This is a genomic window from Nonomuraea corallina, assembly GCF_027620315.1.
Classification (GTDB): domain Bacteria; phylum Actinomycetota; class Actinomycetes; order Streptosporangiales; family Streptosporangiaceae; genus Nonomuraea; species Nonomuraea corallina.
In genome coordinates this window covers 1-45,120 of the sequence record NZ_JAPNNL010000039.1, presented here as the reverse complement: position 1 = coordinate 45,120, position 45,120 = coordinate 1, and the positions used below count along the sequence as shown (strand labels likewise).

The window sequence follows — 45,120 nt, the reverse complement described above, 5'->3', positions numbered from 1 at the left end:
GATGCCGCTGATGGTGGCGGCGCAGGCCTGGGTGTGGTGGACGTTCCGGCACCGCGTCACCGGCCCCTCCTACCTGTGACCGTCAGAACACCGGGACGCCGTCGCGGGTGAGCCGCCAGTTCCGCACGGCGAACCCCGACGGGTCGATGGTGCCCTGGGCGGTGGCGTACTCGATCAGTGCCTGGCGGATCTCCACCTGCGCGTTGTAGAGCACCTCGGCCGAGGTGACGTGCGGGAACCCGCCGCCGCCCGACTGCCGGTAGTTGTTGACGGCCACCACGAACTCCTGGTCGCCGGCGACCGGCGCGCCCTCGTACGACAGGTCGACGATGCGCCGGCCGACCGGCTGGGCGATGTCGATGTCGTAGGTGACGCCGGAGAGCTGGTCGTAGTTGTAGTCGGGGGTGCCGCCCGCGTTGGTGAGGGCGCCGACGTCCACCGGGGCTCCGGGGGCGAGCTGGTTGAAGTACTTGGCCGAGTACTCCAGGTACTCCTTGAGCTGGGCGCCGGTCATCTTGACGGCCAGCAGCGTGTTGTCGTACACGTACAGCCCGGCCACGTCCCGCACCCGGATGTCGCCGGCCGGGAAGACGGCGGTGCGGCTGAACGGCGCCGCGATCGACACGACGGGCAGCGTGTTGGCCGGCAGCGCCTGCTTGACCGTCTCCACCTGCACGTGCTGGATGTAGTCGAGGATCGCGGTGTCCCGGTACGGGGACTCGGCGGCCGAGAGCTGCTGGGCCGACCGGGCGACGACGGTGTTGACGTAGCCGACTGTGGCGTCGTGCTGCGGCTTCATCAGGCGGACGATCCGGGGGTCCTCGGCGACGGCGTTGGTGTTGAGCGTCGTCGCGGACCTGCCGGTGACCTTCCACCGCCCGCGGTGCTTGACGAGCTCGAAGTCGAGCACGCTGAGCCGCTGGCCCCACTTGCCGGGCTCGCTGAGCAGCACCTGCTCGCCGGTGACCCGGTTGGTGACGAACCGCTCCGGCACGTCGGTGTGCGCGTGCCCGAACAGCACCGCGTCGATGCCGGGCACCTGCTCGGCGACCATGGCGGAGGCGTTCTCCACGGGCAGGTCGCCGCCGTAGGACGACATGCCGTTGTCGCCGGCGTGCGCGGTCACCACGACCACGTCGGCGCCCGCGCCCCTGATCTCCGGCACCCACCTCTTCGCCGACTCGACCAGATCGGTGAAGCGCAGCCTGCCTTCGACGTGGGCCTTGTCCCAGATGGCGACGCCGGGGTTGGTCAGCCCGAGCACGCCGACCCGGACCGGCTTGTCGCCCTTGACCTTCATGGTCTTGATGACGTACGGCCGGTACGCGGGCCGTCCCGTCCTGGCGTCGACCGCGTTGGCCGCGAGCACCGGGGCCTTCATCTGCTTGATCCAGGTGGCCAGCAGCGGCAGCCCGTAGTTGAACTCGTGGTTGCCCAGGGTGACGGCGTCGTACCCGATGGCGTTCATGGCCCTGGCCATCGGGTGGGTCTCGCCGGTCGTGGTGATCGGCTCGATCTTGGCGTAGTAGTAGGCCAGCGGCGTGCCCTGGATGGTGTCACCCGAGTCGAAGAGTAAGGTGCGTCCGGCCCCGCGCTGGGCGCGCACCTGGTTCACCAGGGTGGACACCTTGGCCAGGCCGACGTGGTTGCCGTCCCGGTCGGTGAAGGGCGCGTCCCGGTAGTAGTCCCAGTTGAGCGCGTTGCTGTGGATGTCGGAGGTGCCCATCACGGTGACAGTGACCGGCTTGCCCCCCGCGGCCTGCGCGGGGGGTGCGGCCAGGGAGGCGGCCACGAGCGCGGCCGCCATTCCTGCGGCGAGCTTTCTGGTCTGCATGTGACCGGACGCTAACCGCCGTCCGGTGAGCTGGCTAGAGGTTGCCGCCGCCGGTGGCGTCGAGGGTGCGGCCGGTCATGAAGCTCGCTCCCGGCGAGGCGGCGAAGGCGATCACTTCGGCGATCTCGTCCGCGCGGCCGATCCGGTTGACGGCGTGCACGCTCTTCGCGTACGCCTGCCCTTCGGGGGTGTGCAGCCAGCCCGCGTTCAGGTCCGTGTCGATGATGCCGGGGGCGACGTCGTTGACCGTGATCCCACGCGGGCCCACTTCCTTGGCCAGCGCGAGGGTGAACGTCCGCACCGCGCCCTTGGTCATGGCGTACGCGATCGCCTGCGGGAAGGCGATGTGCACCACGCCCGAGGTGACGTTCACGATCCGGCCGCCGTCGGGGATGAGCGGCAGCAGGAGCTTGGTGAGGAAGAACAGGCCGCGCACGTTCACGGCGAAGACCCGGTCGAACGCCTCCACCGTCTCCTGCTCCATGGGCATGGACGTGCCGATGGCGGCGTTGTTGACCAGCACGTCGAGCCGGTCGGCCGCCTGCCGGACCTGTCCGGCCAGCGATTCGACCTCCCCGGGCTCTCCCAGGTCGGCGCGGAGCGTGAACGCGCTGCCGCCGTCCGCCTCGATCAACCGGACGACCTCCTCGGCCGCGGCGGCGTTCACCCCGTAGTGGACGCCGACGCGGAAGCCGTCGCGGGCCAGCCGCAGCGCCGTCGCGCGGCCGATCCCTCTGCTCGCACCCGTCACCAGAGCGGTCTTCATCCGCCGAACCCCTTTCTTTAGTGGTCGCTACAGAAAAATAGCATAGCAGTCACTATAGAATGGTTCGCATGGGGAGACGACGAGCTTTCGACCGCGAGGAAGCACTCGACCGGGCGCTGCGCACGTTCTGGCGCCACGGCTACGAGGTGACCTCGGTCGCCGAGCTGACGGCGGTGATGGACATCAGACCACCCAGCCTGTACGCGGCCTTCGGCGACAAGCGGCGGCTGTTCGAGGAGGCGCTGCGGCGCTATCAGGAGACCTACGGCGCGTTCACCGCGCGGGCCCTCGCCGAGGAGCCGACGGCCAGGCAGGCGATCGAGCGCATCCTGCGCGAGGCCGCCTACGAGTACACCGACCCCGGCCACCCGCACGGGTGCATGATCATCTCGGCGGCGGTGAACTGCGGGCCTGAGTCCTCCGAGGTCGAGGAGCTGCTACGGGTCTCGCGCGAGTCGGCCAAGGCGGCGATCAGAGAGCGCATCGAACGTGACGTGGCGGCCGGGCTGCTCCCGCCGTCCACCGACGCGACGGCGCTGGCCACCTACTACGCGGCGGTCATCCAGGGCATGTCCACCCAGGCCCGCGACGGCACGGGCCGCGACGAGCTGGAGCTCACCGCGGCCCTGGCGATGCGCGCCTGGCCCTGACGCGGCCCCTCAGGCGGCCCCTCAGGCGGCCTTGGCCGACGCGTCGGCGGGAGAGGTCTCCTTGTCCGTCGCCCGCAGCCAGCGCGTGCCGTACGGGCCCAGCTCCATCCGCATCCTGCCCGAGTCCGGCACCTCGACCGTGCCGTCCACCAGCAGGTCGGTCAACTGGCAGCCGGCGAGCCCTTCGAGGTCGAGCTCGGCCTCCACCGTCTCCTCGCCCAGGTTGTGCACGGCCACGACCGTCGCGCCGTCGGTGCCGCTGCGGTGCGCGTGCACGGCCGGATGCCCGCCGTCCAGCACCTCGTACTCGCCCCAGGCCAACTCGGGACACTCCCGGTAGCGCTCGACGAGCAGCTGGATCCAGCGCAGCAGCGACCCGTCGTCGCGCTTCTGGTCGATCACGTTGACGTGCTCGGGCCCGAACTTCCCCTCCGGCATCGGCCGCACCGGCTCGGCGGAGCCGAAACCGCCGTCCTTCGACCACTGCATGGGGGTGCGGACGGCCATGCGGCCATCGACCTCCAGGTTCTCGCCCATGCCGATCTCCTCGCCGTAGTAGAGCACCGGCGTGCCGGGCAGCGAGAACATCAGGCTGTAGGCCAGCTTCATCCGGCGCAGGTCGCCGTCGAACATGGCCGGCAGCCTCCGGCGCAGGCCGCGGCCGTAGATCTGCATGTGCTCCTCCGGCCCGAACGCCTGGAACACCTCCTGCCGCTCCTCGTCGGAGAGCTTGTCCAGCGTCAGCTCGTCATGGTTGCGCAGGAACATCGCCCACTGGGCGTCCTTGGGCGCCTGCGGCCGCTCCCGCAGCGCCGCCGCGAGCGGGGCGGCCTCCTTGCGGGCCAGCGCAAGCCAGGTCTTCTGCATGGCCATGAAGTCGAAGCACATGGTGAGCTCGTCGCCCAGCCCGTCGCCGAAGTAGGCGAGCAGCTCCTTGTACGGCAGGTTGACCTCGCCCAGCAGCACCGAGTTGCCCTTGCGCCGGGTCAGGAAGGCCCGCATGCCCGCCAGGAACTCGTGCGGCTCGCCCAGCTCCGGCGAGATGTTCTCGATCAGGAACGGCACCGCGTCCACCCGGAACCCCGACAGCCCCAGCTCCATCCAGAACCCGAGGATGCGCGACAGCTCGTCGCGCACGGCCGGGTTGGCCACGTTCAGATCCGGCTGATGCTTGTAGAAGCTGTGCAGGTAGTACTGGCCGGAGCGCTCGTCGTACTCCCAGACGCTGTCCTCCTGGTCGGGGAAGACCACCGACTCCGGCTCCGGCTCCGGCTCGTCCTTCCAGACGTACCAGTCGCGCCTCGGCGAGTCCTTGCCCTGGCGCGCCTCCTGGAACCAGGGGTGCCGGTCGGAGGTGTGGTTGAGCACCAGGTCGGCGATGACCCGGATGCCCCGGTCGTGCGCGGTGCGCATGAACTCCACGAAGTCGCCCAGCGTGCCCAGCCTCGGGTCCACCCCGTAGAAGTCGGTCACGTCGTAGCCGTCGTCCTGGTTGGCCGTGGGATAGAACGGCATCAGCCACAGGCAGGTGATCCCGAGGTCGGCCAGATAGTCGACCTCCTGGGACAGCCCCCGGAAGTCGCCGATCCCGTCTCCGTTGCCGTCCTTGAAGGTCTCCACGTCGAGGCAGTAGACGACGGCGTTCTTCCACCACAGGTCGCTCGTGTACGTCATACGCATGGGGGCGGGCTACCCCCAAATCGCGGCAAAGAACGGGTCGATCGAGCGTTCTAGAGTATGGTCCCGCCCATCACCTCGAAGCGGGCCAGCGCCTCGTCGAGCTTCGCGAGCGTGTCGGGATGGAGCGTGACGCCGGCGGCTTCGGCGTTCTCCGCGATGTGCGCCGGCGAGCGGCTGCCGGGAATCGCGACGACGTGCTCGTCCTGGTGCAGCAGCCAGGCCAGGGCGAGCTGGGCGGGCGTGAGCCCGAGCTGATCGGCGAGCGCCCGGATCGGGGCGTAGCGATCGTTGTTGGCCGCGAGGTTCTCCGGCGCGAACCGGGGCGCGTGGCGCCGGAAGTCGTCCTCGCCGAGTCCGCCGACCGTCCCGGTCAGGAATCCCGCGCCCAGCGGGCTCCACGCCACCACCCCCACGCCCAGCTCGCGCGCGGCCCGCAGCAGGGCGGGGTCGATCGGCCGCCACAACGACCACTCGGTCTGCACCGCCGCCACCGGGTGTTCGGCGTGCGCCCGGCGCAGCTGCTCCGCCGTCACGTTGGACACGCCCAGGTGCCGGACCAGACCGTCCTTCACCAGCTCGCCCATCGCGCCCACCGTCTCCTCGACGGGCACGCCGGGGTCCACGTAGTGCAGGTAGTAGAGGTCGACGGCGTCCACGCCGAGGTTGCGCAGGCTCCGCTCGGCGTACCGGCGCACCAGCCGCGGCTCGGCGTTCACCCGCAGCTCACGGAACGCCAGCCCGACCGGATGCGCCCTGGCCGGCTCGCCCTGGGGAACCGCCAGCCCGAACTTGGTGGCCACCACCACCTCGTCCCCGCGTCCCTTGATCACCCGCCCGACCAGGCGTTCGTTGTGCCCGTCCACGCCGTAGGCGTCGCTCGTGTCGACGTGGACGGCTCCCGCGTCCAGCGCCGCCCGCAGCGCCGAGGCGCCCCGCTCGTCGTCGATGTCACCGTAGACACCCGGCGACAGCACCATAGCCCCGTACCCGATGGCCGGAAGGTCCAGTCCGCCGATCGCACGCTTCTTCATGGATCCGATCGTGCCGCCGGCCCGCGGGATTCGTCCAAGACCCTTTGCTATAACCGTTGGTTATGGACGTCCATCTCCGGGACCTGCGGTACTTCGCGGCCATCGCCGAGGAGCTGAGCGTGACGCGCGCCGCCGAGCGCCTGTTCGTCTCGCAACCGGCGCTCTCCAAGCAGCTCCGGGCCCTGGAACGGCGGCTCGGCTGCGTCCTGTTCGACCGGGTCCCCGGCGGCGTCGCGCTCACCCGGCAGGGTGCTGCGCTGCTGCCCGTGGCCAGGGAGCTCCTGACCCGGTGGGACGCCGGCTACGAGACCGTGCGCGCCGCGGCGCCCGCCGGCACCCTCGTCGTCGGCATGCAGACCGCAGTCGGCCGGGGCCTCCAGCGGGAGGCGCTGCGCCGCTTCCGCGCCGCCATGCCCGGCTGGGAGGTCTCGCTGCGCCTGGTCGGCTGGGACGACCCGAGCGCCGGCCTGTCCGACGCCGGCTCCGACGTCGCCTTCCTCTGGCTGCCCGCCCCGCCCGGCCTCGCCACCCGGGTGCTGGCCACCGAACGCGTCCACGTCGTGCTCCCCGCCGACCACCGCCTCGCCGGACAGGACGAGATCCCCTTCGCCGCGTTGCGCGACGAGCCCTTCGTCGCCCTGCCCACCGCGGCCGGACCGCTCCGGGACTTCTGGCTGGCCCTGCACGCCCGCGACACCGTCCCCGCGATCGGCAGCACGGCGAGCAGCCCCGAAGAGGTCTTCGAAGCGGTCGCGGGCGGCCTGGGAGTCGTCCTCGTCGCCGAAGGCAACGCCGAGCTCTACCAGCGACCCGGTCTCGTCCACCGCCCGGTCCCGGATCTCCCGTCGTCCGAGCTGGCGATCGCCTGGCGTGACGGTGACACCAGGCCGTGGGTGGCCGCCTTCCTGGACGCGATGGCCGATCATGTTTGACCGATCTTCCGTGAGGTAGACGCCCACGAGCGCCTTCCCGGAGCCACCGGTTAACGGCGTTCCTCAACTCACAGGACAAATCACCACTAAGGTCTGACCGAACGGACACTCGGAGGGATGCCCATCATGAGCGACCACGCGATCACCTTCGACCTCATCGACACGGACAAGGACGGCCGCATCTCGGCCGAGGAGCTGGTCCGCCTGATGGAGGTCCTCGGCCAGCCGGTGACCCTGGAGGCCGCCGAGGCGGGCGTACGCCGCCTCGACCAGGACGGCGACGGCCTCATCGACCTGCACGAGTTCGGCGCCTTCCTGAAGCCGTAGCGCCGGCACTCAAGCCGGCGCCGTCAGGCGGTGCGGACGTAGACCTGGCCGAAGATCTCCGACAGCTGCTTCAGGTCCGCGGCCACGTCGACCTCCGGCGTGACCGGGTCGTACAGGGTGGCCAGGCGGGGGCGGATGGACGTGAGCTTCCCGAGCTGGTCCCAGGTGGGGTTGGCCGCCCACTTGGCCCCGGAGACGCGGCTGACCCGGCCCTGGGCGTCCTGCCAGCGGGTCCACAGCGTGACGGTCTCGGCGGCGTCGTCCTGGAGCGGGGCGACGATGCGGTCGGTGATGGCCTGGGTGGCCTGCTCGGCGGTCAGGCGGGAGCCGCCGGCCGCGGCGAAGCCGGTGTCCTCGGCGGCGATCTGCGCGTAGGCGTCCCAGGCTCGGGCGCGGACCTGGATCCACTGGTTGCGCTGGGCCGTGGCGGGGTCGATGCGCCACGGGGCGTACCTGGCGAAGTGGCCGCCGTCGAGGGAGAGCTGGTCGATCAGGCCCTTGGCCAGCCAGGCGCCGATGCGGTCCGGGTCGAGCAGCGGCTGCTTCCCGGTGACGGCCCGCTTGCACTCCTCGTCGGCGCCGCAGCCGAAGACGGGCACCGCGGTCTGCACGGCGAGCTTCTTGCCGGGGGCGAGCTTGCGCAACGCGGCGGAGGCGGAGGCGATGAACGCGTCGAGCTCCTCGGCGGTGGCGAACTTCTGGTCGTAGCCGACGCCGGAGCCGAACCGGATGCCGACCACGCCGGGCTGGGCGGCCAGGGCGGCTATCTTCTTCGCGGTGTCGGCGAGCTTGCCGGCCTGGTGGTCGTCGGCCAGCTCGGTGTCGATCCAGACACGCATGCCGCTCGCCGCCGCGGTCTTGACGGCCTGGCCCGCGGGGGTCTCGACGGCCTGCTGGAACGCCTTGCCGGTGACCTCGTCGGGGTCGACGAAGCACGGCTCGGCGGTCGCGCACTCGGGCTGCCCGCCGTCCTCGCCGCCCTCGACGTCGGGGCTGCCCACGTCGTGCATCTCGCCGTCGCCCTCGGAGTCGGTGGCGCACTGGACGCCGCTCTCGGCGCAGTCGATGACGATCGGGTTCATCGGGCCGGAGTCGCGCATGTTCTGGCCGTCGTTGTCGAGCCAGAAACGGGCGATCTCGGCGGCCTCCTCGGGCGTGGCCATCCAGCGGCAGACGACGTACGCGGGAGTGTCGGCCGCCATGAGGTCGTTGCAGCTCCGCGGGTCCTCCGCGGACCATGCCGGGACGCCGATGCCGAGCAGGGAGAGCGCGAGACCGATGACGAAGAGCTGCCGCAGTCGCATGGCACCGTACTTCCGGGGAGTGATCGGCTGGCACGTCGCACAATATCGGGATCAACGGTCGATCTCTACCGCCTGTGGCTGACCTTGTGAAAATAGGGACGACAAGGCCGGTTCGTACCGGCGAAACTTGAGCGTGCGTGAAATCCTCGGCGACCTGGGCCTGTTCCGGGACGGCAGATTCGCTCTGCTCTTCTCGGCCCGCACCCTTTCGATGCTGGGCACCGCCTTCGCCCCGGTGGCCCTCGCCTTCGGCGTCCTCGGCCTGCCCGGCGCGACCGCCACGACGCTGTCGGTGGTGCTGACCGCGGAGTCGCTGCCGATGGTGCTGTTCATGCTCTTCGCCGGCGTGCTGGCCGACCGGTTCCCGAGGCAGCGGGTGATGATGGCCGGTGAGTGGGCCAACGCCCTGGCCTTCTTCGGGCTGGCCGCGATGCTGCTGTCCGGCTGGACCCCGCTGTGGGCGCTGGCCACGGCCGCGGCCTGCAGCGGCGTGGCCATCGCCGTGCTCTATCCCGCGCTGACCGGCATCATCCCGGAGGTCGTGCCGCCCGACCGGCTGCAGGCCGGCAACGCGCTGCTCGGCCTGGGCGCGAACGTCGCCCGCATGGCCGGCGCGGTGGCCGGCGGCGCCACCGTGGTGCTCGTCGGGGGCGGCTGGGCGCTGGCGGTGAGCGGCGGCCTGTTCGCCGTCGCCGGGGTGCTGATCTCCCTGGTCCGACCCACACCCCTGGTCGCCGCCACTCCCCTGGTCGCCGCCACTCCCCTGGTCGCCGCCACTCCCCTGGTCGCCGCCACTCCCCTGGTCGCCGCCCGGCAGGAGCGCCGCTCCGTGCTGAAGGACCTGCGGGAGGGCTGGCGCGAGTTCAGCTCCCGGCAGTGGATCTGGGTCGTGGTCGCGCAGTTCTCGATCCTGGTGATGGCCGTGCAGGCCGGTCACGGGGTGCTCGGGCCGCTGCTGGCCAAGGAGAGCCTGGGCGGCCCGGCGGCGTGGTCGGCGTTCCTGGCGGGTGAGGCGATCGGCACGATCGCGGGCGTCATGGTGTCGCTGCGGGTCCGGCCGCGCCGGCCCATCCTGGTCGGCACGCTGCTCTGCCTGCCGTCCGCGCTGCCGTACTTCCTGCTGGGGTCGGGCGCGCCGCTGTGGGTGACGGTGGCGGGCGCGTTCGTGCTGGGCGTCTGTTTCGACGTGTTCGGCGTGCTGTGGACGACGACCATGCAGCGGGAGGTCCCGCCGGAGTCGCTGTCGCGGGTGAGCTCGTACGACGCGCTCGGCTCGCTGATGTTCGGCCCGGTCGGGCTCATGCTGGCGGGGCCGGCGGCGGCGCTGATGGGCGTGCACAACGCGCTGCTGGCGTGCGGCGGCCTGGTGGTGCTGTCCACCTGTGCGGCGCTGCTGTCGCCCGGCGTGCGCGGCCTGCGCGCCCCGGCCCGCGTCGAAGCCGTCTCGGCCTGAGCCCTACCCTGCCTGCCCGCTGGTCCGCAGCCCCCGGGTCGGCGTCCGCTCGTGCGGCCCGAACCGCGGCTCCGGCCCGTACGCGCCGTCGAGGATGCCCGCCATGTACTCCGCCAGCGCCGGGGCGTGCTTGAACCCGTGGCCGGAGTCGCCGCCGAGCAGCCACACGCCCGGCGCGGTCTCGGTGATGATCCACTCGGCGTCGGGCGTGAGCGCGTACTGGCAGACCTGACTGAACAGCACCGGCGCGGACGCCAGCGACGGGAACCGCCGCACCAGGTAGGAGCGGGCGTGCGCGACGCCGGCCTCGTCCACGGCGCGCTCGCCGTGCTCGGGGTCGTACGCGGGTCCCTCGGCGTCGGAGGTGGCCTTCATGCCCACGCCGTCCACGTCACCGTGGCCGTAAGCGGCGGCGGCGTGGTCCACCCAGGCGGGCGTGCCGGGGGTGGACCAGGCGGCGGGGACCGCGAAGTGCAGCGTGTCCTGCTTGGTCACGGTCACCGGCACGTCGAACAGCTCGGGCAGCCAGGCGCCGCAGGCCCAGACCACCCGGTCTGCGGCCAGCACCTCGCCGCCGACCTCGACGCCGACCTCGACGCCGACCTCGACGGCCGCGCCGTCGGCGGGAGTCGCGCGGCCGCGGACGAGCCGGGCGCCGGCCGCCTCGGCCAGCCGGGCGGTGATCTGGGTGGCCCGGCGCGCCCTGATGACGCCGGCGTGCGGCTCCCAGAGCAGGTGGCTGAGGCCGGCCGGGTTGAAGTCGGGGAAGAAGCGGGCGCCGTCGGCGGGGTCGAGCACCTCACACGGAATATCCAGATTTTTCAGGACCTGGGCGCTGGCGTGCTCCCAGCCGTCCTCCACCTGGGCGAACCAGAGCATGCCGGCCTCGGTGTACAGCTCCTCCCCGGCCCGTTCGCCGAGCCGCCGCCAGCCGTCCCGCGCACGCCAGGCCAGGCGCGCGTACCACTCCTCGGTGCCGTGCGCGCAGCGCATCAGCCGGGTCTCCCCCGCGCTGGACTGCCGGACGTGCCCCGGCTGATGCTGCTCGATCAGCGTCACCCGCCACCCGGTTTCGGCCAGCCGCAAAGCAAGCGATGAACCCCAAATACCCGATCCGACCACGATGACCGATTTCATGGAACCACGGTGACCGGGGACGACCGCCGAAGGCAAGAGGGTCAGACGACGATCAGTGTCACCACCACCCCCGCGCAGTTGCCCGCCAGGCAGATGCGCACCGGCACCCGTGACACCCCCGGGGTCGTGGGCACGCCGCCGACCTGACCGTCGGGACCGATGGTGACGCCTTCGGGCAGCGCCTCATGATTCGTCACGGTGAACGCCGGCGGCACGCCCGCGGGCCCGCCCCTGATCGTGATGGACTCGTACAGCCGCTCCCCGACCCGGCCGGGGAAGGTGAGCACGGCGGGAGCCCACGGCACGTTGCGCAGCACGACGAACGTGACCTGCTGCGCGGAGCAGGTCCGGCCGCGGCAGATCTGGACCGGGGCCGCGAAGGTCCCCGCGCGCTCGGGCCTGCCGTACACCCGGCCGCTCGCGTCCACGCCGATGCCCGGCGCGAGCAGCGGCCCCGGGCGGATGCTCACGCCCTTCTCCACGGGAAGCAGCCGCTGCTCGACCTCGATGCCGACGGTCAGGTAGAAGGTGTCCTCGACCAGCGCGCTGTACGGGGTCGCCGTGGGCGTCGCCCTGGCCATGTAGATCGCCCTCGCGCCGACGGACGGGAGAGCGGGGAGGAACGCGCACATAGCCAATCCGGCAACCAGGAGAATCCACGTTTGCCGCATTCTTTCCCCCCGGTGCGTTCTGTTCCCCTACGTACCCCTTTCGCCGCATACAGTCACCACAGTTACACGGAGGGCCCTGGATAATCGCTCCATGGCCGCTGAATCCGCTCAGACGCTCGAACGCGGGCTCCGCCTGCTCCGCCTGCTCTCCGACGGCCGGGGCGGGCGGACCCCGACCGAGCTGAGCGCCGAGCTGTCGCTGAGCCGCCCGGTGGTCTACCGGCTGCTGACGACCCTGCTCAACGAGGGGTTCGTGCGCCGCGACGCCGAGGGGCGGGTCCACCTGGGGTTCGGGCTGCTCGCGCTGGCCCAGGCCGTGCAGCCGCTGCTGCGAGCGGCGGCGGTGCCCACGCTGCGGCGGCTGGCCGAGGAGGTGGGCGCGACCGCGCACCTCACGGTGGCCGAGGGCGACGACGCGCTGGCGGTGGCCGTGGTCGAGCCGTCGTGGACCAGCATGCACGTGGCCTACCGGGAGGGCGCGCGCCATCCGCTGGCCAAAGGCGCGGCCGGACAGGCGATCCTGGCGGGCCGGACGGGCGGGTCCGCATATCTGGTGACCGAGGGGCAGTTGCAGGAGGGTGCCAGGGGGATGGCCGCGCCCGTGCTCGGGCTGCCGTGGCTGGAGGCCTCGGTCGGGGTGGTCACGTTCGGGCCGCTCGCGGAGTCGGCCGGACCCCGCGTGGTCGAGGCGGCCGCCGAGCTGGCAGCGGCCCTGGGTTGACGGCCCTGGGTTGACATCCGTTCGCCGATGTCGGACGGTTGTCACATATAGAGGACACATGCGTCCGATAAACGGACGGTCAAGGAGGGGCGGATGCCGTACTACCGCGCCGTGGGCGAGCTGCCCCGCAAGCGCCATGTGCAGTTCAGGCGGCCCGACGGCGGCCTGTACGCCGAGGAGCTGATGGGCGAGGAAGGGTTCTCCTCCGATTCCTCGCTGCTGTACCACCGCCACCTGCCGACCGCCATCGTCAAGGCCGAGGCCGTCACGCCCGTCGGCGACACGCGCCTGGAGCCCAACCTGCCGCTGTCGCCGCGCCACTTCCGCACCACGGAGCTCGCCAGCGCGGGCGACCTGGTGTCCGGGCGGATCCTGCTGGCCGGCAACGGCGACGTCCGGCTGTCGTACGCGACCAGCGACCAGCCCAGCGAGCTCTACCGCAACTCGATGGGCGACGAGTGCGTCTACGTCCAGGAGGGCACGGCCCGCTTCGAGTCGACGTACGGCGTGATCGAGGCCGGCCCCGGCGACTACGTGGTCATCCCCACCGGCACCATCCACCGCTGGGTGCCGCGCGGCCGGGTCAACGTGCTGGCCATCGAGGCGGCCGGGCACATCAGGCCGCCCAAGCGCTACCTGTCGCAGTACGGCCAGTTCCTGGAGCACGCCCCCTACTGCGAGCGCGACCTGCGGGCGCCCGCCGAGCCGCTGCTCGCCGAGGGCGAGGAGGTGCCGGTGCTGGTGCGCACCAGGGGCGGGCTGACCCGGCTGGTCTACCGCAACCACCCGTTCGACGTGGTCGGCTGGGACGGCTACCTCTACCCGTACGCCTTCAACATCGACGACTTCGAGCCGATCGTGAAGAAGACGCACGCCCCGCCGCCCGTCCACCAGACGTTCGAGGGGCCGGGGTTCGTGATCTGCTCGTTCTGCCCCAGGCCGCTGGACTTCCACCCCGAGTCCGTGCCGATCCCCTACAACCACCACAACGTCGACTCCGACGAGTTCATGTTCTACGTGGGCGGCGACTACTCGGCGCGCAGAGGATCGGGCATCGACGTGGGCTCGATCTCGCTGCACCCGGCCGGGTTCACGCACGGGCCGCAGCCGGGCGCCGTCGAGGCGGTGATCGACGCCGTCGCCCGGGGCGTCACCACCACCAGCGAGATGGCGGTGATGGTCGACACCTTCCGCCCGCTGGACCTCGGGCAGGGCGCGCTGGCCTGCGAGGACCCCGGATACGCTTGGACCTGGTCACGATGACGCTCTACACCGCTCTGGTCGACGACGCGGGCCTGTTCCCGCCGACGTCGCTGCACATGTCCGACGCGCTGGACCGCCACCGCCGCGATCAGGAGCGGGGCAGTCCGGTGCTGACCCACCGCTTCCTGTGCCCGGCCGGCCGGCTCGACCGGCTGCGCGCCGAACCGTTCAGGCCGCGTCGGATCGGGGTGATCCTCGACACGCCGGAGCCGCCGGACCTCGGCGACCTGCCGGTGGACCTCGCCGAGGTCAAGCTGCCGCCCGAGCGGAGCGTCGAGGAGCTGGCCCGCGAGCTGCTCCCCCGGCTCCCGCAGGGGGTGCGGCTGTTCGTCGAGGTGTCGCCGACGAAGTTCGTCTCCGACGTGCCGGAGGGCGTGGGGCTGAAGGTCCGCTGCGGCGGCGCGCGGCCGGAGGAGTTCCCGCAGGCCGAGCAGCTCGGCTCGTTCATCCGGTTCTGCGTGGCCGGCGACATCCCGTTCAAGGCCACCGCCGGGCTGCACCACGCCGTGCGCCACTTCGACCCGGCGCTCGGCGTCGACCGGCACGGCTTCCTCAACCTGCTGGTGGCGGTGTGCGAGGCGGTGGAGGGCCGCGACCCGGTGCCCGCCCTGCGCGCCACCGACGTAGGCCAGCTCGTGCGCATGGCGCGGGCCGTTCCCGAGCAGACCGCGAAGCGGGCCAGGCATCTCCTGGTCAGCTACGGCTCGTGCAACACGGCCACGCCGCTGGACGACCTGAAGACGCTGAGACTGATCGAGGAGGACGTGTGAGCTGGGGTCTGGACAACCTGCCCTACGGGGTCTTCTCCCGGCAGGGGGAGGCGCCCCGGGTGGGCGTCCGTTACGGGGACCGGGTCCTGGACCTGGCCGCGGCGCTGCATGACGAGGTGTTCGCGGCCCCCTCGCTCAACCCGTTCATGGCGCGGGGCCGCACGGCCTGGCACGACACCCGGCAGCTGATCAGGAACAAGCTGTCCGGCGACCTCGCGGTGACCGAGCCGCACCTGATCCCGCTGGAGCAGGTGCGGCTGCACATGCCGTTCGAGGTGGCCGACTACGTCGACTTCTACTGCTCGCTGGAGCACGCGAGCAACGTCGGGCGGATCTTCCGCCCCGACTCCGAGCCGCTGAAGCCCAACTGGCGCCACCTGCCGGTCGGCTACCACGGCAGGGCCGGCACCGTCGTGCTGTCCGGCACGCCGGTCAGGCGCCCGCACGGGCAGCTGCGGGCCGGCGTGTACGGGCCGACGGCCAAGCTCGACATCGAGGCCGAGCTGGGGTTCGTCGTGGGCGTGCCGTCCGCGCTCGGCTCGCCGGCCGGCCCCTTCGAGGAGCACGTGTTCGGGGTGACGCTGGTCAACGACTGGAGCGCGCGCGACATCCAGGCGTTCGAGTACGTGCCGCTCGGGCCGTTCCTGGGCAAGTCGTTCGCCACCTCCATCTCGCCGTGGGTGACGCCGCTGGAGGCGCTGCCCAGGGTGCCGGGGCGGGCCCAGGACCCGGAGCCGCTCGACTACCTGCGCAGGAAGGACGACTGGGGGCTGGACATCACGCTGGAGGTGGAGCTCAACGGGGAGGTGGTCTCACGGCCGCCGTACCGGAGCATGTACTGGACGCCGGACCAGATGCTCGCCCACCTCACCGTGAACGGCGCCTCGCTGCGCACCGGCGACCTGTTCGCCAGCGGCACGGTCTCCGGCGAACTGCGCGAGGAGCGCGGCTCGCTGATCGAGCTCACCTGGAACGGCGCCGACCCGATCAAGCTGGGCGGCGGCGAGGCCAGGGCGTTCCTCCAGGACGGCGACACGGTGACGATCCGGGCGACCGCGGGGGACATCAGCCTCGGAGAGGTGACCGGAAAAGTCGGATAGGTGACTCGGCGTGCCTGTGTCGTGACTTCTCGCTAACCTTGGAGCTTCCCTTGAGGCTCCCCAGGAAAGCAGGAGTGACATGCTGCGGCGCGCCGCGACGGTCTGGCTGGCCGCCCTCCTCCTCCCCGCGGGCGGCTGCGGCGCCGTGACGGCGCGGGCCCCGGCCCCGCGCCCGCCCCTGGTGAGCGTGTCCCCGCCGCTCGGCGCCGGCCAGGCCCGTCCCGACCAGGGCCTCGTGGTACGCGCCCACGGCGGCCCGCTCCACCGCGTGGTCGCCCACGCCGACGGCTTCCCGGTCCCCGGCGACCTCGACGCGGCCCGCACCACCTGGCGCTCCCGGTGGGCGCTGCGGCCCGGCGCCGCGTACACGGTCACCGTGACGGCGGCGGGCCGCACCGTGGCCGTCGGCGGCTTCCGCACCCGCGCCGCCGAGCGGAGTCTCCAGGTGACGGCCACGGCGCCGCGGCCCGGCGAGACCGTCGGCGTCGGCATGCCGATCATCCTCGACTTCGACCTCCCGGTGCGGGACCGGGCGGCCGTGGAGCGCGCGCTGGAGGTCAGAGCCGACCGGCCGGTCGAGGGCGCCTGGCGGTGGATCGGCGACACCCGGGTCGTCTACCGCACCCGGCGGTTCTGGCCCGCCTGGCAGCAGGTCACCGTCACCGCCCACCTGGCCGGCGTCCGGGCCGCGCCCGGCGTCTACGGCACGGCCGACCGGACGTTGACCTTCTCCGTCGGCCGCGACCAGACCAGCCGGATCGACACCCGCACCCACCGCATGACGGTCCGCCGCGACGGCCGGACCGTGCAGGACATGGCGATCAGCGCGGGCATGGCCACCACCCGCGAGTACACCACCACCAGCGGCGTCCACCTGACCATGGACAAGGGCCACCCGGTCCGCATGATCTCGCCCGGCCGCGAGAAGGGCGACCCCGGCTACTACGACGTCATGATCGACCACGCCGTCCGCATCTCCGACAGCGGCGAGTACGTCCACGCCAAGGACAACGTGTGGGCCCAGGGCCGCCGCAACGTCAGCCACGGCTGCGTCAACGCCCGCCCCGACCAGGCCGCCTGGTTCCACGCCCACTCCCTGCGCGGCGACCCGGTCGTGATCATAGGCACCGACCGCGACCTGGAATGGGACAACGGATGGGGATTCTGGCAAATGCCTTGGGAGAAATGGCGCGAGGGAAGCGCGCTCCGTTCTCCGGGCGACACGCCTCTGCCGCAAGCGTGATTCCCGGATTACGGTGGAAGGGGGAACGATGACGTCCACAGGCCCGTTATTACTCACAGGAGGGCCGGAGCATGGATGAATGGATCATCTGGGTAATCCTCGCAGTCGTTCTCGGTGTGGCGGAGATCTTCACGCTCACCGCGGCTCTGGGCCTGCTCGGCGTCGCCTCCCTCCTGACCGCCGGGGCCGCGGCGATCGGCCTGCCGGTCCCGCTGCAGTTGCTCGTCTTCGCCCTGACCTCCACGGCCGGTCTGGTCGTGATCCGGCCCCTCGTCCAGCGGCACAACATCCGCCAGCCCTCATTGACCAGGTTCGGCGTCGACGCGCTCGTCGGCAAGCCCGCCTACGTGCTGTCAGAGGTGACGGGCCGCGGCGGCCGCATCCGGCTGGCCGGCGAGGAATGGTCGGCGCGGGCCTACGACGAGACGCTGGTGATCCCGACCGGTGCCACCGTCGACGTCATCGAGATCGACGGCGCCACCGCCCTTGTATATCCCCGGGAGTGAGACATGGATCCACTGCTGCTGGTCGGCCTGTTCGTCATCTTGTTCGCGGTGTTCACCGTGCTGAAAGCGGTGCGCATCGTGCCGCAGGCCAGGGCGCGCAACGTCGAACGACTCGGCCGTTACCACCGTACGCTCAAACCCGGCCTCAACTTCGTCATCCCGTACATCGACCGCGTCTACCCGATGATCGACCTGCGTGAGCAGGTCGTGTCGTTCCGCCCGCAGCCGGTCATCACCGAGGACAACCTCGTCGTCGAGATCGACACCGTGCTCTACTTCCAGGTCACCGACCCGCGCGCGGCGGCGTACGAGATCGCGAACTACATCCAGGCGGTCGAGCAGCTCACGGTGACCACGCTGCGCAACGTCGTCGGCTCGATGGACCTGGAGAAGACGCTCACCTCCCGTGACACCATCAACAGCCAGCTGCGCGGCGTCCTCGACGAGGCCACCGGCAAGTGGGGCATCCGGGTCAACCGGGTGGAGATCAAGGCGATCGACCCGCCGAAGACCATCAAGGACGCGATGGAGAAGCAGATGCGGGCCGAGCGCGACAAGCGCGCGGCGATCCTCACCGCCGAGGGTCAGCGTCAGTCGCAGATCCTCACCGCCGAGGGCGAGAAGCAGAGCCGCATCCTGCGCGCGGAGGGCGCCCGCTCGGCCGCCATCCTGGAGGCCGAGGGCCAGTCGCGCGCCATCGACCAGGTCTTCCAGGCGGTCCACCGCAACGACCCCGACCCGAAGCTGCTCGCCTACCAGTACCTCCAGGTGCTGCCGCAGCTCGCCCAGGGCGAGGGCAACACCTTCTGGGTGATCCCCAGCGAGGTCACCTCGGCGCTGCAGGGCGTCTCCAAGGCCTTCACCGAGGCGCTCCCGCCCTCCGCGGCCACCCGCGAGAACGTGCCCGAGGCGTCGGAGATGGACGAGGAGATCGCCAAGGCCACGGAGGCGGCGGCCGAGGCGGTCGCCGACGCCCAGAGCGCCGAGCGGCCCGACGGCCCTCGCCAGCTCACCGAGGGCGCCCGGGAGCCGTCCCCGTTCCCCGACCTCGACAAACAGCGCGACCAGGCCGAGCGCTGAGCGCTCAGGCGAACGCCCGCCGCCGACCGCGGCGGGCGTTCGCGTGGTGACCTGCGGCGTGAAGCGGAGCTGTGGGGGCACTTAAGAACTCCTCGATGGACACGTCCGGCGGTGGGCGGGCACAGTGCGTTACGTTCGAAGAGGGGGAAGCGCGCCATGAAAGCACTGGTCAAGGAGAGGGCCGAGCCGGGCCTGTCACTCGTCGACGTTCCGGAGCCCGAGGTGGGTCCCGGCGAGGTGAAGATCAGGGTGCTGCGGACCGGCATCTGCGGCACCGACCTCCACATCCACAGATTCGACGAATGGGCCCGGCACACGCTGGAGCTTCCCCTCATCGTGGGACACGAGTTCTGCGGTCACGTGGTCGCGGTCGCGCCGGGCGTCGAGGACATCGCCGTCGGCGACCTGGTCAGCGGCGAGGGCCACCTCGTGTGCGGCAAGTGCCGCAACTGCATGGCGGGCCGCCGCCATCTGTGCCGCAAGACCATCGGGCTGGGCGTGCACCGCGACGGCGCGTTCGCCGAGTACGTGACGCTGCCCGCGACGAACGTCTGGGTGCACCGGATGCCCGTCCACCCCGACGTGGCGGCCATCTTCGACCCGTTCGGCAACGCCGTGCACACCGCGCTGTCGTTCCCGCTGGTGGGCGAGGACGTGCTGATCACCGGCGCGGGCCCGATCGGCCTGATGGCCGCGGCCGTCGCCACCCACGTCGGCGCCCGCAACGTGGCCATCACGGACGTCAGCGACGAGCGCCTCGACCTGGCCGCCAAGCTCGGCGTCTCGCTCGCGCTGAACGTCTCCCGCGCCTCCCTGGCCGACGGCATGCGCCAGCTCGGCATGAAGGAGGGCTTCGACGTGGGCCTGGAGATGTCCGGCAGCCCGGCGGCGCTCCGCGAGATGATCGCCGCCATGACCCACGGCGGGAGGATCGCCATGCTCGGCCTGCCCGCCGAGGAGTTCGCCGTCGACTGGTCCACCGTGGTCACCTCGATGCTGACCATCAAGGGCGTGTACGGCCGCGAGATGTTCGAGACCTGGTACAACATGTCGGTCCTGATCGAGAAGGGCCTCGACCTCTCCCCCGTGATCACCGACCGCTTCCCCCACCACGAGTTCGAGGCCGCCTTCGAGACGGCCGCGAGCGGCCGCACGGGCAAGGTCATCCTGGATTGGAGCGCTGCCTGATGTTCACGAACGTACGGGACGAGCTGCGTGCGACGCTCGACGAGATCACCGAGGCCGGGCTGCACAAGCCCGAGCGCGTCATCAGCACCCCGCAGAGCGCGCAGGTGAGCGTCGCAGGCCAGGAGGTGCTGAACTTCTGCGCCAACAACTACCTGGGCCTGGCCGACCACCCCGAGGTGATCGAGGCGGCCAAGCGGGCGCTGGACCGGTGGGGGTTCGGCATGGCCTCGGTGCGGTTCATCTGCGGCACCCAGGAGGTGCACAAGGAGCTCGAAGCCCGCCTTTCGGACTTCCTCGGCATGGAGGACACCGTCCTCTACAGCTCGTGCTTCGACGCCAACGGCGGCGTCTTCGAGACCCTGCTCGACGCCCAGGACGCCGTCATCTCCGACGCGCTCAACCACGCGAGCATCATCGACGGCATCCGCCTGTCCAAGGCCCGCCGCTACCGCTACGCCAACCGCGACATGGGCGAGCTGGAGTCCCGGCTGAAGGAGGCGTCGGACGCCCGCAGGCGGCTGATCGTCACCGACGGCGTGTTCTCCATGGACGGCTACCTCGCGCCGCTGGCCGAGATCTGCGACCTGGCCGAACGGTACGGGGCCATGGTCATGGTCGACGACTCCCACGCGGTCGGCTTCGTCGGCCCCACCGGGCGCGGCACCCCCGAGCTGCACGGCGTGACCGACCGGATCGACCTCGTCACCGGCACGCTCGGCAAGGCGCTCGGCGGCGCGTCGGGCGGCTACGTGTCGGGCCGCAAGGAGATCTGCGAGCTGCTGCGCCAGCGCTCCCGCCCCTACCTGTTCTCCAACTCGCTCGCCCCGGCCATCGCCGCCACCTCGCTGCGCATCCTCGACCTGCTGGAGACCACCAGCGAGGCGCGCGAGCGGCTACGGGCCAACACCGAACGGTTCCGCGGCCGGATGACCGAGGCCGGGTTCGACATCCTGCCCGGCGACCACCCGATCGTCCCGGTGATGATCGGCGACGCCGCCGAGGCGGGGGCGATGGCCGAGCGCCTGCTGGAGATGGGCATCTACGTGATCGGCTTCTCGTACCCGGTCGTCCCGCACGGCCAGGCCCGCATCCGCGTGCAGCTCTCGGCCGCCCACGCGGAGGCGGACGTGGACCGCGCCGTGGACGCCTTCATCCAGGCCCGCGGCTGAGGCGTATCCTCGCTGCGTGATTGACACGCGGCGGCTGCGCACGCTCCAGGCGGTGGCCGACCACGGCACGGTCACCGCGGCGTCCGCCGCCCTGCACCTCACCCCGTCCGCCGTGTCGCAGCAGCTCGCCGCCCTCGAACACGAGGTGGGCCACCGGCTGCTGGTACGCGACGGCCGGGGCGTCCACCTCACCGCCGTCGGCAAGATCATGCTGGGCCACGCCAACGAGGTCCTGGCCCAGCTCGAACGCGCCCGCGCCGAGGTCGCCGACTACACCACCGGCGCGGCGGGCGAAGTGACCGTGGCCTGCTTCGCCACCGCGATCAGCGCCGTCCTGGCTCCCGCGATCGCGGCCCTGCGCGTCTCCGCGCCCGGCCTCCAGGTACGGGTACGCGACGCCGAGGGCGACCAGGCGCTCACCATGCTCCTCGACGGCGAGGCCGACGTGGCGATCGCGGTCGAGTACCGGGGCGCCCCCGACCGCCGCCTGTCCCGCGCACCGCTCTACGCCGAGCCCTTCGACCTCGTCCTCCCCGAAACCCACCCCCTGGCCACCGACCCCTCCCACCCGCCGACGGACACCCCATGCCGCACCGACCCGCACACCCCGGGACCGCCCCCATCGTCCGAGCCCGACGGCCCGCCACACGCGGAAAACCTCGATGCCGAACCCCCGGCCGGGCTGGCCGCGCTCGCCGGCGAGACCTGGATCGGCCCGTACCCGGGGAACCCGGTGCGGGAGGTGATCTCCTTCGCCTGTGAGCGGGCGGGCTTCAGCCCGCGTTTCGCGCACTGCTCGGACGACTTCCGCGCGGTGGTCGCCCTGGTCGCCGCCGGCGCCGGGGTGGCGCTGGTGCCCCGGCTGGCCCTGCGCGACATGGCCCAGCCGGGCCTCGCGATCCGCCGCGTACCGGGCCCGGAACGCCGCGTCTTCGCCGCCGTCCGCCGCGGCGCGGAATCCCACCCCCTGCTCCGCCCCCTGCTCACCGCCCTCCGCGACCTCACCCCGGACAGCTGAGCCCCGGTCGCCAACCCGGTGTCCGCCACCTCCGGCGAGCTGATCGGGCTCGGCGGCGGGCAGGAAAGGCGAGGCACCTTCCAGCGCGCGGCGTCTTCCGGCTCCCGGATCGCGGCTGCGGAACATGCCGGACGCGGGGTGAGGCATGATGGCGGGCGTGGGGGGACTGCTGTTCAGGGTGCTCGGGATCGCGCTGGCCGCGCTGGCCCTGATGCCGCCGTCACCGGCCGCGGCCGACGGGGAGGAACTGCTGTTCAGGTTCCGCGACCCGGCCATCACCGAGTCGAGCGGGCTGGCCGTCTCGCCCACGCATGACGACGTGTACTACACCCACAACGACAGCGCGGCGGAGCCGGTGTTCTACGCGGTCGGCGGCGACGGCCGGACGAAGGCGACCTTCCGCCTGCGGGACGCCGAGGCGCGCGACTGGGAGGCCATGGCGGCGGTCAAGGACCGGAAGACCGGGCGCGGGGCGCTGTGGTTCGCCGACATCGGCGACAACCTCGACGGGGCGTGGCCGGACATCTCCATCTACAAGGTGGCCGAGCCGCGCACGCTGGCCGACGCGACGCTCCCCGCCGTCCGCTACCGGTTCCGGTACGCCGACGGGGCCAGGAACGCCGAGGGGATCATGGTCAATCCCCGGACCGGGCGGCTGTACGTGGTGACGAAGGAGTTCGCGGGCGGGGTGTACGAGGCTCCGAAGAAGCTCCGTGCCGACAGCACCAACACGCTGCGCCGCGTCGGCGGCGCGCCGATCATGGCGACCGACGCCGCGTACGCGCCCGACGGCTCGTCATACGTGATCCGCACGTACTTCTCGGCGACCCTGTACGAGCCGTCCGGCGAGATGATCGCCAAGGTGCCGATGCCGGAGCTGAAGCAGGCCGAGTCCATCGCCTACACCCGGGACGGCACGGCGCTGCTGACCGGTTCGGAGGGTGAGCGCAGCCCCGTCTACCGGGTGCCGCTGCCGGTCTCCGAGACGCCCACGCAGACGCCGTCCGAGCGGCCCGACACGCGGGGCACGAGCGCGGCGGCCGAGTCGGAGCCGGGCGGGCTGACCGGGCTGAACGTGCTGATCTGGCTGGGGGCGGCGGCGCTGGCGATCGGGGGCATCGTGTTCCTGGCACGCATCACGCGCTGAGACCGCGTCGCCGCGCGGCTACGTCGCGACCCCGACCACCGTCCGGGTCTTCGCGCGCTGGACCTCCCGGCGGTTCACCAGCTCCACCCGGTGCCCGGCGGAGAACCCGCGCGCGATGCTGCCGCGGATCGCCGGCCCCGCCGCCGCGCACTTGGATCCGTAGTGGACGCCGAGGGTGACGGCCACCAGGATGAACACGTACGCTCCGATGTCGTGCAGGGCGCTCATCTGGACGCCGGCCCCGATGACCATGATGACCAGCGCGTACAGGAGCATGGTCCACCACCACTGCTCGTAGCCGCGCGCGAACCTCTTCCCGGCCTCCGGCGTCGTGGACAGGACGCTCTCGCCCTTCTTGAGGAGATCCCGGGCGGTCGAGTAGACGAGGTAGTTGCAGAGCGCGACCGCCAGCGCCGCCGCCGCGCAGGTCCACGGCCAGACCCAGTACGTCGCCTCGCTGAACGTCGAGAGGATCGTCGTGGGCACGGCCACCACCGCCATGGACCGCATCATCACCTCGGTGCAGCGGGCTCGGAAGCCCGGGATGCCGCGCACCGTGAGCCGGGCCAGCATCGTCTGGTAGAACTTGGCGGCCACCAGCCCCTGGGAGAAGGCGATCACGTTGGCGTACAGCTCCATGTGGGACGAGGGAAGCGTCAGCTCCCCCGTGACCAGGTCGTCGATCTTCAGCAGGGCGGTCTTGGCCGCGATGAACCACCAGGCCAGGGTGGACAGAGCGGAGAAGAAGAGCAGGTAGCGGTCGTGGGTCCCGCCGCCTTCGTCGCGCCGCCGCCACACCCACCACTGCTTGAACTGCGTGCCGAACTCGCGTGAGGTCGGCGCGGCGAGCGCCCACAGGTACTCCGCCCGCCTCTTGCCGGAGACCGGCTCCTGCTTGACCAGGTCGAAGCGGACCTGCAGGTGCCGGCCGAGCTCGGCGAAGGACGGGCCGGCGGACGACGGGAGCTGCAGCAGCCGGTTCTCCGATCGCTCCTCGATGAGGTCCTCCAGCGCCTGGGCCAGGATCGGGCTGGCCGTCCAGATCTCCTCAGGCGTACGGCCGTCCCGCGGCGGCGCTCCGGCCAGCACCTCCGTGAGGATGATGCCGAGCGAGTAGACGTCGGCGGTCGGCGACGTGGTGCGGTGGTTCTTGATCTCGGGAGCGATGTAGACGGCGTCGTCGTGCTCCGAGACGCCGACCTGCCTGCTGTAGAGATGGTTGAAGCCGAGGTCGATGAAGCGGATCTGCCCGCCGTGCTCGTCGACGATGACGTTGTTGGGCGAGAGGTCGAGATGCTGCCGCCGAGGGTCGGCGTCGTCGACGGGACGGGACCGGGCGAGGTCGTGGAGCGCCGCGGTCAAGCGCGCGGCCAGCCGCTCGGCCTCCCCGATGCGGTCGGCCATCGTCGTCAGCCGCCCCTCCGCACGCGCCTCGGTCAGGTACTCGCCGAGCGTCCTGCCCTCCTGGAAGGGCATGAGCACCCACATGCCCGACGACGCGATCGGCTGCACGACCAGCCGGGACATCTCCCCGTCGCCGTACACCATCGCGTACTCGTCGGTCGAGCGCGCGATCGCGGCCACCTTGTTCCACGGGAACAGCACGCATTTGACCACGATCCGGGTGCGGTGGCCCGCCTCGTTGTCCGGTTCCTTCCTGACGCCCGTGAGGATGAACGAGGTGGTCCCGGCCTTGTGATAGCGGAGACTCGAAAAGTCCAGCTCGGCCCAGAACCGCCGTTCCACCGCGCCTTCCGGCGCGTACACGAGCTCGATGGACCGCCCGATGAGGGTCGTGCGGAAATAGGACGCGCACTGCTCGTCCGTACGCGCCTGCTCGTCGGCGTCCGGCGACTGGAAACGGCGGTCCAGCAAGGACACGTTGAGCGACACCAACGCGACGAGGCCGGTGAGCATAGTGGCCGAGGTGTCCTGCCGGGAGGTGAGGCGGAGCACCGCCCGGTGGCAACTGGCGGCGAACGTGCTGCCGGCGCCGTTCTCGAACTCGAACTCGGCGATGTGGTCGAGGATGTCTCTCAGGAACGCCTGCGTTCCCGCCACCATGACGCCCTCGTCGGGGAAATCGAGTAACCGCTGGGTGGTGGCCCGTGTATGTCGCCCCGACAATTCGGCGAGGAGCAGCGCGGTGAACTCCTGACTCTGGGCGGCGTTCACGACTGCCTCCTTCCGGCGGCCCCGCTGCCTCAATGGTGCCACGCCGGGAGCCGGACGTCCGGTCTCACCGTCAAGCGTTCTTGACCAACGCCGGTCACGGGTGGCGCATGGTGGCGGTGAACAGGTCGCCGCGCAGCGCCCGTTCGACGGCCTCGATCGAGCGGGACAGCCGCACGAGGCGCGGGCCTTCCTGGCGGTAGGTGTCCAGGACCGCCTCGATGGCGTGCGGCGGCAGGTGGCCCTTGAGCTCGACCGCGGCCCCCCGGTAGCCGGCGCGGGCGGCGTGGACGGCGGAGTCGACGTGGTGGCGGGCCATCCGGGCCAGGGCGACCGGGTGCCGCCGCAGCACCTCGTAGGCGCGGTAGTCGGGCGGGACCGCGTCGAGGAGCCAGGCGACGGCCGACCGCTCCCAGTCGGGCACGCTGGGCGGTCGCACCTCCGCGGGCCATTCGGGCGGGACGTACATGCCCTCATCGTACTCACGTTCGATTCGGGCGGGGCCGGCACGTCCGCTTCGATACATTCGAGGCGTGACGGAGAAGATCGGAGTCGTGGGAGCCGGGATCGTCGGCCTGGCGGTCGCGCGCGAACTGGCCGCCGTCAGAGGCGCCGAGGTGACCGTGCTGGACAAGGAGGACCGCGTCGGCGCGCACCAGACCGGCCACAACAGCGGCGTGGTGCACGCGGGCCTCTACTATCCGCCCGGCTCGCTCAAGGCCAGGCTCTGCCGTGAGGGCGTGAGCCTGCTGAAGGAGTACTGCGCCGAGCACGCGCTGCCGTACGAGGAGGTCGGCAAGCTGGTGGTGGCCGCCACCCGGTCGGAGCGGCCGCGGCTGGCGGCGCTGGCGGAGCGGGCCAGGGCCAACGGCGTGCCCGGCATCGCCGAACTGGACGCGCTCGGGCTGCGTGAGGTGGAGCCGCACGCGGTGGGCGTGGCGGCGGTCCACTCGCCGCGCACCGCGATCACCGACTTCCCCGCGGTGGCGCGCCGGCTCGCGCTCGACGTGGCGGAGCTGGGCGGCTCGGTACGGCTGCGGCATCCGGTCGGGGGCGTCAGGGAGACGTCCAGGGGCGTGGAGGTGGCGGCCGGAGGGCACAGGTTCGCCTTCGACCGGCTGGTGGTCTGCGCCGGGCTGGGCACGGACGCGGTCGCCAGGATGGCGGGGCGGCCGGGGAACGTGCGCGTGGTGCCGTTCCGGGGCGAGTACTACGCGCTGGCCGGGGCGGCGGGAGACCTGGTGCGCGGGCTGATCTATCCGGTGCCCGACCCGCGCTACCCGTTCCTGGGGGTGCACCTGACCCGGCACGTGAGCGGGGAGGTCCTGGTGGGGCCGAACGCGGTGCTCGCCGGTGCCTACGAAGGGTACACATGGCGAAATTTCCGTAATTTTCATCAGATCATGGCCTGGCCGGGCACGCTCCGCCTCGCCCGCCGCCACTGGCGCACCGGCGTCAGGGAGGTCTACGGCTCGCTCGTCAAGAGCGCCTTCGTCGCGGCGGCCCGCCGGTACGTCCCCGAACTCACCGCCGATGACCTGCGGCGCGCGCCGGGCGGCGTGCGGGCCCAGGCGGTGGCACGGGACGGCTCGCTGGTGGACGACTTCGCGGTGGACGTGCACGGCGACGTCGTCCTGGTACGGAACGCGCCCTCCCCCGCGGCCACCTCCAGCCTCGCCATCGCCAAGCACATTGCCGGAATTGTTCCAGCACCCTCCCGATGAGTGCATCCTTGAAGGTGATGGACGCACGCCTGCTGATCGTCGAAGACGACCCGAACATCCTCGAACTGCTCGCCGCGAGCTTGAGGTTCGCGGGCTTCGAGGTGTCCACCGCCAAGAGCGGAGCCGACGCGGTCGCCGCGGTCCAGCGGCAACGCCCCGACCTCGTGGTGCTCGACGTCATGCTGCCCGACCTGGACGGCTTCGAGATCGTCCGGCGGATGCGCAGCGGCGGCCTGCCCACACCCGTGGTGTTCCTGACGGCCAAGGACGAGACCGAGGACAAGATCCGCGGGCTGACCATCGGCGGCGACGACTACGTGACCAAGCCCTTCAGCCTGGAGGAGGTCGTGGCCAGGATCCACGCGGTGCTCCGCCGTACCTCCGGGGACGCGCAGCCGCCCCCGCCCAGGCTGACGTTCGCGGACATCGAGCTGGACGAGGAGAGCCACGAGGTGTGGCGCGGCGGCCACGCCGTCGCGCTGTCGCCGACCGAGTTCAAGCTGCTGCGCTACTTCATGACGAACGCCGGCCGGGTGCTGTCCAAGCCGCAGATCCTCGACCACGTGTGGGACTACGACTTCCGGGGCGAGGTCGGCATCGTCGAGTCGTACGTGTCGGTGCTCCGCCGCAAGATCGACAACCGCAGCCCGCGGCTCATCCACACCCTGCGCGGCGTCGGCTACGTCCTGCGCATGCCGCCGGGCGGATGATGGCCAGGCTGGACCGGCTGCCGCTCCGGGTCAAGCTCATAGCCGCGATGCTCGCGCTGCTCGGCGTCGGCATGTCGTTCATCGGGGTGGTCAGCGTCTCGGTGCTGCACGGCTACCTGCTGGACCGCGTCGACAGCCAGGTCAGTTTGGTCTCCGTACGGGTGCACAAACGGCTCGTCAACGACGCCGAGCGGCGCGAGCGCGGCCGGGAGTCGGTCACCGAGAAGCCGCTGCTCCTCGAGTCCGACACGATCGTGCTGCTGAGGACCCCGTCCGGTGGGCTCACCACCACCCAGTGGGACCGCGACATCGACCAGAAGCCCCGGCCGCGGCTGGAGGACTCGCCGGGGCCCGGCGTCTACACCGCGCCCGCCGTGAGCGGGAACGGCGAGTGGCGGGTCCAGGAGACCACCACCCCGCACGGCACGTTCGTGGTCGCCACGGACCTGACCGAGGTCAACGAGATCACCCGGCGGCTCATCCTCATCGAACTGCTGGGCGGCGGCGGCATCGTCCTCATCCTGGCGGTGGTGGGCGTCGCCATCGTGCGGCGCAGCATGCTGCCGCTGGCCGAGATCGAGCGCACCGCCGGCACCATCGCCGCGGGCGAGCTGGGCCGCCGGGTGCCCGACGGCGACCCGCGTACCGAGGTCGGGCGGCTGGCCGCCGCGCTCAACGGCATGCTGGCACAGATCGAGAGCGCGTTCGCGGCCCGCTCCGCGTCCGAGGAGGCCGCCAGGCGCTCCGAGGACCGGATGCGGCAGTTCGTCACCGACGCCTCCCACGAGTTGCGCACCCCGCTCACCTCGATCCGCGGCTTCGCCGAGTACGGCCGCCAGAACCCGGGCGCCGACCCGGCCGAGCTGATGCAGCGCGTGGAGAACGCGGCCGCCCGGATGGGCCTGCTGGTGGACGACCTGCTGCTGCTCGCCCAGATGGACCAGCACCGCCCGCTCAAGATGCGCCCGGTCGACATGCTCGCGCTGGCCGCCGACGCGGTGCAGGAGGCGCGCATCCTGGCCCCCGGCCGCCAGATCGACCTGGACGTCGTCGGCGGCGCCGCGCTCATCGTCTCGGGCGACGAGGTACGGCTGCGCCAGGTCGTCGGCAACCTGACCTCCAACGCGCTCATCCACACCGAGGAGGGCACGCCGATCACCGTGCGGGTCGGCGCCGGTGACGGCACGGTCTTCCTGGAGGTGGCCGACAAGGGGCCGGGACTCAGCCCCGAGCAGGTGGACCGGGTCTTCGAACGCTTCTATCGGGCCGACTCGGCCAGGTCCAGGCGCCGCTCGGGCGAGGACCGGGGCAGCGGGCTCGGCCTGGCCATCGTGCAGGCGCTGGTGCAGGCGCACGGCGGCACGGTCGTGGCCAGGAGCGCGCCCGGCGAGGGCGCCACGTTCCGGGTGGAACTCCCACTGGCCTTGGATTGAGCCTTCAGGATTTCCTCAGGTCGTTCGGCCACCCTGGAAAGGTGAGCAAACCCGAGGCACTGATCATGGTGGTGGACGACGAGCCCAGCATCAGGGACCTGCTCTCGGCGAGCCTGCGTTTCTCCGGGTTCGAGGTGGTCACCGCCGCCGACGGCAACGAGGCCGTCGAGGTCGCCAAGCGGGCCGGCCCCGACCTGGTGGTGCTCGACGTCATGCTGCCGGACCTCGACGGGTTCGAGGTGGCCCAGCGCATCGACGCGCCGGTGCTGTTCCTGACCGCCCGCGACGCCACCGAAGACAAGATCGCCGGGCTGCGGGTGGGCGACGACTACGTGACCAAGCCGTTCAGCCTGGAGGAGGTGCAGGCGCGCATCCGCGCCGTGCTGCGCCGCACCCGCGGCGAGGGCGCGCCCACGAGCCGGCTCAAGGTGGCCGACCTGGAGCTGGACGAGGAGGCGCGCGAGGTGTGGCGGGCGGGCCGGCCGGTCCGGCTGTCGCCGACCGAGTTCAAGCTGCTGCACTACTTCATGGCCAACGCCGGGCGGGTGCTGTCGAAGGCCCAGATCCTCGACCACGTGTGGAACTACGACTTCGGCGGCGACGCCGGGGTGGTCGAGTCGTACGTGTCGTACCTGCGGCGCAAGGTCGACGACGTGGAACCCCGGCTCATCCACACGCTTCGCAGCGTCGGATACGTGTTAAGGGAGCCGCCCTCAGGCTAGCTTGACGGTATGGACCTGTTGAGCGCGCTCCAGCGACTGCGCGCCTCGCTGGATCGGGAGCTGTTCCCCCTGGCGATCGGCGAGGCGGCCGACGACCGGCGCGCCCTCAAGGAGCTGACGGGGCAGCTCGACGACTACCTGCTGCCCCGGCTGCGCGCCATCGACGCCCCGCTGCTCGCCGTCGTCGGCGGCTCCACCGGCGCGGGCAAGTCCACGCTGGTCAACTCGCTGGTCGGGGAGGACGTCGCCGAGCCGGGCGTGCTGCGGCCGACCACGCTGGTGCCGACGCTGGTCGCCAACCCGGCCGACCGCGACTGGTACCTGGGCCAGAACGTGCTGCCCGGCCTGTCGCGCGCCACCGGCTCCGGCCCTGGCGCGCTGCGGGTCGTCGCCTCCGGCGCGCTCGGCGCCGGGCTGGCGCTGCTCGACGCGCCCGACATCGACTCCGTGGTGACCGCCAACCGTGAGCTGGCCGCCCAGCTGCTGGCCGCCGCCGACCTGTGGCTCTTCGTCACCACCGCCGCCCGGTACGCCGACGAGGTGCCGTGGAGCTTCCTGCGCACCGCCCGCGAGCGCAGCACCGCCCTCGCCGTCGTGCTCGACCGGGTGCCGGAGGAGGCCGCCGGGCCGGTCACGCGCGACCTGGAGCGCCTGCTGGAGGAGAACGGGCTGGCGGGCACCCGCCTGTTCACCGTGCCCGAGGCGCCGCTGCCCTCCGAGAAGGCCCGCCTGCCCGCCGAGGCTGTCGCTCCCATCACCGCCTGGCTCTCCGGGCTCGCCGCCGACGCCGCCGAACGCTCCCGCGTCGTCCGGCAGACGCTGTCGGGCGCCCTCGACAGCCTCGCCACCCGCGTGCCCGCCCTGGCCGGAGCGGTCGAACGGCAGGAGGCGGGATTCGGCGCGCTGCGCGACGTGGTGTCCGGCGCCTACGCGGGCGGGATGGCCGACTTCGACGAGGGCATGCGCGACGGGTCGCTGCTGCGCGGCGAGGTGCTGGCCCGCTGGCAGGACTTCATCGGCACCGGCGACTTCATGCGTTCGCTGGAGAGCCGCGTCGGGTGGCTGCGTGACCGGATCGTCGGCTTCTTCACCGGCCAGATGCCGGAGGCCCGGCTCAGGGACGCGCTGGAGAGCGGGGTCGAGGCGCTCATCAGAGGCTCCGCCGACGCCGCCGCCGAACGGGCGCTCGACGGCTGGCCCGCCGCGCCCGGCGGCGGCGGGCTGCTCGACCGGCTCGGCGCGATGGAGTCGGCCCGGCTCGGCCGCGCCTCGCCCGACCTGGGCAAGCGGGCCGAGGCCGCGGTGCGCGGCTGGCAGGAGTACGTGCTCGACCTCGTACGGCAGGAAGGCGCGGAGAGGCGGACCACGGCGCGGATGGCGTCGTTCGGGGTGAACGGGGCGGGGCTGCTGCTCATGCTGGCCGTGTTCGCCTCGACGGGCGGGCTGACCGGGATCGAGGTGGGGATCGCGGGCGGCACCACCGTGCTGTCACAGAAGCTGCTGGAGGCCATCTTCGGCGACCAGGCCGTGCGCACCCTCACCGCCCGCGCCCGGGAGGACCTGCGGGAGCGGGTGCGGGTGCTGATGGACGAGGAGGCGGCCCGCTTCCTGTCGGTCCTGGAGCCGCTGGAGCCGCCGCGCGGCACGGCCGCCGCCCTGCTGGACGCGGCCCGCACGATCCGCGACCACCAGACCGAGCTCCCACCGAACCGCACCGCCGTCCTCCCCGCCCTGGGCACGTCCGCCGAGGCGCCGACCGACCCGGGCGTGTCCCCGCAAGCCCCGACCGACCCGGGCATCGGGCCCGCGCCGGGCATCTCCCCGCAAGCGCCGACCGACCCGAACATCGGGCCCGCACCGGACTCCCGGGCGGGTGAGTCGCCGCCCGGCCGGCGGGTGCCCGAGGGAGGGGACGGGCGGTGAAGCTGCTGCGCCGCAAGGAGCGCCCCTCGCTGGACTCCAGGCTGACCGCGCTGCTGGAGGCGGCCGAGCTGGCCGAGGGCCGGCTGCCCGACGAGGCCGTGGCGGGCGCGCGGACGGTGGCCGAGCGGGCCGGGACCCGGCGCCGCCTGTCCGTCGAGCACACCGTGGCCGCCCTCGCCGGGGCGACCGGCAGCGGCAAGTCGTCGCTGTTCAACGCCCTGGCCGGGGAGGACCTGGCGTCCGTCGGCGTCACCCGGCCCACCACGTCGGCCGCCCAGGCGGCGCTGTGGGACGGCGAGGGCGCCGGGCCGTTGCTCGACTGGATCGACGTCCCGTACCGCCACTCCGCCTCCACCGGCGACGACCTGAACGGCCTGGTCCTGCTCGACCTGCCCGACCACGACTCGATCCGGCTGTCCCACCGGCTGGAGGTGGACCGGCTGGTGGAGCTGGTCGACCTGCTGGTGTGGGTGCTGGATCCGCAGAAGTACGCCGACGCCGCCGTCCACGAACGCTACCTGCGCCCGCTGGCGGGACACCGCGACGTCATGGTGGTGGTCCTGAACCAGATCGACCGCCTCCCGCCCGACGCGGTGAACCGCTGCCTGAAGGACCTGCGCCGCCTCCTCGACGCCGACGGCCTCACCGGCGTGCCGATCCTCGGCGTGTCGGCCAGGACCGGCGCCGGCCTGGCGGACCTGCGCGCCCTGCTGGCCGGCCGGGTGACCGACCGCGCGTCCTGGTCGGCCCGCCTGGCCGCCGACGTCACCGCCGCCGCCACCCAGTTGGCCGCCGTCTCGGCGGCCCTTCCCCGCACCACCTCGAACGGCGGCCCCTCCCCCGGCGGGCCGCCCGCGAAGACGCTCGCCCTCACGGCCGAACCCGCCCGCGCACCCGCGCTGCTCCACCACGACGAGCCGGGCCCCGGGCAGGTGTCGCTGCCGGAGGTCTCCGGCGAGACGGCGGGGCTGGAAGGGCCGCTGGTGACCGCGCTGTCGCGGGCCGCCGGGGTGCCCGTCGTGGTGGAGGCCGTGGCCAAGGGGCACCGGCACCGGGCCGTGGTCGCCACCGGCTGGCCCGTCACCCGCTGGGTGCGGCGGTTCCGGCCCGACCCGCTGCGCCGGCTGCGGATCGGGGTGGCCGCCCCCGGCAGGTCTCCCGACCGGGAGCTCATCGGCCACACCTCCGTGCCCGAGCCGTCCGCCATCCAACGGGCGCAGGTCGACACCGCGATCAGGGACGTCGGCGAGTCCGCCGCGGCCGGGCTGCCGGGCGCGTGGGCGGCGGCGGTGCGGCAGGCGGCGCGCTCGCGCTCGGCTGAGCTGGCCGACGCCGTGGACAAGGCCGTCGGCCGGACCTCGCTGGGCGCGACCCGCCGTCCTCGCTGGTGGCGGGCGGTGAACATGCTGCAGTGGCTCGTGTTCGGCACCCTGCTGGCCGGGGTGCTCTGGCTCGGCGGACTGTTCGCGCTGGACTACCTCCAGTTGCCCGAACCGCCCCTGCCGACCGCCGGCGAGGTCCCCTGGCCGACCGTGCTGCTGCTCGGCGGCGCCTTCGCCGGGGTGCTCATCGCCCTGCTGTCCAGGGTGGCCGCCTGGCTGGGCGGCCGCCGCCGCGCCCGCAAGGCTTCGAAAGCGCTGCGCGAGTCCATCAGCGCGGTGGGCCGGGAGTACGTGCTGCAGCCCGTCGAGGACGAACGAGACCGCTACACCCACTTCGCCGACGCCGTCACCCGCGCCGCCTCAGTCGGTCGCCGATCGACGACCACGCCTTGACCCGGCCCTGGGAAACTCGGGTCCGGGCCCGTAGCGGACAGCCGTGCCACGCTTCTGCTCGGACGTCCGGGTCAGCAGCTCTCTCCCGACGAGGTCCCGGATGATGTCCCGAGCCTGGTAGACGTCCACGTCGAACAGGCGCTGGATGGTCCGGTTGTTGACCTCGCCATAGTCCCGCACATGATCGATGATCTTCCTGTCGATGTCATCCGTCGCGCGGCTGTGATAGGCGACGGCGCTTCCCAGTCGAGCGATCACGTTCGCCCGGAGCCGATAGGTGGGGTAGCGATGTCGCATGGTCGCACGGGTGGGCTCCAACACGCCCACGGGCTCCGCGGCCAGTCGATGGAGTGCCGCCTGCGCCTCGTCCGGTGATCGTTGGATGACAGGTGCGACCTCGAGAGAGCGCACTGCGCGCTTCCCGCACAGCATGCGGATGATGATCATCGCATCGGTGTCGTCCTGCTCTTCCTGGGGAAGGGAGGCGACGAACTTGGCTATGCGTGTATTGGGCGGCTCTCCTCGAAACAACACAGCCACATGCTCGGGGCCTTCAGTGATGACAGGCACGTCCCGTCCGGACTTGATCATTTCCCGGTACATGCGATCGACCCCCTGACCGACCTCCTCCGCCAGCCCGAGCAGTCGGAAGCCGGACGCCAACGCCGGGAATCGAGCCCTCGACCCTCTCGTCAGGATGTTACTCGTGGTGACACCTGAGACCAGAGGGCCCGGGGATTCGATGCGCAGGTATTGCGGAGAATGCTCGACCTGCACCACGCCCTTCATCCGCCAATCACCGTGGATGAAGGCGTTGACCAGTGCTTCCCGTATCGCAGCCGACGGATAGTCTTCGATCTGTAGTTGCCGGCCGTCGGCAAGGGTCACGGGAGTGATGCCTTGCCGAGCCCTCATGGCCTGGAGAATCTCGTCGAAGGCCAGCACCAGCGGAGCACCGACGCGCAGCACCGCATCGGCCTCACCGGACTGGGTCCGCTTATGTTGATATACCGCCGCGTACATCCCCAAGCTCGAAGGGTTCTGGCAGAGCATCAGTTCGCCGCTACGCGACAGAGTTCCGTCGTCCGCGATCGCGTGCAGGGCGTTCAGCAGATCCCGGTCGCCGAATTGTGCGTATCGCTGACGACTCGGATCCGCCGAACCGGCGAGAAGCCTCCTGCAGTACCTGAGAGCCAGGGGATCCACGTCGTCCAGGGGCCGGCCGCTCGCGGTGGCGGACCAGTCGAATCCCCGACGCTCTTCCGACAGCCGGGTCACATCGAGAGGGCGCATCGGAAGACAGTCCGTGTTGATGCGCTGGTAGGTATAGCCCTTGGCCGTCGCGTACACCTCAAGCCCTTCCGGAACACCGATCTCCAGGAGGCGCTTGCCGACGAACTCCATCTCTCGCACATCCACGAGCAGGGACGGCATGGTGAGCTGGTGGATCTTGCTTCGAAGGAGCGACGCGTCCAGGTCGCAACCGACGAACGCGTCTTCGCCCGACTTGTTGTCCGCCACCCCCACGATGACTGTGCCACCACTGGCATTGGCGAAGCACACACACGCCTCGGCGAGGTCCTGGAATGCCTCTTTGAGGGTGGGCTTGGCCTGCTTGAAGTCGAGGGTCTCGGTTTCACACTTGGCGGCGGCCGTGCCTGCCAAGATCTTCCTCAGGACCGGCAGAGACGACGTCACCTTTGAGGCTCCTTTGAGGTTGCCGTTGCTGCAACGGTACCCCCAAAGACTCCTCAATGCCAGGACTCCAATACTCGATGCCATGAGGTTTTGTGACCGTTGAAGGTGTCAGCGCCGCTACTGGCAATAGAGGCTTTCACGCCTATGACCAGGCCCTATAGTCGTGACCCTGATGCTGGCGAGCGCACCTTTGAGGGCCCCTTTGAGGTTGCCGTTGCTGCAACGGTTCACTCAAAGGGTTGACCTAAGGCAGAGTCGTACACGTCGTTGAAGCGCGGCGTCGGCCATCGTGGTGGGCAGCATGCGCGCACTAGCCCCGAGAACACGGCGCCGACCCTATGGCCTGGAGCACACTCCAGGTACCTAGGGTGGAAAGCATGGACTACGTGCATCTCGGACGCAGCGGACTCGAAGTCAGCCCTCTCTGTCTCGGCACCATGAACTTCGGACCGCACACCTCCGAAGAAGACTCGTTCGCCATCATGGACCGGGCCCACGAACTGGGCCTCAACTTCTTCGACACGGCCAACGTCTACGGCTGGAAGAAGGGCGAGGGCGTCACCGAGAACATCCTCGGCCGGTGGTTCGCGCAGGGAGGCGGCCGCCGCGAGAGGACGGTGATCGCGACCAAGCTCTACGGCGACATGGGCGACTGGCCCAACGAGAGAAGGCTGTCGGCGCTCAACATCCGCCGCGCCTGCGACGCCTCGCTCAAGCGCATGCAAACCGACTACCTCGACATCTACCAGGCTCACCACGTCGACCGGCACACGCCGTTCGACGAGTTCTGGGAGGCCATGGAGGTGCTGCGCCAGCAGGGCAAGATCCTGTACGTCGGATCGTCGAACTTCGCCGGCTGGCACATCGCCAAGGCGCAGGAGTCGGCGGCCCGGCGCGGCTTCTTCGGCCTGGTGAGCGAGCAGAGCCACTACAACCTGCTGACCAGGGCGGTGGAGCTGGAGGTGCTGCCCGCCTGCCAGGACTACGGCCTCGGCGTGATCCCGTGGAGTCCGCTGGCCGGCGGCCTGCTCGGCGGCGTGCTGCGCAAGATGGACAAGGGCCGCTCGGCCGCCGACCGCATGCTCAAGGAGCTGGACAAGCACCGCGACAAGATCGAGCGGTACGAGAAGTTCTGCGACGACCTGGGCGAGGACCCGGCGCACGTGGGGCTGGCCTGGCTGCTGAAGCAGCCGGCGGTGACCGCGCCGATCATCGGCCCGCGCACGCTGGAGCAGCTCGACGGCACCATGCGCACCCTGGAGATCGAGCTGGACGGCGAGGCGCTGGCCAAGCTGGACGAGATCTTCCCGGGCCACCGCACCGCGCCGGAGGACTACGCCTGGTAGCGGCGCGTCAGGTCACCAGCGCGCCGATGATGACGATGAGCATGAGGAGGCCGAGCACCAGGGGCAGCAGCCAGGAACGAGGACGGTCCACGCCTGGAGCCTAGCCGGGCTCGGCGGGTGCGAGCGCCCACTCGTCCAGCGTGGCGTACCTCACCCGCGGCCCGGTCCGGCTCTCGACCAGCCGGATCGTCTCCGCCCGCCAGGCCGAGCCGGTGAACCCGGCCAGCGACTCGACGAGCGGGCGGAGGTCGGTCTCGGTCCTGGCCCTGGCGAGCGTCAGGTGGGCGTGGAAGCGTTTCTCGTCGGTGTGTCCGGCGCCGGCCCGGCGGCCGGCCGCCCTGACGGAGTCGGCCAGCCGGACGATCGAGTCGCCCGACAGGCCGGCCCAGAACACCCGGGCGCGCCGTACGGACGAGAACGCGCCGAAGCCGGTGAAGGCCAGGGTCGGCACGGGGTGGCGGGTGGCGGCGCGGGACAGGCGGGCGCGCAGGTCGGGCAGCGCCCGTTCGGGCACCTCGCCGAAGAAGGCGAGCGTCACGTGCCAGGTGGCGCGTTCCGGCCAGCGCAGCCCCGGCGCCTGCCCGACGTGCGGGGCGATCGCGCGCTCGAGTTCGTCGAGCACGTCGTCGGGCGGCACCAGGGCCGTGAAGAGCCTCATGACTCCAGTGTGTCGCGCCTCAGGCGGTGGCCGGCACGGCCCGGCGCCGCGCGACCCGCCCGGTGATGATCCTGGTGACCAGGACGGCCATCGCGGTGCCCGCCAGCACGAACAGCCCGGCGAAGACGGCGCCGGCCCTGGGCCCGCCGATCTCGGACAGCCAGCCGACGAGGGTCGCCCCGATGGGCGAGCCGCCGACGAAGACCAGCATGTAGATGCCCATGACCCGGCCGCGCATCTCGGGCGAGGTGGCGAGCTGGACGGCGGCGTTCGCCGCGGTGTTGACCGTGATCAGCGCGATGCCCGCGGGCACCAGCAGCGCCAGGTAGGCCAGGTAGGACGGGGCGAGCCCGGCCGCGACCTGGAACACGCCGAACGCGATCGCGCCGGTGAACAGCACCCTGCGCGAGATCGTGGACCGGCGGGCGGCCAGCAGCGCCCCGGCGAGCGCGCCGACGGCGAACATGCTGGAGGCCAGCCCGAACGAGCTCGCCCCCGCCTGGAACTCCTCGCGGGCCATCAGCGCGATCGACATCGAGAACGCCTGCGAGAACATCGACACGAAGGCGATCAGCAGGATCGGCATCAGCAGCTTCTCGTGCCGCATCACGTACGCCAGCCCTTCGCGGAGCTGACCCTTGGCCCGGGGCACGGGGTCCGACGGGTGCAGCTCGGAGGTGCGCATGAACACCAGGCTGGAGATCACCGCGGCGAAGGTGAGCGCGTTGATCAGGAAGAGCGGGCCGGTGCCGCCGAGCAGGTAGATGAGCATGCCGGCGACGGCCGGGCCGACGACGCGGGCCAGGTTGAAGCTGGAGCTGTTGAGCGCGATGGCGTTGGGCAGGTCGTCCCTGCCGACCATCTCGACCACGAACGCCTGCCGGGTCGGCACCTCGACGCAGGAGATCATGCCGAGGGTGAAGGCCATGACGTAGACGTGCCATTCCTGGGCGGCGCCGGTCACGGTGAGCAAGCCGATCGCGACGGCGAGCACGGCCATCATGGTCTGCGCGGTGATCAGCAGGGGCCGCTTGGGGTAGCGGTCGGCGAGCACGCCGCCGAACATGCCGAACAGCAGCATGGGCAGAAACTGCAGGGCGGTCGCGGTGCCGAGGGCGGCCGCGCTGCCGTGGGTCAGGTCGAGGATCAGCCAGTCCTGGGCGGTGCGTTGCAGCCAGGTGCCGACGTTGGAGACCGCGCCGCCGATGGCGAACATGCGGTAGTTGCGGATCTTGAGCGACCGGAACATCCCGGTCCTGGGTTCTTCTGGCTCTAGATCCTGCTGAGCTTCTCCAGAATCGGCGCCGCCTGACGGAGAATCGCCCGTTCCTCGGGCGACAGCTCCTTCAGCTGCCGGGTCAGCCAGGCTTCCTTGCGTGCCCGCTCCTCCTTCAGCAGCTCCCTGGCGGTCTCGGTCACGGTCACGGTCACCTGGCGCCGGTCGCTCGGGTGCGGGCTGCGCGAGAGCAGGCCGCGCTCCTCGAGCGCGGCGATCACGCGGGTCATCGAGGGCGGTTGCACCTTTTCGAGCTCGGCCAGCTCGCTCGGTGATATTGCGTCGTGCCGCTCGACGGCGGCCAGGGTCGCGAACTGGGTGGGGGTCAGCGGGTGTGCCGCCGCCTGCCGGCGCAGCCGCCTGTTGAGCCGGGCCAGCGAAACGCGCAACGCCGAAGCGAGACCGGCGTCGCTGCGCAGATCCATCTTGAGCTGAAGTCTTGTTAGCATGAGTCATTACCTTTGCTAACTATACCCGACGGCGGGATATTTCCGGGCCGGGTGCGTCTCACTGGTCGATACCCAGCGGGCCGCCGTTCTCGCGGACGGCGGCCCGTACCGGTTGTCAGAGCCCCAGCATGACCTTGATCGGGCCGAGCGCGAAGTACAGCACGAACAGCGCGGCGACCGCCCACATCAGCGGGTGGACCTCCCGCGCCTTGCCGCGGACGACCTTGATGAGCACGTACGTGACGAAGCCGGCGCCGATGCCGTTGGAGATCGAGTACGTGAACGGCATGAGCACGATGGTGAGGAACGCCGGGATGGCGATCTCGTAGTCGGTCCAGTCGATGTCGCGGATCGCGGTCATCATCAGGAAGCCGACCACCACCAGGGCGGGCGCCGCCGCCTCGTACGGCACGATCTGGACGAGCGGCGCGAAGAAGATCGCCACCAGGAACAGCAGGCCGGTCACCACGCTCGCCAGGCCGGTCCGCGCGCCCTCGCCGACGCCGGCGGCCGACTCGACGTAGGTGGTGTTGGACGAGACCGAGCCGGCGCCGCCGGCGACGGCGCCGAGCGAGTCGACGAGCAGGATCTCACGGGTACGCGGCAGCGTGCCGTCCTCCGCCACCAGGTCCGCCTGGCGGCCGACGCCCACGATCGTGCCCATGGTGTCGAAGAAGTCGGTGATGAGCAGCGTGAACACGAACAGCACCGCGAGCAGCAGGCCGGCGGAGCTGAAGGCGCCGAACGGGTCGAACTCGGCGAACAGCACGAGCGGGTTGTTGAACCCGAAGACCTCGCTGGGCCAGGCGGGCACGTTGAGCTGCCAGCCGCCCGGGTTGTCCTGGGAGGAGGCGCCCGAGCCGGTGACCGCCTCGACGAGGATCGCCAGGAGGGTGGTGCCGATGATGCCGATGAGGATGGCGCCCTTGACCTTGCGCGCGACCATGGCCGCGGTCGCGAGCACGCCCACGACGAAGACGAAGATCGGCCAGGAGGAGAGGTTGCCCGCGATGCCCATCTCCAGCGGCGGCCCCGCGGCGACCCGGCGCACGAAGCCCGCGTCCACGAAGCCGATCAGCGCGATGAACAGGCCGATGCCCACGCTGATCGCCGTCTTGAGCTGGGAGGGGATGGCCCGGAACACCGCGACCCGAAGGCCGGTCAGCACCAGGATGCCGATCACGATGCCTTCCAGGAAGATCAGGCCCATGGCCTCTTCCCAGGTCATCAGCGGCGCGATGGTGAAGGTCACGAAGGCGTTCAGGCCGAGGCCGGCGGCCAGCGCGAACGGCACCCGGGCCACCACCCCCATCAAGATGGTCAGGACACCGGCGACGAAGGCGGTGCCCGCGGCCACCAGCGCCACGTTGGGCGTGGTGCCGTCGCCGATCACCTCGCCCTGGATGTCCTTGCCGTTGGCGATGATGATCGGGTTCAGCACCACGATGTACGCCATGGTGAAGAACGTGGCCAGGCCACCACGCACCTCGCGGGAGACGGTGGAGCCGCGTTCGGAGATGGAGAAGAAACGGTCTATAGCGGTACGGGAGTCACTCACGGCGAAACTGTGACAGTGCGGACGTTATGCCAAAAGTGCTGGTAACCGTTTCGAGATGCGATTGAAGCTAGGCTGAATGGTGTGACGCAGCAGTGGCGCCCGGACCCCGAACCGATCAAGACCAACGACACCGCCACGGTCGCCGTGGGCACCGCCCTGTGGGCGATCGCACTGGTGGCCTTGCTGATCTTCCGCCCCGCCCCCGAGCACTCCTGGTGGATCTGGACCTGCCTCACCGGCGTGGGCTTCGGCTTCCTCGGCCTGTGGATCGTCCAGCGCCGCGGCGACTGACCGTGGTGTCCCGCCCTCCGTGACCCGGGGAGAGCGGGACGGGGACTCACGACAGGTCGGCCTCCGCCAGCAGGAGGGGCACCGCGGACGGGTCGCGCAACATGGCGGCGACCGCCAGCCGGTCGTTCCACTGGCCGGTGGCCCAGGCCAGCCCGCGGGCCAGGCCGTCGAGGCCGGCGCAGTGGACGGCTCCCTCGTAGAAGCGCCACGCGCATCCCACGCCGTCCACCAGCAGCTTCTCGTGCTCGACGTAGGTCTCCGGGGCCGTCGGGAGCAGGGAGCGCACCTGGGGCGGCACCTGGCGGGTCTCGCCGGACGACGTCACCTCGCCGGAGGCCACCTCCCCGGCCAGCGGCAGGTCGAGCAGCTCCGACAGGGACTCGGCCAGGTCGTACGGGGCCAGCACCAGCGGCCTGTCGGTGACCAGCTGCAGCAGGTCGGGCGCCTCCACCACGACGACGTCCTCGGCGTCGGCCACCACGATGTCGCCGCCGAGCACGGCCCGCACCCGGCCGGGCGGGGCCACCCGGTCCGGCTCGACCGCCGCCAGCGCCATCCAGAGCGAGCGCAGCTGGGCCCGGTCGACCTCGATCGACTCATCGGCCATGAGGTCGAGCAGCTCCTCGGGACCGCCGTGGGAGTCGAGCAGCTCGGCGAGCGTGCTGCGCACGCCGAGCATGGCCAGCGCCCCCTCGTCCAGCCCGCCGGACGCGTCCGCGTACAGGCCCTGCAGCAGCGGGTCGGCGCCGGGCAGCCGCAGCTCGCGCGGCCTGCGCCCGTCGAGCACCGGATGGCCGGCCAGCCACCAGGCGGTGTAGGAGGGCACCTCGACACCCTCGATCCGCAGCGGATGGAGGGCGGCCCGCAGCGGCGGACGAGTCAGCAGCCGCAGCGCCGCCGGCCAGTCGGCGACCAGCTCCAGGTCGCGCACCGCGACGAAGTCCGGCGCCACCGGCGGCACGTCCAGCTCCGGCAGCAGGTCGAGCACGTGGTCGAGCCACTCCTCCTCGCCGTCGAGGTCGTGGTCGCACTCGTCACGGTCGAGCAGCACGTCGGAGTCGTGCACCACGGCGAACCCGTCGAGCACGCCCGCCGCCTCCAGCACCCGCGGCCCGTACGTCTCCTCCAGGTCGCGGGCGGCCACGCCGAGATGGGTGTCGGGCTCCAGCAGCCCGGCCAGCGCCCCGTCTGCCAGCATCAGCTCGCCCGCCGGGTAGAGCTCGCCGTCGGCGCCCGGCAGCGCCAGCTCGGCCAGCCACGGCGCCTCCCCCGGCGCCAGCCCCGCCGCCCGGACCAGGGACAGCACGGCGTGCGCCACCGGCCCGGGGTCGGGGCTGTCGAGCGACTGGGCGACGGCGGCCTTGGTGATCGGGTCGTCCAGGATGGTGCGCGGGGTGGCCTCGGCGGCGCCCAGCCGCAGCAGCGCGGGATGGGCGGCCTCCGGATGCACGATGCGCAGCCCGAGAGGCGTCAGGTCGAGCCCGGCGCCGCCCTCGGTCAGGATCAGCGTGCCGCGCGGGCCGCGCACCAGCCGGCCGTCGGCCAGCGGCACCGGCAGCGCGCCGAGCGACTCGGGATCGTCGGCCGGCAGCACCTCGTACAGCGCGTGCCACCACCCCGCGTCGAGCCCCTCCACCGCCTCGCCCGACAGCAGGTCGACGACCTCGGACAGCTCGACCCTGCGCACGCCCAGCGACGTCATCGCGGGATGGCGGGCGGGCCAGCCCGCGGGCAGCAGCCCGGGGACGAACGCCGCGACGGCGTCGAGCAGCGCGGCCGACCCGGCCACCACGGCGGCCTCGCGGCCCGCGACGACCCAGCCGTCAGCGCCCGGCTCCTGCGGCGGGTGCTCGACCCGCCACTCGGCGTCGGGCTCGTACACCTCGGCGTCGGCGAACGAGGGCGTCCGCACGGCCGGCGCCGGCGCCGACAGCGCGGGCAGCAGCGGCGTGCCGGGCAGGCGCTGGAGCACGGCGCGGCGGACGCGCGCGTCCAGCTCCCCCTTGCCCATGTACGAGGGCACCAGGTCGAGCAGCTTGGGCGTGCGCGGCAGCTCCTCGACCAGCCGGACGTAGGCGTCGGCGGCCTTCTCGACCAGGAAGTCGGTCAGCGGCCCCTTGGCCACGTGGCGGCGGTCGGTGGCCATCGGGAACGAGGCGATGAGCAGCGCGGGCAGGTCGATCGGCTCGTCGCTGGGCGTCGGCGCGTGCACGACCGGCGGCACCGCGGCGGGCAGCGGCCCCGGCTCACCGGTGCCGGTCAGCGGCACCGCCCAGCGGACCGACCAGAAGGGCCGCGCCCGCTCCTCGGTGGGCCGGTCGGCGAACAGCTCCGCCACCTGCTCGGGGGCGAACGCGCCCGACTCGGTGACGACGTGCCAGCCGTCGGCGGTGACCGTGCGGACCACGCCGTCGAGGTCGATCTCGATCGTGGACAGGGCGGGCATGCCCAGCGGCAGCGCCGGGCTCGTCTCCTCCAGCATGCGCCGGACCGCCAGGGCCGACGCCTCGTCCTTCAGCGGCAGCCGTACCAGGGTGTCGAACCCGTCGGGCACGTCGAGCGGGCCGGCCTCGAACGGCAGGCGCAGCAGCGGCACGTGCCCGGACCGCTCGGCCAGCCGGCCCGCGAGCTCCGGCACCGCGCCGACCAGCTCCGCCGTCTCCGCCCGCGACCAGCGCACCGAGGCGGAGCCGCGCGAGCCTACGGCCGGTTCGTCGCAGACCGACACGACGGCCGCGAACCCGACGCCGAACCGGCCCGCCGCGCCCGCCTCGTCACGCTTGCCGGACACGCGCAGCGTGGCCAGGCTCTCCACGCCGGTCGCGTCGAGCGGCGCGCCGGTGTTGGCGGCCGTCAGCAGGGCGCCGCGCAACGTCAGCCTGAGCACCCCCGGCACGCCGGCGCGCAGCGCCGCGTCGGCGGCGTTCTGCGCCAGCTCCACGATCAGCCGGTCGCGGTAGCCGCCGAGCGCGAAGTCCTCCTCGGCGTTGGCGTCCTCGCGGAACCGGGCGGGCGACGCCGTCCACGCCGCGAGCACGGCGGCTCGCATCCGGTCGGTGCCAAAGGTGTCGGTCATCGGTCACGATCCTGGGTTCGAACGGTACGGGGCCACCGTAGATTAGTGGGAAACCCGCGCCCGGCCCCGCCGTTCGGGCGGGACGGGGGCGCGGATCCGCGGTGACGGGCCGCCGGCGTCAGGAGTGGCCGAGCTCCTCGGAGTCGTCCGCGCCGACCGACCCGGCCTCCTCCTCCATCAGGTCGAAGCCCAGGTCGTCGAGGATGGGCCCGGCCATCTCGACCGGCGGCGGCAGCACCGCGGCCTCCGAGTGGGCGCCGCAGCCGTGGTCGGCGGCGACCACCTTGCCGTCGTCGGGCGCGTACTCGTTAGTGCAGACCCCGAACAGCTGCCGGAGCCCACCCGCGAGCAGCCAGTAGAAGCCGCAGGTGGAGCACTGCGCGGGAGCGGCGTGTGCGATCGGTGTGTGCGGCCCGTGCTCGCCGGAATGCCAGCGCCTGGCGGTCCGGTCCCTGCCGATGGCCGAGAGCACACGGGCCCGGCCCAGGCCGTACTCGAAAATCGTCTGCTGCTCGACCTCGTCGTCGCTCTCGGTGAACCCCGGCACCAGCCGGTCGTCGTCCTCCGGGCTCGGCAGCAGGTCGCCGACGCCCAGGTCGCCGGGGCGCAGGCGCTCGCTCCACGGCAGCCACTCGGGGGCGAGCAGCGCGCCGGAGCCCGGCAGCAGGACGGCCTCGCTGACCGTCACCTTCTTCGCCCGCGACGCCCGGGTGACGGTGACGGCCCACCGCCAGCCGCGATAGGCGCGGTCCTGGCAGGCGAAGTAGTGGGTGACGACCCGGTCGCCCTCGCTCTCGTAGCCCAGGTGCTCGCCGGGCACCCCGGGACGCGCCAGCTCCTCGGCCGCGGCGCGCGCCAGGTCGACGGCGGCGACGCAGGCCTGGTCGGGCGCGGCGGAGCGGGTCCTGGCACGGCTCATCGGCCTGCCTCCGCCGAAAGGTGCTGTTCGCTCACACTTCATTCTCCCCCATGGCCGACCCTGCCGGTGCCGAGAAGCCCGCTTTCCCTCCTACTCCCGCCGAGAAACCTCGCGCCGGAGGCCGTCCCCGGCCGAGATCTACCGGCCCGTTCCCGTACGCGGACCGCCCGCAGCGCCCCGCCGGCCGGGACCCGGGCATCCGGGCCCGGTCCCGGCCGGGCCGGTGAGGGCTCCGGCAAGCACGGCCACCGGAAGATCTACGGGAACGCCGTCAAAGAGACGGATGACCGCGATCGGTACGTGAGCGGGAGTGGGGGTCGGCGTGACGATCGGGTAAGACTGGTAGGCGTGGAAGGTGGCTGGGAGCGAGCGCGCGACCTCTCCCGGCGCGTCGGGCGCG

General features: G+C 71.8%; 39 protein-coding genes. 23 read left to right on the top strand and 16 right to left on the bottom strand.

Features of this window, described 5'->3' with window-relative positions; genetic code table 11:
- Nucleotides 1–82: 82 nt before the first annotated feature.
- Nucleotides 83–1,834 carry a bifunctional metallophosphatase/5'-nucleotidase gene (locus OUY22_RS12885; RefSeq protein WP_270155126.1) on the bottom strand — a complete coding sequence of 584 codons (1,752 nt, stop codon included), beginning with the start codon at nt 1,832–1,834 and terminating at the stop codon, nt 83–85.
- A 34-nt stretch (nt 1,835–1,868) separates the two neighbouring features.
- Nucleotides 1,869–2,600 (bottom strand): SDR family NAD(P)-dependent oxidoreductase, encoded by a 732-nt coding sequence (locus OUY22_RS12880; protein ID WP_270155125.1) that lies wholly within the window; start codon nt 2,598–2,600, stop codon nt 1,869–1,871.
- Nucleotides 2,601–2,668: 68 nt separating this feature from the next.
- Here OUY22_RS12880 and OUY22_RS12875 point away from each other — a divergent pair, with 68 nt between their 5' ends.
- Entirely contained in the window at nt 2,669–3,250 is a 582-nt protein-coding gene (locus OUY22_RS12875) for a TetR/AcrR family transcriptional regulator (protein ID WP_270155124.1), read from the top strand.
- Nucleotides 3,251–3,271: 21 nt separating this feature from the next.
- Here the strand turns inward: OUY22_RS12875 and OUY22_RS12870 are convergent, their stop codons facing one another.
- Together OUY22_RS12870 and OUY22_RS12865 are read right to left on the bottom strand one after the other, a co-directional pair.
- On the bottom strand, nt 3,272–4,930 hold the full coding sequence (locus OUY22_RS12870; RefSeq protein ID WP_270155123.1) for an alpha-amylase family protein: 1,659 nt from the start codon (nt 4,928–4,930) through the stop codon (nt 3,272–3,274).
- A gap of 50 nt (nt 4,931–4,980) precedes the next feature.
- A complete protein-coding gene (locus OUY22_RS12865; protein WP_270155122.1) occupies nt 4,981–5,961 on the bottom strand; it encodes an aldo/keto reductase in 981 nt (326 codons plus the stop codon).
- Between the two features lie 62 nt (nt 5,962–6,023).
- Between OUY22_RS12865 and OUY22_RS12860 the strand changes: the two genes are divergently transcribed.
- Both OUY22_RS12860 and OUY22_RS12855 read left to right on the top strand, forming a co-directional pair.
- Nucleotides 6,024–6,893 carry a LysR family transcriptional regulator gene (locus tag OUY22_RS12860; protein ID WP_270155121.1) on the top strand — a complete coding sequence of 290 codons (870 nt, stop codon included), beginning with the start codon at nt 6,024–6,026 and terminating at the stop codon, nt 6,891–6,893.
- Nucleotides 6,894–7,019: 126 nt separating this feature from the next.
- Complete coding sequence (locus tag OUY22_RS12855) at nt 7,020–7,220, top strand: EF-hand domain-containing protein (protein WP_333486671.1); 201 nt, start codon at nt 7,020–7,022, stop codon at nt 7,218–7,220.
- 23 nt (nt 7,221–7,243) lie between these two features.
- Here OUY22_RS12855 and OUY22_RS12850 read toward each other — a convergent pair whose 3' ends face one another.
- Nucleotides 7,244–8,524 (bottom strand): hypothetical protein, encoded by a 1,281-nt coding sequence (locus OUY22_RS12850; protein ID WP_270155119.1) that lies wholly within the window; start codon nt 8,522–8,524, stop codon nt 7,244–7,246.
- 133 nt (nt 8,525–8,657) lie between these two features.
- On the opposite strand from OUY22_RS12850, the gene OUY22_RS12845 reads away from it, so the two are divergent.
- A complete protein-coding gene (locus OUY22_RS12845) occupies nt 8,658–9,977 on the top strand; it encodes an MFS transporter (protein WP_270155128.1) in 1,320 nt (439 codons plus the stop codon).
- A 3-nt stretch (nt 9,978–9,980) separates the two neighbouring features.
- Here the strand turns inward: OUY22_RS12845 and OUY22_RS12840 are convergent, their stop codons facing one another.
- The gene (locus OUY22_RS12840) at nt 9,981–11,114 is read right to left on the bottom strand and encodes an NAD(P)/FAD-dependent oxidoreductase (protein ID WP_270155118.1); all 1,134 of its coding nucleotides are present in this window, start codon (nt 11,112–11,114) and stop codon (nt 9,981–9,983) included.
- A gap of 41 nt (nt 11,115–11,155) precedes the next feature.
- Nucleotides 11,156–11,746: a hypothetical protein gene (locus tag OUY22_RS12835; protein WP_270155117.1), complete on the bottom strand. Its 591-nt coding sequence runs from the start codon at nt 11,744–11,746 to the stop codon at nt 11,156–11,158.
- Nucleotides 11,747–11,876: 130 nt separating this feature from the next.
- Between OUY22_RS12835 and OUY22_RS12830 the strand changes: the two genes are divergently transcribed.
- The 11 genes from OUY22_RS12830 (at nt 11,877) to OUY22_RS12780 (ending at nt 22,990) form a co-directional block, all read left to right on the top strand.
- Nucleotides 11,877–12,506, top strand: a complete 630-nt coding sequence (locus tag OUY22_RS12830) for a helix-turn-helix domain-containing protein (protein WP_270155115.1) — start codon at nt 11,877–11,879, stop codon at nt 12,504–12,506.
- A gap of 93 nt (nt 12,507–12,599) precedes the next feature.
- Nucleotides 12,600–13,769 (top strand): homogentisate 1,2-dioxygenase, encoded by a 1,170-nt coding sequence (locus OUY22_RS12825; RefSeq protein WP_270155113.1) that lies wholly within the window; start codon nt 12,600–12,602, stop codon nt 13,767–13,769.
- On the top strand, nt 13,751–14,539 hold the full coding sequence (locus OUY22_RS12820) for a hypothetical protein (protein WP_270155112.1): 789 nt from the start codon (nt 13,751–13,753) through the stop codon (nt 14,537–14,539). Before OUY22_RS12825 ends, OUY22_RS12820 begins: the two co-directional genes overlap by 19 nt.
- Nucleotides 14,536–15,639 carry a fumarylacetoacetase gene (fahA, locus tag OUY22_RS12815; protein WP_270155111.1) on the top strand — a complete coding sequence of 368 codons (1,104 nt, stop codon included), beginning with the start codon at nt 14,536–14,538 and terminating at the stop codon, nt 15,637–15,639. The genes OUY22_RS12820 and fahA overlap by 4 nt, the downstream gene beginning before the upstream one ends.
- A 79-nt stretch (nt 15,640–15,718) precedes the next feature.
- Nucleotides 15,719–16,882, top strand: a complete 1,164-nt coding sequence (locus OUY22_RS12810) for a L,D-transpeptidase (RefSeq protein ID WP_270155110.1) — start codon at nt 15,719–15,721, stop codon at nt 16,880–16,882.
- 71 nt (nt 16,883–16,953) lie between these two features.
- Nucleotides 16,954–17,388: an NfeD family protein gene (locus tag OUY22_RS12805; RefSeq protein WP_270155109.1), complete on the top strand. Its 435-nt coding sequence runs from the start codon at nt 16,954–16,956 to the stop codon at nt 17,386–17,388.
- A gap of 3 nt (nt 17,389–17,391) precedes the next feature.
- The gene (locus tag OUY22_RS12800) at nt 17,392–18,468 is read left to right on the top strand and encodes an SPFH domain-containing protein (protein WP_270155108.1); all 1,077 of its coding nucleotides are present in this window, start codon (nt 17,392–17,394) and stop codon (nt 18,466–18,468) included.
- A 156-nt stretch (nt 18,469–18,624) separates the two neighbouring features.
- The gene (tdh, locus tag OUY22_RS12795) at nt 18,625–19,656 is read left to right on the top strand and encodes an L-threonine 3-dehydrogenase (RefSeq protein ID WP_270155107.1); all 1,032 of its coding nucleotides are present in this window, start codon (nt 18,625–18,627) and stop codon (nt 19,654–19,656) included.
- Nucleotides 19,656–20,825 carry a glycine C-acetyltransferase gene (locus OUY22_RS12790; protein ID WP_270155106.1) on the top strand — a complete coding sequence of 390 codons (1,170 nt, stop codon included), beginning with the start codon at nt 19,656–19,658 and terminating at the stop codon, nt 20,823–20,825. The genes tdh and OUY22_RS12790 overlap by 1 nt, the downstream gene beginning before the upstream one ends.
- 16 nt (nt 20,826–20,841) lie before the next feature.
- Complete coding sequence (locus OUY22_RS12785) at nt 20,842–21,843, top strand: LysR family transcriptional regulator (protein WP_270155105.1); 1,002 nt, start codon at nt 20,842–20,844, stop codon at nt 21,841–21,843.
- A 157-nt stretch (nt 21,844–22,000) separates the two neighbouring features.
- Nucleotides 22,001–22,990 (top strand): hypothetical protein, encoded by a 990-nt coding sequence (locus OUY22_RS12780; RefSeq protein WP_270155103.1) that lies wholly within the window; start codon nt 22,001–22,003, stop codon nt 22,988–22,990.
- An 18-nt stretch (nt 22,991–23,008) separates the two neighbouring features.
- Here the strand turns inward: OUY22_RS12780 and OUY22_RS12775 are convergent, their stop codons facing one another.
- Both OUY22_RS12775 and OUY22_RS12770 read right to left on the bottom strand, forming a co-directional pair.
- Nucleotides 23,009–25,165 carry a protein kinase domain-containing protein gene (locus OUY22_RS12775; RefSeq protein ID WP_270155102.1) on the bottom strand — a complete coding sequence of 719 codons (2,157 nt, stop codon included), beginning with the start codon at nt 25,163–25,165 and terminating at the stop codon, nt 23,009–23,011.
- A gap of 94 nt (nt 25,166–25,259) precedes the next feature.
- Complete coding sequence (locus OUY22_RS12770; RefSeq protein WP_270155101.1) at nt 25,260–25,631, bottom strand: hypothetical protein; 372 nt, start codon at nt 25,629–25,631, stop codon at nt 25,260–25,262.
- Nucleotides 25,632–25,695: 64 nt separating this feature from the next.
- On the opposite strand from OUY22_RS12770, the gene lhgO reads away from it, so the two are divergent.
- The 6 genes from lhgO (at nt 25,696) to OUY22_RS12740 (ending at nt 33,449) form a co-directional block, all read left to right on the top strand.
- Nucleotides 25,696–26,886, top strand: coding sequence for an L-2-hydroxyglutarate oxidase (lhgO, locus tag OUY22_RS12765; protein WP_270155100.1), 1,191 nt, complete (start codon nt 25,696–25,698; stop codon nt 26,884–26,886).
- A 17-nt stretch (nt 26,887–26,903) separates the two neighbouring features.
- Nucleotides 26,904–27,596, top strand: coding sequence for a response regulator transcription factor (locus OUY22_RS12760; protein WP_270155099.1), 693 nt, complete (start codon nt 26,904–26,906; stop codon nt 27,594–27,596).
- Nucleotides 27,593–29,029: a sensor histidine kinase gene (locus tag OUY22_RS12755; protein ID WP_270155098.1), complete on the top strand. Its 1,437-nt coding sequence runs from the start codon at nt 27,593–27,595 to the stop codon at nt 29,027–29,029. Before OUY22_RS12760 ends, OUY22_RS12755 begins: the two co-directional genes overlap by 4 nt.
- 65 nt (nt 29,030–29,094) lie before the next feature.
- A complete protein-coding gene (locus tag OUY22_RS12750; RefSeq protein ID WP_270155127.1) occupies nt 29,095–29,751 on the top strand; it encodes a response regulator transcription factor in 657 nt (218 codons plus the stop codon).
- A gap of 9 nt (nt 29,752–29,760) precedes the next feature.
- A complete protein-coding gene (locus OUY22_RS12745) occupies nt 29,761–31,674 on the top strand; it encodes an ABC transporter (RefSeq protein ID WP_270155097.1) in 1,914 nt (637 codons plus the stop codon).
- A complete protein-coding gene (locus tag OUY22_RS12740) occupies nt 31,671–33,449 on the top strand; it encodes a GTPase (RefSeq protein WP_270155096.1) in 1,779 nt (592 codons plus the stop codon). The genes OUY22_RS12745 and OUY22_RS12740 overlap by 4 nt, the downstream gene beginning before the upstream one ends.
- Here OUY22_RS12740 and OUY22_RS12735 read toward each other — a convergent pair.
- Entirely contained in the window at nt 33,417–35,147 is a 1,731-nt protein-coding gene (locus OUY22_RS12735; protein ID WP_270155095.1) for an RNA-binding domain-containing protein, read from the bottom strand. The two genes, OUY22_RS12740 and OUY22_RS12735, sit on opposite strands and share 33 nt — an antisense overlap.
- Before the next feature lie 377 nt (nt 35,148–35,524).
- On the opposite strand from OUY22_RS12735, the gene OUY22_RS12730 reads away from it, so the two are divergent.
- Nucleotides 35,525–36,493: an aldo/keto reductase gene (locus OUY22_RS12730; protein WP_270155093.1), complete on the top strand. Its 969-nt coding sequence runs from the start codon at nt 35,525–35,527 to the stop codon at nt 36,491–36,493.
- Between the two features lie 100 nt (nt 36,494–36,593).
- Here OUY22_RS12730 and thpR read toward each other — a convergent pair whose 3' ends face one another.
- The 4 genes from thpR to OUY22_RS12710 form a co-directional block, all read right to left on the bottom strand.
- Complete coding sequence (gene thpR / locus OUY22_RS12725) at nt 36,594–37,151, bottom strand: RNA 2',3'-cyclic phosphodiesterase (protein ID WP_270155092.1); 558 nt, start codon at nt 37,149–37,151, stop codon at nt 36,594–36,596.
- 19 nt (nt 37,152–37,170) lie between these two features.
- The gene (locus OUY22_RS12720; protein ID WP_270155091.1) at nt 37,171–38,400 is read right to left on the bottom strand and encodes an MFS transporter; all 1,230 of its coding nucleotides are present in this window, start codon (nt 38,398–38,400) and stop codon (nt 37,171–37,173) included.
- 23 nt (nt 38,401–38,423) lie between these two features.
- Complete coding sequence (locus OUY22_RS12715; RefSeq protein WP_270155090.1) at nt 38,424–38,876, bottom strand: MarR family winged helix-turn-helix transcriptional regulator; 453 nt, start codon at nt 38,874–38,876, stop codon at nt 38,424–38,426.
- Between the two features lie 115 nt (nt 38,877–38,991).
- Complete coding sequence (locus OUY22_RS12710) at nt 38,992–40,434, bottom strand: NCS2 family permease (protein ID WP_270155089.1); 1,443 nt, start codon at nt 40,432–40,434, stop codon at nt 38,992–38,994.
- An 81-nt stretch (nt 40,435–40,515) separates the two neighbouring features.
- Here OUY22_RS12710 and OUY22_RS12705 point away from each other — a divergent pair, with 81 nt between their 5' ends.
- Nucleotides 40,516–40,725, top strand: a complete 210-nt coding sequence (locus OUY22_RS12705) for a DUF2530 domain-containing protein (RefSeq protein WP_270155088.1) — start codon at nt 40,516–40,518, stop codon at nt 40,723–40,725.
- A 46-nt stretch (nt 40,726–40,771) separates the two neighbouring features.
- Here OUY22_RS12705 and OUY22_RS12700 read toward each other — a convergent pair whose 3' ends face one another.
- Both OUY22_RS12700 and OUY22_RS12695 read right to left on the bottom strand, forming a co-directional pair.
- Nucleotides 40,772–43,801, bottom strand: a complete 3,030-nt coding sequence (locus tag OUY22_RS12700) for a sacsin N-terminal ATP-binding-like domain-containing protein (RefSeq protein WP_270155087.1) — start codon at nt 43,799–43,801, stop codon at nt 40,772–40,774.
- 118 nt (nt 43,802–43,919) lie between these two features.
- Nucleotides 43,920–44,720, bottom strand: coding sequence for a DUF3027 domain-containing protein (locus tag OUY22_RS12695; RefSeq protein WP_270155086.1), 801 nt, complete (start codon nt 44,718–44,720; stop codon nt 43,920–43,922).
- Nucleotides 44,721–45,120: the final 400 nt, after the last annotated feature.

Bases quoted from the DNA above. Each gene is read 5' to 3' on its own strand.
- OUY22_RS12885 (WP_270155126.1), bottom strand. From the start codon at position 1,834: ATGCAGACCAGAAAGCTCGCCGCAGGAATGGCGGCCGCGCTCGTGGCC.
- OUY22_RS12880 (WP_270155125.1), bottom strand. From the start codon at position 2,600: ATGAAGACCGCTCTGGTGACGGGTGCGAGCAGAGGGATCGGCCGCGCG.
- OUY22_RS12875 (WP_270155124.1), top strand. From the start codon at position 2,669: ATGGGGAGACGACGAGCTTTCGACCGCGAGGAAGCACTCGACCGGGCG.
- OUY22_RS12870 (WP_270155123.1), bottom strand. From the start codon at position 4,930: ATGCGTATGACGTACACGAGCGACCTGTGGTGGAAGAACGCCGTCGTC.
- OUY22_RS12865 (WP_270155122.1), bottom strand. From the start codon at position 5,961: ATGAAGAAGCGTGCGATCGGCGGACTGGACCTTCCGGCCATCGGGTAC.
- OUY22_RS12860 (WP_270155121.1), top strand. From the start codon at position 6,024: ATGGACGTCCATCTCCGGGACCTGCGGTACTTCGCGGCCATCGCCGAG.
- OUY22_RS12855 (WP_333486671.1), top strand. From the start codon at position 7,020: ATGAGCGACCACGCGATCACCTTCGACCTCATCGACACGGACAAGGAC.
- OUY22_RS12850 (WP_270155119.1), bottom strand. From the start codon at position 8,524: ATGCGACTGCGGCAGCTCTTCGTCATCGGTCTCGCGCTCTCCCTGCTC.
- OUY22_RS12840 (WP_270155118.1), bottom strand. From the start codon at position 11,114: ATGAAATCGGTCATCGTGGTCGGATCGGGTATTTGGGGTTCATCGCTT.
- OUY22_RS12835 (WP_270155117.1), bottom strand. From the start codon at position 11,746: ATGTGCGCGTTCCTCCCCGCTCTCCCGTCCGTCGGCGCGAGGGCGATC.
- OUY22_RS12830 (WP_270155115.1), top strand. From the start codon at position 11,877: ATGGCCGCTGAATCCGCTCAGACGCTCGAACGCGGGCTCCGCCTGCTC.
- OUY22_RS12825 (WP_270155113.1), top strand. From the start codon at position 12,600: ATGCCGTACTACCGCGCCGTGGGCGAGCTGCCCCGCAAGCGCCATGTG.
- OUY22_RS12810 (WP_270155110.1), top strand. From the start codon at position 15,719: ATGCTGCGGCGCGCCGCGACGGTCTGGCTGGCCGCCCTCCTCCTCCCC.
- OUY22_RS12805 (WP_270155109.1), top strand. From the start codon at position 16,954: ATGGATGAATGGATCATCTGGGTAATCCTCGCAGTCGTTCTCGGTGTG.
- OUY22_RS12800 (WP_270155108.1), top strand. From the start codon at position 17,392: ATGGATCCACTGCTGCTGGTCGGCCTGTTCGTCATCTTGTTCGCGGTG.
- tdh (WP_270155107.1), top strand. From the start codon at position 18,625: ATGAAAGCACTGGTCAAGGAGAGGGCCGAGCCGGGCCTGTCACTCGTC.
- OUY22_RS12790 (WP_270155106.1), top strand. From the start codon at position 19,656: ATGTTCACGAACGTACGGGACGAGCTGCGTGCGACGCTCGACGAGATC.
- OUY22_RS12770 (WP_270155101.1), bottom strand. From the start codon at position 25,631: ATGTACGTCCCGCCCGAATGGCCCGCGGAGGTGCGACCGCCCAGCGTG.
- OUY22_RS12760 (WP_270155099.1), top strand. From the start codon at position 26,904: ATGGACGCACGCCTGCTGATCGTCGAAGACGACCCGAACATCCTCGAA.
- OUY22_RS12755 (WP_270155098.1), top strand. From the start codon at position 27,593: ATGATGGCCAGGCTGGACCGGCTGCCGCTCCGGGTCAAGCTCATAGCC.
- OUY22_RS12750 (WP_270155127.1), top strand. From the start codon at position 29,095: ATGGTGGTGGACGACGAGCCCAGCATCAGGGACCTGCTCTCGGCGAGC.
- OUY22_RS12745 (WP_270155097.1), top strand. From the start codon at position 29,761: ATGGACCTGTTGAGCGCGCTCCAGCGACTGCGCGCCTCGCTGGATCGG.
- OUY22_RS12730 (WP_270155093.1), top strand. From the start codon at position 35,525: ATGGACTACGTGCATCTCGGACGCAGCGGACTCGAAGTCAGCCCTCTC.
- thpR (WP_270155092.1), bottom strand. From the start codon at position 37,151: ATGAGGCTCTTCACGGCCCTGGTGCCGCCCGACGACGTGCTCGACGAA.
- OUY22_RS12720 (WP_270155091.1), bottom strand. From the start codon at position 38,400: ATGTTCCGGTCGCTCAAGATCCGCAACTACCGCATGTTCGCCATCGGC.
- OUY22_RS12715 (WP_270155090.1), bottom strand. From the start codon at position 38,876: ATGCTAACAAGACTTCAGCTCAAGATGGATCTGCGCAGCGACGCCGGT.
- OUY22_RS12700 (WP_270155087.1), bottom strand. From the start codon at position 43,801: ATGACCGACACCTTTGGCACCGACCGGATGCGAGCCGCCGTGCTCGCG.
- OUY22_RS12695 (WP_270155086.1), bottom strand. From the start codon at position 44,720: ATGAGCCGTGCCAGGACCCGCTCCGCCGCGCCCGACCAGGCCTGCGTC.